53 protein-coding genes, 5 pseudogenes and 1 riboswitch (2 of these 59 running past the window's edge) are annotated in these 55,686 nt (G+C 65.4%); of the genes and pseudogenes, 30 read left to right on the top strand and 28 right to left on the bottom strand.

What is annotated here, in order from left to right; translation table 11 throughout:
- A protein-coding gene (locus CDOO_RS00540) for a DNA-3-methyladenine glycosylase (protein ID WP_018022877.1) crosses the window boundary here: on the top strand, nucleotides 1-375 show its 3' portion. The gene continues 189 nt to the left of window position 1, outside the view; the window shows 375 of its 564 coding nt (coding positions 190-564); its start codon lies beyond the left edge, outside the window; the stop codon is at nucleotides 373-375.
- A 3-nt stretch (nucleotides 376-378) separates the two neighbouring features.
- Nucleotides 379-891 (top strand): GNAT family N-acetyltransferase, encoded by a 513-nt coding sequence (locus CDOO_RS00535; RefSeq protein ID WP_245616230.1) that lies wholly within the window; start codon nucleotides 379-381, stop codon nucleotides 889-891.
- A 13-nt stretch (nucleotides 892-904) separates the two neighbouring features.
- Here CDOO_RS00535 and CDOO_RS00530 read toward each other — a convergent pair whose 3' ends face one another.
- Complete coding sequence (locus CDOO_RS00530; protein WP_018022875.1) at nucleotides 905-1,564, bottom strand: DUF1801 domain-containing protein; 660 nt, start codon at nucleotides 1,562-1,564, stop codon at nucleotides 905-907.
- Between the two features lie 73 nt (nucleotides 1,565-1,637).
- Between CDOO_RS00530 and CDOO_RS00525 the strand changes: the two genes are divergently transcribed.
- Nucleotides 1,638-2,693: an App1 family protein phosphatidate phosphatase gene (locus CDOO_RS00525; RefSeq protein WP_018022874.1), complete on the top strand. Its 1,056-nt coding sequence runs from the start codon at nucleotides 1,638-1,640 to the stop codon at nucleotides 2,691-2,693.
- Nucleotides 2,694-2,910: 217 nt separating this feature from the next.
- Here the strand turns inward: CDOO_RS00525 and CDOO_RS00520 are convergent, their stop codons facing one another.
- On the bottom strand, nucleotides 2,911-3,261 hold the full coding sequence (locus CDOO_RS00520; protein ID WP_018022873.1) for a hypothetical protein: 351 nt from the start codon (nucleotides 3,259-3,261) through the stop codon (nucleotides 2,911-2,913).
- Nucleotides 3,262-3,317: 56 nt separating this feature from the next.
- Nucleotides 3,318-3,436, top strand: a riboswitch (SAM riboswitch).
- A gap of 16 nt (nucleotides 3,437-3,452) precedes the next feature.
- Here CDOO_RS00520 and CDOO_RS00515 point away from each other — a divergent pair.
- The 3 genes from CDOO_RS00515 (at nucleotide 3,453) to CDOO_RS00505 (ending at nucleotide 9,090) form a co-directional block, all read left to right on the top strand.
- Complete coding sequence (locus CDOO_RS00515) at nucleotides 3,453-3,962, top strand: hypothetical protein (RefSeq protein WP_018022872.1); 510 nt, start codon at nucleotides 3,453-3,455, stop codon at nucleotides 3,960-3,962.
- 79 nt (nucleotides 3,963-4,041) lie between these two features.
- A complete protein-coding gene (locus CDOO_RS00510) occupies nucleotides 4,042-5,925 on the top strand; it encodes a DNA/RNA helicase domain-containing protein (protein ID WP_018022871.1) in 1,884 nt (627 codons plus the stop codon).
- 57 nt (nucleotides 5,926-5,982) lie between these two features.
- Entirely contained in the window at nucleotides 5,983-9,090 is a 3,108-nt protein-coding gene (locus CDOO_RS00505) for an exonuclease domain-containing protein (protein ID WP_018022870.1), read from the top strand.
- A 3-nt stretch (nucleotides 9,091-9,093) separates the two neighbouring features.
- Here CDOO_RS00505 and ggt read toward each other — a convergent pair whose 3' ends face one another.
- From ggt to CDOO_RS00490, 3 genes are all read right to left on the bottom strand, one after another.
- Nucleotides 9,094-10,968, bottom strand: coding sequence for a gamma-glutamyltransferase (ggt, locus tag CDOO_RS00500; protein WP_026159486.1), 1,875 nt, complete (start codon nucleotides 10,966-10,968; stop codon nucleotides 9,094-9,096).
- A 35-nt stretch (nucleotides 10,969-11,003) separates the two neighbouring features.
- On the bottom strand, nucleotides 11,004-12,065 hold the full coding sequence (locus CDOO_RS00495) for a hypothetical protein (protein WP_018022868.1): 1,062 nt from the start codon (nucleotides 12,063-12,065) through the stop codon (nucleotides 11,004-11,006).
- Between the two features lie 99 nt (nucleotides 12,066-12,164).
- On the bottom strand, nucleotides 12,165-13,040 hold the full coding sequence (locus tag CDOO_RS00490) for a hypothetical protein (protein ID WP_018022867.1): 876 nt from the start codon (nucleotides 13,038-13,040) through the stop codon (nucleotides 12,165-12,167).
- A 370-nt stretch (nucleotides 13,041-13,410) separates the two neighbouring features.
- Here CDOO_RS00490 and ald point away from each other — a divergent pair, with 370 nt between their 5' ends.
- Nucleotides 13,411-14,469, top strand: a complete 1,059-nt coding sequence (gene ald, locus CDOO_RS00485; protein WP_026159485.1) for an alanine dehydrogenase — start codon at nucleotides 13,411-13,413, stop codon at nucleotides 14,467-14,469.
- Nucleotides 14,470-14,601: 132 nt separating this feature from the next.
- On the opposite strand, the gene CDOO_RS00480 is transcribed toward ald, so the two are convergent.
- Together CDOO_RS00480 and amn are read right to left on the bottom strand one after the other, a co-directional pair.
- Nucleotides 14,602-15,543 carry a hypothetical protein gene (locus CDOO_RS00480; RefSeq protein WP_018022865.1) on the bottom strand — a complete coding sequence of 314 codons (942 nt, stop codon included), beginning with the start codon at nucleotides 15,541-15,543 and terminating at the stop codon, nucleotides 14,602-14,604.
- 199 nt (nucleotides 15,544-15,742) lie between these two features.
- Nucleotides 15,743-17,155, bottom strand: coding sequence for an AMP nucleosidase (gene amn / locus CDOO_RS00475; protein WP_018022864.1), 1,413 nt, complete (start codon nucleotides 17,153-17,155; stop codon nucleotides 15,743-15,745).
- A gap of 39 nt (nucleotides 17,156-17,194) precedes the next feature.
- Between amn and CDOO_RS00470 the strand changes: the two genes are divergently transcribed.
- The 4 genes from CDOO_RS00470 to CDOO_RS00455 all read left to right on the top strand — a co-directional run bounded on the left by CDOO_RS00470 (nucleotide 17,195) and on the right by CDOO_RS00455 (nucleotide 19,505).
- Nucleotides 17,195-17,800, top strand: coding sequence for a GNAT family N-acetyltransferase (locus tag CDOO_RS00470; protein ID WP_018022863.1), 606 nt, complete (start codon nucleotides 17,195-17,197; stop codon nucleotides 17,798-17,800).
- A 1-nt stretch (nucleotide 17,801) separates the two neighbouring features.
- Complete coding sequence (locus tag CDOO_RS00465) at nucleotides 17,802-18,794, top strand: esterase/lipase family protein (protein ID WP_018022862.1); 993 nt, start codon at nucleotides 17,802-17,804, stop codon at nucleotides 18,792-18,794.
- Between the two features lie 68 nt (nucleotides 18,795-18,862).
- A complete protein-coding gene (locus CDOO_RS13110; RefSeq protein ID WP_018022861.1) occupies nucleotides 18,863-19,312 on the top strand; it encodes a hypothetical protein in 450 nt (149 codons plus the stop codon).
- A gap of 1 nt (nucleotide 19,313) precedes the next feature.
- The gene (locus CDOO_RS00455) at nucleotides 19,314-19,505 is read left to right on the top strand and encodes a helix-turn-helix transcriptional regulator (RefSeq protein WP_018022860.1); all 192 of its coding nucleotides are present in this window, start codon (nucleotides 19,314-19,316) and stop codon (nucleotides 19,503-19,505) included.
- Here the strand turns inward: CDOO_RS00455 and CDOO_RS00450 are convergent, their stop codons facing one another.
- The 5 genes and pseudogenes from CDOO_RS00450 to CDOO_RS00430 form a co-directional block, all read right to left on the bottom strand.
- The gene (locus tag CDOO_RS00450) at nucleotides 19,506-20,333 is read right to left on the bottom strand and encodes a Sir2 family NAD-dependent protein deacetylase (protein WP_018022859.1); all 828 of its coding nucleotides are present in this window, start codon (nucleotides 20,331-20,333) and stop codon (nucleotides 19,506-19,508) included.
- A 159-nt stretch (nucleotides 20,334-20,492) separates the two neighbouring features.
- The gene (locus CDOO_RS00445) at nucleotides 20,493-21,578 is read right to left on the bottom strand and encodes an IS3 family transposase (protein WP_245616269.1); all 1,086 of its coding nucleotides are present in this window, start codon (nucleotides 21,576-21,578) and stop codon (nucleotides 20,493-20,495) included.
- A pseudogene (locus tag CDOO_RS14220) lies at nucleotides 21,527-21,721 on the bottom strand (transposase); the annotation flags it as partial. The gene CDOO_RS00445 and the pseudogene CDOO_RS14220, both read right to left, overlap by 52 nt.
- Before the next feature lie 46 nt (nucleotides 21,722-21,767).
- Nucleotides 21,768-22,752, bottom strand: a pseudogene (locus CDOO_RS00435) (IS481 family transposase).
- A gap of 112 nt (nucleotides 22,753-22,864) precedes the next feature.
- Nucleotides 22,865-23,611 (bottom strand): SDR family oxidoreductase, encoded by a 747-nt coding sequence (locus CDOO_RS00430; protein ID WP_020384645.1) that lies wholly within the window; start codon nucleotides 23,609-23,611, stop codon nucleotides 22,865-22,867.
- Between the two features lie 13 nt (nucleotides 23,612-23,624).
- On the opposite strand from CDOO_RS00430, the gene CDOO_RS00425 reads away from it, so the two are divergent.
- Nucleotides 23,625-25,094: a succinic semialdehyde dehydrogenase gene (locus CDOO_RS00425; protein WP_018022301.1), complete on the top strand. Its 1,470-nt coding sequence runs from the start codon at nucleotides 23,625-23,627 to the stop codon at nucleotides 25,092-25,094.
- On the opposite strand, the gene bsaP is transcribed toward CDOO_RS00425, so the two are convergent.
- Nucleotides 25,091-25,312 (bottom strand): biotin synthase auxiliary protein BsaP, encoded by a 222-nt coding sequence (gene bsaP, locus CDOO_RS00420; RefSeq protein WP_018022302.1) that lies wholly within the window; start codon nucleotides 25,310-25,312, stop codon nucleotides 25,091-25,093. The genes CDOO_RS00425 and bsaP overlap by 4 nt on opposite strands.
- A gap of 1 nt (nucleotide 25,313) precedes the next feature.
- A complete protein-coding gene (gene bioB / locus CDOO_RS00415; protein ID WP_018022303.1) occupies nucleotides 25,314-26,297 on the bottom strand; it encodes a biotin synthase BioB in 984 nt (327 codons plus the stop codon).
- A 98-nt stretch (nucleotides 26,298-26,395) separates the two neighbouring features.
- Here bioB and CDOO_RS00410 point away from each other — a divergent pair, with 98 nt between their 5' ends.
- Nucleotides 26,396-27,721, top strand: a complete 1,326-nt coding sequence (locus CDOO_RS00410) for a M20/M25/M40 family metallo-hydrolase (RefSeq protein ID WP_018022304.1) — start codon at nucleotides 26,396-26,398, stop codon at nucleotides 27,719-27,721.
- On the opposite strand, the gene CDOO_RS00405 is transcribed toward CDOO_RS00410, so the two are convergent.
- Entirely contained in the window at nucleotides 27,709-28,011 is a 303-nt protein-coding gene (locus CDOO_RS00405; protein WP_020384646.1) for a CHY zinc finger protein, read from the bottom strand. The genes CDOO_RS00410 and CDOO_RS00405 overlap by 13 nt on opposite strands.
- A gap of 204 nt (nucleotides 28,012-28,215) precedes the next feature.
- Between CDOO_RS00405 and cynS the strand changes: the two genes are divergently transcribed.
- Entirely contained in the window at nucleotides 28,216-28,677 is a 462-nt protein-coding gene (gene cynS, locus CDOO_RS00400) for a cyanase (RefSeq protein WP_018022305.1), read from the top strand.
- Nucleotides 28,678-28,748: 71 nt separating this feature from the next.
- Here cynS and CDOO_RS00395 read toward each other — a convergent pair whose 3' ends face one another.
- The 3 genes from CDOO_RS00395 to CDOO_RS00385 form a co-directional block, all read right to left on the bottom strand.
- Nucleotides 28,749-29,057 carry a HigA family addiction module antitoxin gene (locus CDOO_RS00395; RefSeq protein ID WP_018022306.1) on the bottom strand — a complete coding sequence of 103 codons (309 nt, stop codon included), beginning with the start codon at nucleotides 29,055-29,057 and terminating at the stop codon, nucleotides 28,749-28,751.
- 201 nt (nucleotides 29,058-29,258) lie between these two features.
- The gene (locus CDOO_RS00390; protein ID WP_018022307.1) at nucleotides 29,259-30,284 is read right to left on the bottom strand and encodes an acyl-CoA dehydrogenase family protein; all 1,026 of its coding nucleotides are present in this window, start codon (nucleotides 30,282-30,284) and stop codon (nucleotides 29,259-29,261) included.
- A 3-nt stretch (nucleotides 30,285-30,287) separates the two neighbouring features.
- Nucleotides 30,288-30,833 carry an OsmC family protein gene (locus tag CDOO_RS00385; RefSeq protein WP_018022308.1) on the bottom strand — a complete coding sequence of 182 codons (546 nt, stop codon included), beginning with the start codon at nucleotides 30,831-30,833 and terminating at the stop codon, nucleotides 30,288-30,290.
- A gap of 210 nt (nucleotides 30,834-31,043) precedes the next feature.
- Here CDOO_RS00385 and CDOO_RS00380 point away from each other — a divergent pair, with 210 nt between their 5' ends.
- The 5 genes from CDOO_RS00380 (at nucleotide 31,044) to CDOO_RS00360 (ending at nucleotide 35,824) form a co-directional block, all read left to right on the top strand.
- Complete coding sequence (locus CDOO_RS00380; protein ID WP_026159417.1) at nucleotides 31,044-32,198, top strand: ABC transporter substrate-binding protein; 1,155 nt, start codon at nucleotides 31,044-31,046, stop codon at nucleotides 32,196-32,198.
- On the top strand, nucleotides 32,195-32,974 hold the full coding sequence (locus CDOO_RS00375; RefSeq protein ID WP_018022310.1) for an ABC transporter permease: 780 nt from the start codon (nucleotides 32,195-32,197) through the stop codon (nucleotides 32,972-32,974). The genes CDOO_RS00380 and CDOO_RS00375 overlap by 4 nt, the downstream gene beginning before the upstream one ends.
- Nucleotides 32,967-33,734, top strand: coding sequence for an ABC transporter ATP-binding protein (locus CDOO_RS00370; protein ID WP_018022311.1), 768 nt, complete (start codon nucleotides 32,967-32,969; stop codon nucleotides 33,732-33,734). Before CDOO_RS00375 ends, CDOO_RS00370 begins: the two co-directional genes overlap by 8 nt.
- Before the next feature lie 41 nt (nucleotides 33,735-33,775).
- Nucleotides 33,776-34,570, top strand: a complete 795-nt coding sequence (locus CDOO_RS00365; protein WP_018022312.1) for an SDR family oxidoreductase — start codon at nucleotides 33,776-33,778, stop codon at nucleotides 34,568-34,570.
- 87 nt (nucleotides 34,571-34,657) lie between these two features.
- Complete coding sequence (locus CDOO_RS00360; RefSeq protein WP_018022313.1) at nucleotides 34,658-35,824, top strand: MBL fold metallo-hydrolase; 1,167 nt, start codon at nucleotides 34,658-34,660, stop codon at nucleotides 35,822-35,824.
- 6 nt (nucleotides 35,825-35,830) lie between these two features.
- Here CDOO_RS00360 and CDOO_RS00355 read toward each other — a convergent pair whose 3' ends face one another.
- The gene (locus tag CDOO_RS00355) at nucleotides 35,831-36,361 is read right to left on the bottom strand and encodes a DUF1707 SHOCT-like domain-containing protein (RefSeq protein ID WP_018022314.1); all 531 of its coding nucleotides are present in this window, start codon (nucleotides 36,359-36,361) and stop codon (nucleotides 35,831-35,833) included.
- 120 nt (nucleotides 36,362-36,481) lie between these two features.
- Here CDOO_RS00355 and CDOO_RS00350 point away from each other — a divergent pair, with 120 nt between their 5' ends.
- The 4 genes from CDOO_RS00350 to CDOO_RS00335 are packed head-to-tail and all read left to right on the top strand — an operon-like array spanning nucleotide 36,482 to nucleotide 39,188.
- Nucleotides 36,482-37,192 carry an SDR family NAD(P)-dependent oxidoreductase gene (locus CDOO_RS00350; RefSeq protein ID WP_018022315.1) on the top strand — a complete coding sequence of 237 codons (711 nt, stop codon included), beginning with the start codon at nucleotides 36,482-36,484 and terminating at the stop codon, nucleotides 37,190-37,192.
- A gap of 10 nt (nucleotides 37,193-37,202) precedes the next feature.
- Nucleotides 37,203-37,907: an SDR family oxidoreductase gene (locus CDOO_RS00345; protein ID WP_018022316.1), complete on the top strand. Its 705-nt coding sequence runs from the start codon at nucleotides 37,203-37,205 to the stop codon at nucleotides 37,905-37,907.
- Between the two features lie 12 nt (nucleotides 37,908-37,919).
- Nucleotides 37,920-38,273, top strand: coding sequence for a hypothetical protein (locus CDOO_RS00340; protein ID WP_018022317.1), 354 nt, complete (start codon nucleotides 37,920-37,922; stop codon nucleotides 38,271-38,273).
- Nucleotides 38,274-39,188 (top strand): hypothetical protein, encoded by a 915-nt coding sequence (locus tag CDOO_RS00335; protein WP_018022318.1) that lies wholly within the window; start codon nucleotides 38,274-38,276, stop codon nucleotides 39,186-39,188.
- Here the strand turns inward: CDOO_RS00335 and CDOO_RS00330 are convergent.
- Together CDOO_RS00330 and CDOO_RS00325 are read right to left on the bottom strand one after the other, a co-directional pair.
- Nucleotides 39,127-39,777 carry a response regulator gene (locus CDOO_RS00330; protein WP_018022319.1) on the bottom strand — a complete coding sequence of 217 codons (651 nt, stop codon included), beginning with the start codon at nucleotides 39,775-39,777 and terminating at the stop codon, nucleotides 39,127-39,129. The genes CDOO_RS00335 and CDOO_RS00330 overlap by 62 nt on opposite strands.
- Nucleotides 39,777-41,378: a sensor histidine kinase gene (locus tag CDOO_RS00325; protein ID WP_018022320.1), complete on the bottom strand. Its 1,602-nt coding sequence runs from the start codon at nucleotides 41,376-41,378 to the stop codon at nucleotides 39,777-39,779. Before CDOO_RS00325 ends, CDOO_RS00330 begins: the two co-directional genes overlap by 1 nt.
- A 140-nt stretch (nucleotides 41,379-41,518) precedes the next feature.
- On the opposite strand from CDOO_RS00325, the gene CDOO_RS00320 reads away from it, so the two are divergent.
- On the top strand, nucleotides 41,519-42,925 hold the full coding sequence (locus tag CDOO_RS00320) for a CitMHS family transporter (RefSeq protein ID WP_018022321.1): 1,407 nt from the start codon (nucleotides 41,519-41,521) through the stop codon (nucleotides 42,923-42,925).
- Between the two features lie 183 nt (nucleotides 42,926-43,108).
- A complete protein-coding gene (locus CDOO_RS00315; RefSeq protein ID WP_018022322.1) occupies nucleotides 43,109-44,041 on the top strand; it encodes a 3'-5' exonuclease in 933 nt (310 codons plus the stop codon).
- 3 nt (nucleotides 44,042-44,044) lie between these two features.
- On the opposite strand, the gene CDOO_RS00310 is transcribed toward CDOO_RS00315, so the two are convergent.
- Complete coding sequence (locus CDOO_RS00310) at nucleotides 44,045-44,782, bottom strand: Fic family protein (protein ID WP_155861356.1); 738 nt, start codon at nucleotides 44,780-44,782, stop codon at nucleotides 44,045-44,047.
- A 161-nt stretch (nucleotides 44,783-44,943) separates the two neighbouring features.
- Between CDOO_RS00310 and CDOO_RS00305 the strand changes: the two are divergent.
- Nucleotides 44,944-46,162, top strand: a pseudogene (locus CDOO_RS00305) (IS256 family transposase).
- A 315-nt stretch (nucleotides 46,163-46,477) separates the two neighbouring features.
- On the opposite strand, the gene CDOO_RS13765 reads toward CDOO_RS00305, so the two are convergent.
- The 3 genes from CDOO_RS13765 to CDOO_RS00285 form a co-directional block, all read right to left on the bottom strand.
- Nucleotides 46,478-47,360, bottom strand: a protein-coding gene (locus CDOO_RS13765) for an IS5 family transposase (RefSeq protein ID WP_425389142.1) whose coding sequence is annotated in 2 segments (ribosomal slippage) — nucleotides 46,478-47,015 and nucleotides 47,014-47,360 — 885 coding nt in all. Because the reading frame shifts where the segments join, the coding sequence is not laid out codon by codon here.
- A 46-nt stretch (nucleotides 47,361-47,406) separates the two neighbouring features.
- Nucleotides 47,407-47,994, bottom strand: coding sequence for a DapH/DapD/GlmU-related protein (locus tag CDOO_RS00290; RefSeq protein WP_245616229.1), 588 nt, complete (start codon nucleotides 47,992-47,994; stop codon nucleotides 47,407-47,409).
- Nucleotides 47,995-48,038: 44 nt separating this feature from the next.
- A complete protein-coding gene (locus tag CDOO_RS00285; protein WP_026159512.1) occupies nucleotides 48,039-49,058 on the bottom strand; it encodes a zinc-dependent alcohol dehydrogenase family protein in 1,020 nt (339 codons plus the stop codon).
- A 129-nt stretch (nucleotides 49,059-49,187) separates the two neighbouring features.
- On the opposite strand from CDOO_RS00285, the gene CDOO_RS00280 reads away from it, so the two are divergent.
- On the top strand, nucleotides 49,188-49,661 hold the full coding sequence (locus CDOO_RS00280) for a MerR family transcriptional regulator (protein ID WP_020384703.1): 474 nt from the start codon (nucleotides 49,188-49,190) through the stop codon (nucleotides 49,659-49,661).
- 358 nt (nucleotides 49,662-50,019) lie between these two features.
- Here the strand turns inward: CDOO_RS00280 and adhP are convergent, their stop codons facing one another.
- Both adhP and CDOO_RS13760 read right to left on the bottom strand, forming a co-directional pair.
- Complete coding sequence (gene adhP / locus CDOO_RS00275; RefSeq protein ID WP_018023036.1) at nucleotides 50,020-51,054, bottom strand: alcohol dehydrogenase AdhP; 1,035 nt, start codon at nucleotides 51,052-51,054, stop codon at nucleotides 50,020-50,022.
- A gap of 169 nt (nucleotides 51,055-51,223) precedes the next feature.
- Nucleotides 51,224-51,417, bottom strand: a pseudogene (locus CDOO_RS13760) (IS6 family transposase); the annotation flags it as partial.
- A gap of 121 nt (nucleotides 51,418-51,538) precedes the next feature.
- On the opposite strand from CDOO_RS13760, the pseudogene CDOO_RS00270 reads away from it, so the two are divergent.
- Together CDOO_RS00270 and CDOO_RS00265 are read left to right on the top strand one after the other, a co-directional pair.
- Nucleotides 51,539-52,778: pseudogene (locus CDOO_RS00270) on the top strand (IS256 family transposase).
- A gap of 350 nt (nucleotides 52,779-53,128) precedes the next feature.
- A complete protein-coding gene (locus CDOO_RS00265) occupies nucleotides 53,129-54,034 on the top strand; it encodes a pPIWI-associating nuclease domain-containing protein (protein ID WP_026159419.1) in 906 nt (301 codons plus the stop codon).
- Between the two features lie 29 nt (nucleotides 54,035-54,063).
- On the opposite strand, the gene CDOO_RS00260 is transcribed toward CDOO_RS00265, so the two are convergent.
- A complete protein-coding gene (locus CDOO_RS00260) occupies nucleotides 54,064-54,855 on the bottom strand; it encodes a hypothetical protein (protein ID WP_018022325.1) in 792 nt (263 codons plus the stop codon).
- 694 nt (nucleotides 54,856-55,549) lie between these two features.
- On the opposite strand from CDOO_RS00260, the gene CDOO_RS13415 reads away from it, so the two are divergent.
- Nucleotides 55,550-55,686, top strand: the 5' portion of a protein-coding gene (locus tag CDOO_RS13415) for a helix-turn-helix domain-containing protein (RefSeq protein ID WP_020384648.1). The gene runs 115 nt beyond the window's last position; the window shows 137 of its 252 coding nt (coding positions 1-137); its start codon is at nucleotides 55,550-55,552; its stop codon lies beyond the right edge, outside the window.

The raw sequence follows: 55,686 nt of genomic DNA, 5'->3' as shown, positions 1-55,686 counted from the left end.
TACGTGTACCTCTCCTACGGCATCCACCGCGCCGGCAACATCGTCTGCGCCCCGGAGGGCACGGGTCAGGGGTGTCTGCTGCGGGCGGGAGAAATTATCGACGGCCTGGATCTCGCCTACGCCCGGCGCGGCGACGTCCCCTTCCACCGCCTCGCCCAGGGCCCGGGCAACGTGGGCCAGGCCCTGGCCTTCGACCTCACCGACAATCACGCGACGGTCACCGGCCCGGACTTCGTGCTCACCGAGCGTGTCGAGGAGCCGGAGTGGGTACGTGGGCCGCGGATCGGCATCTCCAAGAACGTCGACGCGCTCTACCGCTTCTGGATCCCCGGGCACAAGACTGTCTCCGGGCGGCGAGGCCGGCCTAAGCTCTAGGTCATGACTGCCATGGAGAACGTGACGATCCGCCGGGAGACCGACGCCGACATCCCCGCCATCGAGGAGATCATCACCACCGCCTTCGCCGACGTCGAACACTCAGACCAGTCGGAGGCGGGCATCGTGCGCAGGCTCCGCGACGCCGACGCGCTGTCCGTCTCCCTCGTCGCCGTGGTCGACGGCCGTATCGTCGGGCACGTCGCGGTCTCCCCCGTCACCATCGAGGACGGCACCGGCGGCTGGTTCGGAATCGGCCCGATCGCCGTGGCGCCTGATGTGCAGGGCAAGGGCATCGGCTCCCTGCTCATGGTCTGGGCACTCGCGGCCCTGGACCGCGGGGACGCTGGCGGCGTGGTGGTGCTCGGCGAACCGGCCTTCTACCAGCGCTTCGGCTTTGTGCAGACCGAGCTGCTCACCTACCCCGGCCCGCCGCCGGAGTACTTCCGCGCCCGCAAGATCACGGACACCCGCTTTCCGTCCGGCGAGGTCAGGTACCACCCGGCTTTCGGCTAGCTGCCGGCGCGCCCTAACACCCCTGGCCCGGAGCGGCCTTCCACGCCTCGCGCACCAGCTCCTCCAGAACGTCCAGGTCCACGTCCTCGGTCTTGTTGATGTACACACAGGACACCGCGGCCTTGTACTTTCCCAGCTTCTTCATCAGCGGGCTCTCCTGCGGCAGGCCGTACAGCGAGATCGCGGCCTTGCGCGGGCTGAATCCCACCTTGAAGGTGTCGCCCTCTCGGCCGGTGGCGTACTCGTAGTGCAGCTCGCCGTAACCGATCATGGTGTCGCCCCACATTCGGGGCTCGGCACCCGTGGCCCGGCCGAAGAGCTCCAGCAGTTCCTTTCCGTGACGCACCCGGCGGGCGGACTCCAGGGCCGAGACGTAGTCGGCCGGGGAGGCGTCGCTAAGCCCTCCCGCGTAGTCCTCCGTGTTGACGCCGGTGTGACCCTCGGTCCACGTGGCGTCACGTTTCTCCGCCTTGGGGGCGCCGACCATCCGCCAACCGCGTTCCACGAGCGCGGCCTGGAGCCGCTCGAGGCCGCGCTTGCCCACGCCGTGCAGCTTGAGCAGTTCCTTGTAGTCCACCCCGTCGAGGGATTCGAGGTACGGGTAGCCTGCCTGGTTCAGTGCGTCGCGAGCGGGGCGGCCGACGCCCGGGATCTCGTCGAATCGGGTTGCCATAGTTACCAGTCTAAAACCAGAACCGGGTACGCGCTGGCTAACGTTTTCCCGCCCGGCACGTATTCTCGCAGTCATGGGATTTTCAGACCTCGTCCGCACCGCGGAAAACAAGATCAACGAATACGGCGTCCGGCGCAAGACCGCGGCCGGCTGGGTTCCCCAGATCATTCCGTACACCGGGTACGGCACGACGGAGCGCGTCCACGTCATCGGCCGCGTGCTGATGGACGACCCCAGCTTCTCCGACGCCAACGACACCAAGGTTCGACAGTCCGGAAGCTTCGCCTACGAGGCCCAGCGCGGTTACCGGCAGTTCTTCACCATTCAGGTCGGCGATCACCCCGTGCAGGTCAGGGTCGGTGACGTCAGCGTGGAGACCTTCACCGACTCCAACGGCTACTTCGACGTCTCCCTCGACCGCCACGGCCTCGAACCCGGCTGGCGCGAGGTCGACGTCACCGGCGAGAACGCCCGCCCGGTGAAGGCGAAGGTGCTCATCACCTCCCCCGAGGAGACCATCGGCCTCATCTCCGACATCGACGACACGATCATGGTCACCAACCTGCCGCGAGCGTTCAACGCCGCATACAACTCCTGGGTGAAGAAGACCAACAACCGCCAGCCCATCTCCGGCATGGCGGAGTTCTACCGGGAACTACTCAAGGACCACCCCAACGCCCCGGTCTTCTACCTCTCCACTGGCGCCTGGAACACCTTCTCCACGCTGGAGGACTTCATCGCCGACGAGGGCCTGCCCCAGGGTCCCCTCCTGCTCACCGACTGGGGGCCGACCCCGACCGGCCTGTTCCGCAACGGTTCCGAACACAAGAAGGTCCAGCTGCGCAACCTCGTCATCGACTACCCCAACGTCAGGTGGATCCTCGTCGGCGACAACGGCCAGCACGACCCCCTCAACTACGGCGACCTGGTCATCGAGCACCCCGACGTGGTCACCGGCATCGCGATCCGCGAGCTCACCCCCACCGAGCACATGCTCTCCCACGGCACCATGAGCTCCCTGACCGGCCCTCCCCGCACCAACCGCGAGGGCGTGCCCACGATCTACGGCCCCGACGGCCGCGCGCTGCTTCGCGAATACCGCAAGGCCCCCTTCGTCCCCGGGAAATAGAAGGACGCTTCTCGACGGGCGCTTGCCCCGTGGTTCGCTTCGGCCGGGCCAGGTCTGCGGACCCCCGTCTGCGTTGGTCTTAAGGACGCCTTCCTCAAGCACGCGGTCTTGGCAAGACCATCGGAGGCGGCACATCGCGACTGTTGGTCTTAAGGACGCGTTCCTAAGACGGCGAGCTTTCAGAAGGCGCCCTTAAGACCAACGCCCTGAGCCGGCACTAGAACTCGAGCTGCCCAGCCCGAGGCATGCCGCCGCCACCCTCGCCGTACTCGGCGATCTCCAGGTAGGACGGCTTGTCGTCGTCGATGAACAGTAGCACCACGGAGTTGAACCCCTCGGCGGACAACACGGTGCGCGGGCTGGACTCGGGGGTCGGGCGGCCGTCGAAAAGCAGCTGCACCGAGGGGCACATGCCGCAGGGGCACGGCTCGCCCTGGCTGAGCTTGTCGACGCCCTCCAGCCAGCCGTTTCGCCGCGCAGCGTCGACCTCGCCGCCGTCGAAAAGCTTTGCGTTGGTGATCATCGCGGTGATGACATCGCACTGTTGCGGGGTGAGGGGTTTGAACATGCCCCGAAGACTAGCACTAGACAGCTTGGTCTATGGTGTGCTATGGTCTCGACCACGATCAAGAAGTTCGGCTATCAGGCCCTCAGCTCACGCCGACTGGCAACCGCGAATCGCTCACGGTGCCCCTGAGGGAAGATCGGCTGCGCGGTCATCCGACCGGGCGGAAGAATGCGATCTCAAGGAGCTTTCCCTTGTCCACTTTCACCATGTTCCAGCGCTACATCGACGATCACCTCAACGAGGCCCCCGACGATTGTGCGTTCTTCAAGTCCGGCCACAAAGTCCACTGGATCCAGACCAAACAGGGGCTACAGAAAAACACGTTCCGCCCGGCCGAGATCATCGCCGTCGACGGAAACTGGATCACGGTTGAATCCGACGAAGTAATCCACCACCAGTGGAACCACTCCACCCGCGCCATCGCCCAGCTGGTCGACGCCCTGCTCCGTGACGGCAACCTGGAACTCCAGCACTCCGAGCGCTACTCCATGATGATCGGCTTCGACCGGAGTCAGGATGACGGGGTTACGAAGCTGCGCCACCCGCTCTGTCTCTCGAGTGAGCCCTCGGACTGCTCCGGCCCGGTCGAGCCCGGGACCACCGCCTCGGGAATGGATCTGACCGATTTCATCCAACGCACTATCGAAAACGGCGGCGGCATCTTCCCGATCGAGCCGCTGGAGGGGCAGGGGCGGGAGTAGGGCTCGGGTAAGCTGTCGGGGAAACTCAGGGTCCGGCGGCTCGACAGGATGCGGACGGGCATGACACGAAAGAGGACTTGTGGCCGAACTCAACCTGCGCGCTCGAACCGTGGTCAGGGGCTTCCCGTACACCAGCGAAGCGCTGGCCGCGTTCCTCGCGGAGGTTGCACAGGACACTTTTGAGGTGCGATCGCTCCTGCTGAACTACCCCACCGTCTACATCATCTACGCGAATACACCGGACGGGTACAAGGTCTACGTCGGTGAGACCAACAGCTTTGAACAGCGCACCCGCACCCATCTGCTCTCCGACCCCCGGCTGATCGACAATGTCCGGCTCAACATCGAGAGCGGGGAACTCCTCCCCGAGAACTTCACCGCTCGGCAGAGGGCCTCTCTCAAGTGGCAGACCTTCCGTGACAATGACACCACCATCGTGGTCATCGGCCACACCCTGTTCAACAAATCCCTGACCCTCGACATCGAGGATCGACTGATGCTGTTCATGTCGGCTATCGACGATGTCGATTCCGCCGAACTCGGTATCGAGATGCAGAACGGTCGCCGCAACATTCAAACCGATTACTTCCCCCGGGCGTACGCGGAGGAGACGTTCCAACAGATCTGGCGAGGGCTCCGCAAGCACGACAAGAAACTGTTCCCTCTCGAGCGCCTCGTGCGGGATTCGGCTCTGTTCAAGGCATCGCCCTTCCACCGACTCAACGAGCAGCAGGTGTCCGCCAAGCTTCGCATTCTCGACGCCGTCAATCAGGCGCTCGTCATCGAGGAGGACCACCGTGAGCAGACGAAATCTGAGCTGGTCCTCGTCGAAGGCGGCGCGGGCACCGGCAAGACCGTGCTGCTCAGCAGCGTCTTCTACGACATCCACCAGGAGTTCTCGGACGGTGCGGCGCTGGCGCCCGAAGACGGTTTCGACACCTATCTTCTGGTCAACCACGACGAGCAGGTCCGCGTCTACCAGGACATCGCGGAGAAGCTCGGGATGGGCAACAAGAAAAACCCGCTGGTGATGAAACCGACCAAGTTCATCAACGAGCACCAGCGCAGCGGGAAGATCGCCGACGTCGTCCTTGTCGACGAAGCCCACCTGCTGTGGACCCAGGGCAAACAGTCCTACCAGGGCAAGAATCAGCTCATGGACATCCTGTCCCTGGCCCGGGTGGTCGTCGCCGTCTTCGACCCGATGCAGGTCCTGGCCGGCAATCAGTACTGGAGCGAGTCGGAGCTGGGCGAGCTCCGCACCCGGGCCGGTGAGAAAAATGTCATTCCCCTCACCCAGCAGATGCGGATCGACTCCGACGGCCCGGCAGAAACGTGGATCAACGACCTGGTGTCCCGGGGTGTCGTCAACCCGATCCCCACGAACGACAGGTACCGGATCGAGGTCTTCGACTCTCCGGAGCTGCTGCATGAGAAGGTGCGGGAGAAGTCGGGCCAGGGCAGCGAGATCGAGAAGGGCCTCTCCCGACTGATCGCGACCTACGACTGGAAGTTCTCCTCGGGCAAGTCCACACCTGCGGACAGCGACACCTGGGACGTGGTCATCCCCGATCAGAACTTCCGCCTCCCGTGGAACAACCAGGGTCGCTACACCCGGGCCGAGAAGAAGCTGTCCTGGGCCGAGCGTCCCAGCACCGTGGAGGAGGTGGGCTCCATCTTCACCATCCAAGGTTTCGACCTCAACTACGCCGGAGTGATCATCGGCCCCTCGGTCCAGTACCGCGACGGACAGATTGTGTTTGCCAAGTCCGAAAGTCAGAACCCCAATGTGGTCAACCGCCGCAAGGTCGTTCTGGGTGGAAAGGAAGAGAGGCTCGACGTGAGCGAGTCGTTGCTGAGGAACCAGCTCAACGTGCTGCTGACCCGGGGCGTTCGCGGCGTGGGCATCTACGCCGTGGACAGGGAACTGCGGGAGGCGCTCCTGCACGCCGCCGGGGCTTAATCCCGTTTTCGAACATTCCCGGCGACGGTGTCCACCCAGACTCGTATAGTTCGGCGCATGCCTTTGACACCGCACCCGGTCGCCGTCCTCGACGTTGAGACCACCGGATTCTCCAAGTCCGATCGCATCATCGAGGTCGGCATCGTCACTTTTGACGACAACGGCAACGAGGAGAGCCGCTTCGAGTCCCTCATTCAGCCGGACCGGGCCATTCACAACTCGTTTGTCCACCACATCACACCGGCGATGGTGGCCCGTGCGCCGCATTTCGATGAAGTAGCCAGTCGCGTCGCCGAGCTCATTAACGGCCGTGTCATCGTGGCCCACAATGCATCTTTCGACGCCAGAATGCTCAACCAGGAATTTGCTCGTCTCGGTCACCCGCTGCCACCGGCTGCGGCGTGGGTGATCGACACGATGAGGTTGTCCAAGCTGCTCCTTCCCGGCTCCCCCTCCAAACTTTCCGACGCTCTCGCCCTATCCGGTATTCGGAATGAAGCCGCGCACAACGCGTTGGCCGACGCAGTGGCCACCGCATCGCTGTTCTACGAGCTGGTTGATCGCGGTGCCCCCGTCGCCGCTGAGCCCCTCGAAGTCGATCGAGCGCTTCTTCAGCTCGAAGGCGCCGCGGTGCTTCCCCGTCCGGTTCGTACCGGACAGCCGGAAACAGACGCGTACCAGCAGCTTCTTATTTCGGCGCTTGACGACGGTGTGCTCACCGATTCCGAACTCGAACTCCTCGTCTCCAAGGCATCCGCTCTCGGGCTGACCCGCGAGGAAGCTACGAGGATCCACGAATCGATGATCAAGCGCATGGCCATCACCGCCTGGGCTGACGGCATTCTCACCGGGGAGGAGGAATCCCTGATCAGACGTGCAGCCGAGTCACTCGATGTGGCTGCGACTGTCGTCGACAAGCTCCTGTCCTCCTCGCGTGGACTATCTCAGGTAGCGCTGGTGCCTGGCGGGCGCATCTCCTTCACCGGCGAGCTGGAGATGCCTCGCGAGTCCTGGGAGCAGCGGGTTGTTGCACTGGGTTACTCAGTCGGCGGGATCACGAAGCAGTCCTGCGCACTGGTCGCCGCAGATCCCGAATCACGGAGCGGAAAAGCGAAAAAAGCCCGCGACTACGGTGTCCCCATCATCTCCGAACCCGAACTGGCGCAGTTGATCGGAGACCACCCGGTGACGCAGGGCGAGGGAGCGGACATCTACGTCGACGAGCCCGCGGAGAACCCGGATTTCACGGGCATTTTCCCCTGGTTCGGTGAGGCGACCAACGATCTTTCCGTGTTAGTGAACTCCTGGGTAAACCGGTTCTCCACGCTCCCTCTCGCGGAAATCTCCCCGCGCCTGAACACTGGCCATATTCCGGAGGGAATCGATCAGAGTCGAGTGGCCATCCGTCGATGGTTCAACCGCCACCCGCAGCCACTGGCGGCCGCGGTAATCGATCTCCGTGACATAGCCGGCCTCGGCGCTAAGAGCATCAGCGATATCGTGCACGCGGTCATGCTCAGCGCGACCGATGGGGTCGAAGAAACAGATCAGCTTTCTTTCCCAACCAATCCATTTGTCACCGAGGATGTCCTCGCTGACGAGCCCGCGCCCGTTGTGCCTTCCGATGAATCACGTGTGTTCGACTGGCTGGCCCTCGTCAACGGTGGTCTCAGCGACGTCCTCTCAGACGCGCCCGATGAAATCCTCCTGGCCGAGCAGCGGTTGGGAGACCGAGCCACGGCCACACGAGAACGCCTCGCACGAGATGTCGCGGCGAAGATCGCCACCATCCTCGACTCGGACACACGCTTTGGCGATATTGCCGCCTCCCGGGTGCTCACCGATACAAAGACCCTGGAAGAGGTCGGTGAGACCTGGGGTGTCACGCGCGAAAGAATCCGACAGCTGGAGAAACGGGTCCGGGCTGAGATCGCGGACGCTCTCAATCTCCACTCCGCCGCACTCCCCCACCGGGTAGATCGACCAGTGCGCAAGGCAGACTTCCTGGCCGCCAACCCTGACCTTTCCATCCCCGTAGAACCCGGTTTCACCCTTTTTGACTACCTCATTGCCCACTCGATCTCGATCCACCTGCGGGACGGCTGGGTGGAATCGACTACTGCCCACGCTGAGCTCACGGAGGCTGCGACATCCAAGGCAGACAGCTACGGGGTCGTTTCCTGGGAGGACTTGGACGACGTCGGGCCTGCTGACACCAGCGATCGCGCAGACTGGGTTGCTTCGCTCCTGCCCGGATCGGAGCTAAGGGATGGTCTCCTCTTCACCCGCACCAGGAGCATCGGTGATCGGGCAGCGGCTGTGCTTTCCGTCGCTGGCAAACCGATGACGGCAGAAGAGCTCATTGAGTCCATCAGCCATGGAAACGTCGCATATCTGAGCAACGCCATGTCCTCTGACGAGCGCTTTCACCGGATCAAACAAGGGACGTGGGCCCTGGTCGAGTGGGGCGGAGCCGAATACACCACAGTGGTGGACTTTATCGCCCAGCGAGTCGACATCGACGGGAGTTATCCCTTGGACGCTCTATTGGCAGAAGCCCGGGAGACCGGTATCGCTGAGGCCACCGTGCGCACCTACTGCTCCAATGGTGAGTTTGCCATTGAGGACGGGTTGGTCACCCGCAACAGCGAGACGGTGGTCGCGGAGGCAAACCCAGAAGAGCACGCCGCGATGTACTTTCGGGACGGGACCTGGCAGCATCTCATCACCGTCAATCACGACCACCTGCGCGGTTCCGGCTTCTCCGTCCCGCGCAGCCTGGCGGGCCTGTTCGAGCTGTCACTATTGGAGAAAAAGACGTTCTCCTCCCCGCTCGGTGAGCAAGTGCTTGCCTTTGGCAGGACCAACGCAACGACAGGATCTATCCGCCGATTCCTTCAGGAACTGGGCTCGAAGCTAGGCGACCGCGTCTGGGTGCGTTTTGACCAGGACGGAACTTTCACGATCGAGCCGGCGACAGATCGCCAGACTTCTACGGGTGTGGCTGAACTGCTCAACTACTGCGCCACGGATGACCGGGGCGACGACCTCGCGACCCTAAACCTCGCGCTCGGGCTTGCCCCTGGCGCGCCTCGCCGCCGGACTGTCTCACGATTCAATCATCGGAGGGAAGAAGACATCGCGAACCTTGTCCGCGACCTCTAGCCCCTAACGCCCCAGCACCGCACCCTCCCGGCGCGGATCCGCGCCACCGACGATGTTGTCGCCGTCCACGACCAGCGCACCCAACCCGCTGGTCATCGGATCGGTGACCACGGTGTGCCCACGCTCCTCCAGCCCGGCCTGCAGCGAGTCCAGCGATCCCGGGTGCTCCCCACCGATGGCCGTCTGCGGCTTGTTCAGGGCACCGAAGTTCGGACTCGCGACGGCCTCCTGGGGATCCGCGCCCCAGTCGATGAGTTGGACCAGGGTCTTGATCACGTACTGGATGATGAGCGACCCGCCCGGCGAACCCAGCGCCATGTTCAGCTCGCCCTCGGGTCCGAACACGAGCACGGGGGCCATGGAGGAACGCGGGCGCTTGGCCGGTTCGACTCGGTTGGCGACGGGCTGGCCTTCGTCGTTAAGCGGTTCCGCGCTGAAATCCGTGAGCTGGTTGTTCAACAGGAAACCGTTGACCATGTGGAAGGAGCCGAAGGCCGCCTCGACGCTGGTGGTCATGGACGCGGCGTTGCCCTCCGCGTCGATGATGCTGATGTGCGAGGTTCCGTGCTCTGGGAGGTCCTCGGCCGACACCAGGTCAAGGCCGGGTTTGGCCGTCCCCATGGAGTGCGCGGGGTCGATTTCCGCGTATCGACGTGCCAGATACGCCGGATCGAGCAACTGCTCCACCGGGACGTCGACGAATGCCGGGTCAGCGACGTAGGCGTCCCGGTCGGCGTAGGCCAGGCGCTCGGCCTCGGAGATGAGGTGCACTGCCTCGGAGTCGGGGATGCCGTTCTCGTCGGGAGCGAGGGTCGCGAGATCGGCGTGGTTGAGCATGCCGAGGGTCTCCAGGACCGCGATGCCGCCCGAGGAGGAGGGCGGCATGGAACACACTTCGCGGTCGCGGTAGTTCCCGCAGAGCGCCTCGGTGGCGGCCGGCGTGTATCCGGCGAGGTCCGCGGTGGTCAGCAGGCTCGGGGTGCGCCCGCCGGTCTCGTCGCTCGCCGCGGTGACGATGTCCGCGGCGAAGTCACCGGTGTAGAAGGACTGCGCACCCTGGTCGGCGATCATCGCCAAGGTCTCGGCGTACTCGGGGTTGACCAGCGTCTCACCCGCCTCGCGGGGCTGGCCCTCGTCGAGGAAGTAGTCCGCGGCCTCGGGATCGAGCTTGAGATCCTCGGTGGACTCGGCGATCAACGAACCCAGACGCGGGCTGATGGTGAACCCGTCGGTGGCCGTCTGCCGGGTCGAGTTAAACAGCTCGGACCACTGCTTCTCACCGTGCTCGGACTGCACCAGGTCGAGTGCGGCGACGATGCCGGGGACGCCTATCGAGCGGCCCGAGCGCTGCGCATCCGGGGAAGCGCCGAGGAGGTAGTTTTCATCGGCGGCCAGCGGGGCGACCTCGCGGCCGTCGATGGCCGTCTTCTCACCGGTCTCGGCGTCGTAGTAGAGGATGTAGCCACCGCCGCCGATTCCCGACGACTGCGGCTCCACCAGCCCAAGCATCGCCTGGGCCGTGACAAGCGCGTCCGCCGCCGTTCCGCCGTCAGCGAGGACCCGGCAGGCGGCCTCGGTGGCGAGCGGGTTGGCCGTGACCGCCGAGTATTCGTGATCGGTAGTGGCCTCCAGGCCCTCCCGGAAACCGGTGCCGGCCTCCGGGTTCGTGGCGATGTCCCCGCTTGCGCTGGAGTTCTCGCCGCTCGAGCTGACGTCGACGTCGCTGGCGTCGCAGCCCGTCGGGTCGGCGGGTTCGGAGGCGACGGTGGTGCCGGTCGCTCCGCTTTCCGCGGCGGACTGCTCTTCTGCCGGCGAACAAGCTGTGACGCCGAGCCCGAGCGCGACCACCACGGCGGGGAGACATGTTTTTCGGTTCATTAGTTCACAGTAGCGAACAGTGACCGGGAACACACCTAGTTCACGGTGTAGGAGTAGCACTTCGGTTGACCCAGCGGCATGCCCGTGTCCGAGGGGAACATGCAATCACTCACGTCGAAATTGAGGGTGACATGCTGGCCGACCAGTTCCGAACCCGCGCTCGGGTCTTTTCCGCTGAGCAGCACCATCTTGGCCTCCTGGGTCACCGGACCCTCGGGGTTGCCTGATTTCGGAGCCGCCAGCTGGACCGGTGAATCCAGGACCAGAATTGTGAACTTCTTGTCGGGCCCCTCTCCGTTCGGAGTCCCGTTCAGCCCCTGGAACTGAGCCAGTTCCGGCGCGTTGAAGACCCTCACGGTTCCAGTGAGCGCAGTGCCCGACGCCGCCGGCGCAGCGGGCTCCGCCTGGGGAGCCGGGGCTGCCTGCGCCGCCGCGACGGTGGGAACAAAGGCCTCCAGCGGCGCGCGGTCCGCGACCGGGGAGAACGTGATGGCCTGCGCCTCCGGGGAACCCGAGACGGGGGCCTGGATCGACTCACCGGTCTGCGCAAGCGTCTGTCCCTGCAGCGCCCAGGTGTCCAGCCGCTGCATGGACTCGATCGAAAACCCCCACGCCTGGTAGATCCGGTCGCCGGAGGCTGCCGCAAGCACCGTGACACGTTCCCCGCCGGCACCGGCAGCAGCGTTCAAGAGCGTCTCGACGGGCGCGGTCACCGAGTCGCAATCCACCGCGCTGAAAACCCGCACCGGGTTGTAGTTTTCTTTGTCTCCGGCTTCGACAAGCAGCTCGGGTACGTCGTCGCCCGTCATTTCCACCAGGGCGTAGGAGTACTCGCCGGCGAAGCCGGACGGGCGGGGGTTCTGGAACTCGTAGGCACCGGGGTTGTCCAGGATCTGCGAATATGCCGCGATTCGTCCCTCAGTGTCGCAGCCAGCCGTGCCCTCTGCCGGCGCAGAAGAGGCAGATGCCTGCGTCGAGGTCGCGTCCGGGCTTGCCGACGTTTCTGCTGCCCTACTGCTGGAGAGGAAATACGTCCCGAAGAAGGCGATCACCGAGGCGATCAGACCCAGGACGGCGATCTTGACTGGGGTAGTCATCCGACAATTTCCCTCCATAGTTTTCCCTTGTTCCAGGAATTAGACCACAGGAGGTAGCCCGGTACCGACCAGATCGGGGAATTCTCCCCGCGCCAAGGGTTAACCAGCCTTAAGGGTTCCTCCCGTGCAGCGCGGTTGTCCCAGTGGGAAGCTGATGTCCGACGGCCACCCGCAGTCATTCCGGTTCGCGGCCAGCGTCAAGTGCTGGCCCTCGAGGCCGAAACCTCTGACGTAATAGGGCTCGGACGGCCCTCCCCGCTCGCCGAGACCGATGATGGTCGCCGTCTTCTGGTCGGGCACGGACGGGCCACCCGACGAAGCCGCAGTGAACATCGTGGCCTCGTCGAGTACGAGAACTGCGAACTCCTGTTTTTCGGTCTCACCGTTGGGGGTGCTCTCAAACCCCTGGTAGTACGCGAGTTCGGCCGCGTTCATGACCCGCACCGTGCCAGAGACGACGTTGTCGGCCGCGGCAGGCGCGATGCTGGGCGCGGGCGCCGTCGCCGGTTGATCCCCTGCCAGGGTCGGCTCCAGAGCAGCGAGCGGCCCGCGGTCGGAGAGGTCGAACCACTCCAGCGGAGAGAAGGTCGTGGTGTCATCGAGAGGCAGATCCAACTTCTCCCCCGTGGACACCAGATTCTCGCCACTCATCGCATAGGCCTCCGCCTGGTACGTCGGGCCGACGGACTGCCCCGTCAGCTGGAAGATCCTGGTTCCGTCAAGGGCCGCATAGACATGGGCGCGCTCCCCGCCGGCGGTGGCCACAAACGTGAGAAGGGTCTGCTCCGGGGAGACGACGTTGACCCCGTCCGTGGTGGTGAAGACCCGGACAGGATGTTTGCCGTTGCCACCCTCCGCCTCCAGGAGCAGTTCCGGGATCTCGTCCCCGGCCATCTCTACGAGTGAGTACCGGTACGCGCCGGTGAGGGCATAGTCATCACCACCGGGGAACTCCTGCCCTCCCCGGATGATCAAGAATCGAGGAATACGTTTCCACGACATCGTCCCGGGAGGGCGCTCCGGCCCCGGAACTCACGGGCGGAATTTCTGTCGACCTGGTGCTGGAGAAGTAGTACGCGGTGGCAAAGGCCACGGCTCCCAGTACGACCGCGAGGACACCCGCGAGCACGATTTTCACCGTAGTAGTCATGCGGCAACTCCCGACCCGAGAAAAGTGGATGCTGTCCCGGAAATTAGAACACAGGACTTCGCGAAATTCCTTCGCCCGAGGGGACCGCTCCCCCGCTCATCCGGTGCGACGGACGGAAGCGGTGGCAATGATCGTCGATAAGCGGCGCCTAAAACAGTTATCCTGGTAGTTACCGCACAGAAAGGATCCCCCGCCATGATCATTGGTTGCCCCCGTGAAGTGAAAAACAACGAGTTCCGCGTGGCGCTGACGCCCGCCGGAGCCCTGGAACTGGCCAAACGCGGCCACACCGTCCGGGTGGAGGCCGACGCCGGCACCCCCTCCGGGTTCAGCGACGAGCAGTACGCGGAGACGGGGGCGACGATCGTCGAGACGGCCGCCGAAGCCTGGGACGCCGACCTCGTGGTGAAGGTCAAGGAGCCGCAGCCGAGCGAGTTCGGGTTCATCGACACACAGATCCTCTTCTGTTACCTCCATCTCGCCGCCGAGCCCGAGGTCACGCGCGCGCTGCTCGACACCTCCGTCACCGCGTACGCCTACGAGAACGTCACCGGCACGAGGGGCTTTCCCCTGCTCGCACCGATGAGCGAGGTCGCCGGTCGGCTGGCCACGCAGGTAGGCGCGTACCACCTCATGGGCCCGCTCGGCGGCTCGGGAATCCTCATGGGCGGCGTGCCCGGCACCGCGCCCGCGAAGGTCGCGATCATCGGCGGCGGTGTCGCGGGAGAATCCGCCGCGCGCATGGCCGCGGGACTCGGCGCGGAGGTCCGGCTGCTCGACGTCAACCTCGACCGGCTCCGGGAAATCTCGGCCCAGTACGGCACCGCCGTGCAGACGCTGGCCTCCAATGAGCTCACCATCGCCGAGACCGTCGCCGACGCCGACCTCGTCATCGGCTCGGTGCTCATCCCCGGTGCAGCGGCCCCGAAGCTGGTCACCAGCGAGATGGTGTCGACGATGCGCGACGGATCCGTCCTCGTGGACATCGCCATCGACCAGGGCGGATGCTTCGAGGGCTCCCACCCCACCACCCACGACGACCCCACCTTCGAGGTCGACGGCAAGATCTACTACTGCGTCGCCAACATGCCCGGCGCGGTACCCCGCACCTCCACGGTCGCGCTGACCAACGCGACGCTGCCGTTCCTCATGCAGCTGGCGGACGGGAATCCGGATGAGCACCTGACGGCGGGACTGAACGTGCGTGACGGCCGCATCGTGCACGAGACGGTGGCCCGGCATTACGGGTCCTAGGTTGTGGGGTGAGGCGTAGTTCGGAAAACCAACAGTGAGAAAGGGCGCGCCCTTTTGCACTCTTCGCCGAGTTGTTTGCAAAAGGGCGCGCCCTTTCTCACTTTGTCTTTTCCGCACTCAGGCCCGATCGACCTAGGCCACAACGCCGGGCCCATCGGGCCCATAACGATCGAGCAGCTCCCCCACCGTCTTCAGAAAGTTGCAGGGGCCAGCGCCATTACTCTGCAGGTCGAGCCAGCCGAAGCGGGCCACAATGTATCCCTGCCTCTGAATCGCATTCTCCCGGAGCCGCTCCTGCCGCAGGACCGTGTCCACAGGTTTGCCAAAAGTTTCTCCGTCATACTTGAACTCTCCATCGAGCTCACCCACCAACCATCGGTTGATCAGAAGGTCAAGGCGCACCCGCGTGCCGTCAGGCAAGACGACCTCCACCTGTTCCTGCACCGTCCGGACCAACGGGTTGTCCCATTGGAGGAGTTTCACCCGGGCCAGCGACTCAAGCGGGCTCTCGGCGAGCCCGGTGGCCAGCCCAATAGCCGTCCGCGACTGAGTAATGCCGCGGGCACGGCCCAGGTTGTCGAGATGCTGCGCCAGTTCCTCCAATCGAAGTCCATGGTCCCGGATCGCAGAGTCCATGACGACAACCCCCTCCTCCACACCGTGGTAGCGCGCCACATCGAGGACGGTCCTCGGAATCGTTGTCGCCCGGTATCCGCCGAGGTCGACAACCTCCTCGGGCAGGACGAGGCTGCGTCGGTACCGGACGTTCTCGGGCCAGGTCTTACGCGGGGGCGCCTGAAGATGGTTGACGTAACTCAGCTCCACGACAGAGCTAGAGCTGGAGACGCTGAGACCGTGCGCCCGGGCGGCGCTCAGCGAGCAGAGCGCTGCCCGGTCCGCAGCTTTGGCAAAGGCGATCGCCCGTGTCGTTGCTCTTTCCCAGGGCTTCTGATTATGGAGTTCGGCGACCGGAACCGCGATCTCGGGGGCCAGTCGGACGAGCCGACCGGTGCGGAGTTGTTCTCTGACGTGAGTGTCTCGGCGGCTGAGGCGGCGGAGGTCGACGTATCGCATGCGGTCATCGTGGTCGGTGCCGCCGGATCGTGCTCGAGGCCCTGTGGATAACTGGGCAGCGTCCTATTTTCAGTGTCTGGCCTGTGGAAAACGAACAGTGAGAAAGAACGCGCCCTTTTGCACTCTTCTTCGAGTTGTTTGCAAAAGGCGGCGACCTTTCTCACTGTTGGTTTTCCGAACAAGGCCAGCCAGCAACCCCCTACCTGAACGGCACCTCCCCCATCGCCCGCCGGAGCTTGCGCGTGCGCAGCCGCTCGGGGTCGGAGGCCAGGCGTTCCATCGCCGAGACCGCGCACATCATGTGCGCCTCCTTCGAGGACTCATAGAAGGCTTGCGCCTGGGCGGGCAGCTTGGGCACGGCGTGCAGCGGCAGGTCGGAGACGGAGAGCAGGGTCCCGTAGGGGACGCGGTAGCGGTAGCCGTTGGTGGCCAGCGTGCAGGATTCCATGTCGACCGCCGCGGCCGTCGATCCGCGCAGCCAGCCCCACAGTTCGCGGGGGGTCTGCCATTCCCAGTTGCGGTCGCCGGTGGAGATGACGGTGCCGGTGCGCATGAGGGACTTGTCGCCACCGAACACCTCCGACACCGATGCCTCGAGCGCACGCTGAACCTCGGGAACGGCCGGGATGGGCACGGTGTGGGGAACACGCTGGTCGAGGATGTGGTCAAAGCGCTGGTAGGCGTTGCCCAGGATGAGGTCGCCGATGCGCATGCGTCCGTCGAGACCTGCGCAGTGGCCGATCATGATCCACGCTTCCGGTCGCAGCACGGCGAGGGAGTCGGTGATGGTCTTGGCGTTGGAGGGGCCCACGCCGATGTTGATCATGGTGATGCCGTCGCCGTCCTCGGTGATGAGGTCGTAGCGCGGCATCTGGAAGGGCGATTCGAGCGTGAGGTCCTCGATCTCCTGCTCGGAGCCGCGTGAGAGTGTCTCGCCGACGGGCAGCCTGAGCCCGACATAACGGGAGGACGGGTCCCGGAGCTGTGCCAGGCCGAACTTCACAAACTCGGTGGTGTGCATGGCGTAGTTGGTGAAGAGGATGTAGCGCTGGCAGCTGGCGGCGTCGATGCCCGTGTAGTGGGCGATGCGCGCGCAGGCGATGTCGAAGCGCTGCGGCCCGAAGTGCAGCAGCGGCTTCTCCTCGCCGTGGAAGGCGTCCCAGTCTCCGTCGACGATGGCGTCGTGGACGTCGTCAAGCGTGGGTCTGGGCACGGCGTGCGAGCGCCTGGCCTCGGAGATGTCACCGATTCCGCTGATGTACTCCGGCGGGATCTTGGTGCTGGAGGGGCCGACGTAGATGTCGCAGGGGTAGTTGCCGGTCAGGCGCGTGAGCTGCGCGCGCAGGTAGGGCGCCATCATGGCCGGCCGGGAGATCTCGGCGGAGTAGCGGCCAGCCTCGTCGACGTAGCCGAAAGGCTCGGAGCGGTCGATGGGGCGCCACTGCTTCACGTCCACGACCAGCTTCGGGTACGTCACGTGCACGTAGTCGGAGTATTTCCCGCTGGCGATGGTCGCCCGCGCCAGTTCGCACGAGGCCTCGTAGAGTTCGATGAGCCTATCGACGCCCCTCTCAGCCGATTCGACCAGTTCCAGCGGGTTGTTGTGCTCCATGCCCGCCACCCTAGTGCGGCCCGGAGTACCTTGTTGGGGGTGAGATCCACCGACCGCATCGTCCCCGCCCGCCTCGACTCCCCCGAGGCCAGGCCGCTGGTTGACGACCTCCGCGCCTTCTACGACGAGCTCTACGCCGACTATCACGGTTTCGAGGAGGTCGAAGGCGCCCCGAACGAGCTGGACATCTTCCCTCCGGAGATGTTTGAGCCTCCCTGCGGCGGCATGCTGCTCATCCTGCGCGGCGAGGAGACGGTCGCGGGCGGTGCCTTCATGTACCTCGACGACCTGACGGCCGAGGTCAAACGTGTGTGGACCTCCCCGGAGCACCGCGGGGAGGGGCTGTCCCGGGTGGTGATGGCGGCACTCGAGGAGGAGATCGCGGAGCGGGGATACCGCTACGTGTACCTGTCGACGGGCCCGCGACAGCCCGTCGCAAAGCGGCTCTATCTCTCCCTGGGATACACACCCCACTTCGACCTCGCGGTCGATCCGGAGCTGATCGGCGAGCTGTCCTTCGAGAAGGATCTCGTGCCGGGCAACGGTGGGGTGGCCGAGCACCCGGGTAGCGAGCACCAGCGGGAACTGCAGCGCCGCGCCCGGCAGTGGCGCCCTGCCCCGCATTCGCGATTGAGCGGGGCCTGAGATGGCCCGCGATCCGCTGGCAGAACTGCGCGGCCAGCTCATCGAGCGCCTGAGCAAGGTCTGGGGTTACGACTACAAGGAGCAGGCCAGCCTCATCGTCCCCGATGCGCTTCGCGATCACGTGGATGCCGTGCAAACGTCGACGCTGCCGGAGCGGATTGTTGATGAGATCGTCGAGAAGCTCGATGCCGTTGACGTGGCTCTCACCGAGATGGGTGAGGACGAGTCGGAGTCCCTGCCGCTCATCGCCAGGCTGCGCCCGCGCGGGCACACCGAGGACAACTGGACCGCCCGGCCGAGCGAGGGGCGTCCGTGGCCGGTGATCCTCGTCCACGGGACCGGTGACACCCCGGGTGTCTACCAGGAAATGGCCCATGAGCTGCGCGGAGACGGCTGGGCCGTGTTCGCCCCCGGGTACGGCCAGCGCGCGACGCGACCGCTGCAGGAGTCCGCCCACAATGTCGGCGCGTACATCGACGCGGTGCTCAAGGAGACCGGGGCCGAGAAGGCCATCGTTGTCGGCCACTCGCAGGGCGGGCTGGTGGTGCGTTACTGGATGCGTTTCCACGGCGGCGCGGCGAAGGTGCATCACCTCGTGTGCCTGGCCACCCCGAACCACGGGACCACGATGGGCGGGGTCATCTCTCCGCTGATCAAGTCCAAGCTCGCGGAGGATCTCGTCGACTCCCTGGTGAAGTCGTGGTTCGGGCCGGCCGGGTTTCAGCAGGTCATCGGCTCGCCGTTCATCGAGGCACTGAATGACGGCGGTGACCTTGACGAGGAGGTCGAGGGTTACACGTGCATCGCCACCCGGTCCGACTCCGTCATCCAGCCGCCGGAGACGTGTTTCCTCAAGGGCGAGAACGTGCGCAACCTCTGGGTGCAGGACCTGGAGCCGCGGGCGGTCATCCTGCATGAGGACATGCCGCGGGACAAGCGGGTGCGCAGACTGGTGATGGCGGTGCTGCGCGGGGTGGCGCTGGCCGATAAGTAAAGCAGCCTTGACAGTCAAGTTCACCTGACAGTAAAGTTTGCTTTACCTACTCCGAAAGGATCCCCGTCATGACCCGCTCTCGCTTCGGTAGGCCCCGCTTCGGCGGATCCACCGGCATCCTCCTCGCCCTCTCCGCGCTCACCGGGCTCGTGCTGGGCGCCGGCGTCGCCTGGCTCATCGCCACCCTCGCCGACCTGCCCGCCGAGTGGATGCTCATCTACGCCGCGTTCATCGTCCCCGTTCTCTGCGCGCTGGCCTGGGCCTTCATGGTCGACCGGGACACCATCGCCGGCGCCACCCGCTCCCCCGAGGACAGCATCGAGACCGACTGGCTGCACCGCGCTTCCGCGGGGGCCCTCACGGACACGTTCGCCGCCATCGGCCTCGCACTACTGGCACTGACGATCCTCGGCGACCGGGTGTCCGTCAGCGCCGAGAATGCGCTGCTGGCGGTATTCGCCGTCGGCTTCATCGACGTGGCGGCGCGTTACCTGGTGCTGAAACGGAAGTTCTCCTGAGATGAGGAACTACCTCCCCGAGGCCCGGAAGCGACTGGGCTGGTCGCAGCAGCGTCTTGCCGACGAGCTGGGGGTCTCCCGCCAGACCGTCATCTCGATCGAAAAGGGCCGCTACGACCCCTCGCTGCCCGTGGCCTTCCGGCTGGCGGCGGCCTTCGACTGCCCCATCGAGGACCTGTTCACGCCTGAATAGCTACAGCCCCAGCTCGTCCAGCAGCGCATTAAACGCCTCGGCCACGCCGATCCGCCACAGCACGTCGACCTTGTCGTCCGCGCGCCCCGGCCCGCCGTTGATCACGGCGACCTGCTTGCCTGCCCGGCGCGCGTCGATGACAAACTTGTAGCCGCTCATCACCGCGAGGGAAGACCCCGCGACCAGCAGCGACGTCGATTCGGCCAGCAGTTCCGAAGCCGCTTCTCGACGGCCCCCGGGCACCGATTCCCCGAAGTACACCACGTCCGGCTTCAACCGCAGCGACCCGCAGCGCGCACACCCCGGCATGACAAAACGCTCCACCAGTTCCTGCGGCAGCTCAACGTCGCCGTCGGGGTTGACCATGTCGAAGGTGACCCGTGCGGACTCAAGGTAGCCGGGGTTGGTGTCCGCCAGCCGCTGATCAAACCCCGCGCGCGGCTCGGAGAATCGACAGTCCAGGCACACCACGCTGGACATGTCACCGTGTAGTGGCAGCACCCGCGCAGATCCGGCGGCCTCGTGCAGCCCGTCGACGTTCTGGGTGACTATGCCGCTGACACACCCGGCGCGCTCGAGCTCCACCAGCGCGTGGTGGGCGCGGTTCGACCGGGCCTGCGCCATCGCCCGCCAGCCGACGAAGCTGCGCGCCCAGTAGCGGTGCGCGGCGGCGCGGTCGTGGAGGAACTCCTGGTAGGTCATCGGCCGGCCCTTGCGCAGCTTGCCGCGTTCGCCCCGGTAGTCCGGGATTCCGGAGTCGGTGGAGACGCCGGCGCCGGTGAGGACCATGGCCGGGCCGGAACGGAGTTGGTCAGCGATGCGTCGCAAAGCGAGATCCGGTGGAGTGGGCTCGGCCTTTTCAGCGACAACCCGGGCTATCGATCTCAGCGCGGATTGGTGCGCGAGTTCGATGCCCGGGTCGTCGAAGGTACTCACTGTCGTGAGTGTAGGTGTTAGCTGTATGAAGCGTCCTGGTTTTCGTTCCGCTTATTGAACGCCCAACGGGTGGGCGTGTGATTGTTGATAGTAGGCGTCTTCCATCTCTTGTGGAGTGATGTATCCCAATGACTCGTGCAGGCGATGGTTATTCCACCAGTACACCCAGCGAAGGGTCGCGATCTCGACTTCCCCAACCGACGCCCACGGCCGGTGGGGATAGATCAGCTCGGTCTTGTATAGACCGTTGACCGTTTCCGCCAACGCGTTGTCGTAGGAATCGCCGACGGTGCCAACGGACGGATCAATCCCAGCTTGAGCAAGCGCCTCACTGTAACGAATGGACACGTACTGCGAGCCGCGGTCGCTGTGATGGACAAGTCCTTCAGCACGGAGATCACCTGCGTGATAAAGAGCATGCTCAAAAGCCTCAAGAGGCAGCTCATCGGTGCGCATGCTCGCCCTGGTGGCAACCCCGACAATCTTGCGGGAGTACGCATCGGTGATGAACGCGGTGTACGCAAACCCCGACAGGGTACGCACGTAGGTGATGTCAGCGACCCACAGCCGGTGCGGCGCTGACGCGGTGAAGTCACGATTGACCAGATCAGGACGACAATCCGGGACATCAGCCCGAAGCGTTGTGATCGGAGTGCGGCCCCTTCTGCGGCCTTGGATGCCGGCGAGTTTCATCAACCGTGCCGTCTGATCACGACCGATGTCCCAGCCGGCGCGCTGCATGGCCTTCCACATCTTGCGTACCCCGTACACGCTGAAGTTGTCCTCGAAGACTTTCACCAATTCGGGGATAAGCAGCGCGTCTGACAAGCTCCTGGCCGACGGGGCTCGTGTTTTCGCTGCTCGGTAGCCACGAGAGGTGATAAACCCACATTCTGTCTGCCTTAACGTGCGACAGATGGCCTCGACCCCGAAGCGATCGCGATACGTGTCGATGTATTCGATCATCTTCTGGTGGGACGGTCGAGTTCCGCTGCGAAAAAAGCTGAAGCGGTCTTCAAGATCTCGTTTGCCCTGCGCAGCTCTTTGTTCTCTTGCCGCAGACGCTTCAGTTCGTCGTCGACCGACTCGCCAGTGCTCCGCTGAACGTCGGGGGACGCTTTGACAGGTTTCAACCAGTTGTTGAGCGTGTGCGCCGAGACGCCGAGCTTCTCGCCGATCTCCTCCGCCGCCGCCCACTTCGAGCACCCCTCAAGCTCAACGAGCTCCTCGGCTAACCGCACCGCCTTGTCCTTGAACTCGTCACTGAACTTCCTAGGCATGGTCCAATCCTCCTCTAGAAACGATCGGAACTAAACCCAGGACACTTCAGTACTGACCGGGGAGGTTAGTTAACCGGGTGATCGGTGGCTGACCTCCGCACGCGGAATGGGGTCGGTGGTGATTGTAATCATGCAACCACCGACCCAACGTGTTTCTGCGTTCCTGCTCCGACAGGTAATGCCGGGCATAGGCCCACCCGTCGGTCAGGGTGCGATGAAACCGCTCAATCTTGCCATTGGTCTGCGGCCGGTACGGCCTGGTCCACTTCGGGGTGATCCCCACATCCCTGCAGGTCTGCTGCCATAGTTTCGACCGGTAGGCAGCACCGTTGTCACTGATCACCCGCTCCACGGTGATTCCACGCTGATCGAACCAGGCTGTGGCCCGTTGCAGTACCCCGACCGCGGTGACCGCTTTCTCGTCGTCGTGGATCTCGGCGTAAGCCACCCTCGAGTGATCATCGATGACGGTGTGGACGAAACAGTGCCCCATCAACGGCTCGTGATAGCGGTTGCGGGGTTTGCCCGGGGTTGCAGCCCGGTGGCGATCGCCCTGGCGCTTGCCGACGTATCGCCATCCACCACCGTCAGGGATGTTGCCGAACTTGGTGACATCGACATGGATCAGTTGGCCGGGACGGTCGTGTTCGTATCGGCGCACCGGCTCGCCGGTGGCCCGGTCGGTATACGACAGGCGATGGAGTTGACACCGTTTCAGGATCTGGTGCGCGGTCGAGGGGGCGATCCCGCACAAAGCGGCCAGCTGCACAGGCCCGAGGCGTTTACGCAGACGAAGTGACACCACCCGCTTGACCACGTGCAGGGGTGTCTTGTTCGGGCTGGTGTGCGGTCGGGAGGAGCGATCCTGCATGGTTTCGCCGGCGCGGTAGCGCTCGGCCCAGCGTTTGACGGTGGGCCAGGAGCACTGGAACCGGGCGGCAACCTCGGAGATGGGATGACCGTCGTCGACGACGAGCTTGGCGACTTTCAGACGGTGACGGGGGGGTCAGGGCTGCGTTAGCATGAGACATCGAAGACCTCTTGTGTGGCTGGGTTGGATTAGAGCACTTCCCATTCCACACGGGAGGTCTTCGTCATGTCACCGGATCACACAGATCCGACCAACGTCTCCGGTCAGTACAGTTAGCCCGCGATGAAGCGGTTGACGAGCCTGCCGAGTCGGGTGGGGGCGAGGGAGCCGAGGGCGCCGAGGACCTTGTCCTCCGGGGAGACGCCGTAGTGGACCTTGCCACGCTCGTAGAAGTTGGACGGGTTGACCGCGTCCCAGACCACATCAGCGACCTGCTCCGCGGTGATCTTCACTCCGAGGCGACGGATGCTGGCGGCGTCGTTGGCCGCGAGCGGCGTCTTCGCCCAGAGCGGCATGAGATCGACCACGCGGATGCGGTCCTTCTTCCACTCCAGGTTGAGCGCCTCGGTGAGGCCCTTGACGTAGAACTTGGTGGCGGAATACGCGGTGATCCCGGGCTGACCGTAGATGGCGGACGCCGAGCACATGCTCAGCAGGTGGCCGCCACCCTTGAGGTAGCGGTGCGCGGCGTGGGCGCCGAGCGTGACGCCGAGGACGTTGACGTCGATGATGCGCTTGAGCGACTCCGGCGACTCGTCCTGGAGCGGGCCCTGGACGATGATGCCGGCGTTGTTGTCCACGACGTCGATGTGGCCGCCGGTGTGCGCCGCGAAGTCGGCGAGGGCGCGTTCCCAGTTGTCGGCGTCCCGGACGTCCAGCGTTCCGGTGACGAGGTTCTTGTGGTCAAAGGTGGCCGGGATGATGTCGTATGCGCCGACCAGCCATCCCTCGTCGAGGAATCGCTGAGCCACCGCCTTACCAATTCCGCTGGCGCCGCCCGAAATGAAGATTGATTGCATAAGCTGTGATCCTATGTCACACATCACAGTCACCGCACCCGCTTCCGGAGAAATTATTTCCGAGGTCCCGATTTTCACCACCGACCAGGTCACCGACGCCTTCGACCGCTCCCGCCGCGCACAGAAAAAGTGGGCCGCCTCGCCGGTCAGCGAGCGCCGGGAAATCCTCCTGCGCTACCACGACCTCGTGCTTGAGCGTCAGGACGAGCTTCTCGACGTCATCCAGAAGGAGTCCGGCAAGAGCCGCATCAGCGCCCACGAGGAGATCCTCGACAACGCCATCACCGCCCGCCACTACGCCAACCGCGCCGCCGCCCTGCTGCGTCCCAAGCGCGCGAAGGCCACCCTTCCGGTCCTGACCACCACCCATGTCGAGCACGCCCCGATCGGTGCCGTCGGCATGATCTCCCCCTGGAACTACCCCCTCGTGCTGGCCATCTCCGACGCGATCGCCGCGATCATGGCCGGCAACACCGTCGTGCTCAAGCCCGACTCCAACACCCCGCTCACCGCACTGAAGGCCGCCGAGCTGCTCACGGAGGCCGGGCTTCCCGACGACGTCTTCCAGGTCACCCCCGGCCCGGGCAGCCAGGTCGGCCAGGCCATCGCCGAGCAGTGCGACTTCCTCATGTTCACCGGCTCCACCGCCACCGGCCGCAAGCTCGCCGCCATCGCCGGCGAACGCCTCATCGGCTTCTCCGCCGAACTCGGCGGCAAGAACCCGCTCATCGTCGCCCCCGACGCCGACATCGCCCGCGCGGCCCGGGGCGCGATCCGGGCATGTTTCTCCAACTCCGGTCAGCTGTGCATCTCCATCGAGCGCATCTACGTGCACCGCGACGTCGCCGATCAGTTCACGCGCGAATTCGTGGACAACGTCAAGGCCATGCGGGTCGGTCCCGGAAACGACTGGGCGCTGGACATGGGCTCGCTCATCTCCGCCGAGCACCACGAGACCGTCTCGGAGTTCGTCGAGGACGCCAAGGCCCAGGGTGCGCGGGTGCTCACCGGCGGCGAGTCCCTCGGCGGCAACTTCTACGCCCCGACGGTGCTGACCGACGTCCCCCCGACCGCCCGCGTCTACCGCGAGGAGGTCTTCGGACCCGTCGTCTACATCCAGGTCGTCGACTCCCTCGACGAGGCCGTCGAGCAAGCCAACGACACCGACTACGGCCTCAACGCCTCCATCTGGGCCACCCCCTCCACCGGCCGCGCCCTGGCGAGCCGCATCGAGGCGGGAACGGTCAACGTCAACGACGGTTACATGGCCGCGTGGGCCTCGATGCACGCCCCGATGGGCGGCTGGAAGACCTCCGGCGTCGGCCGCCGGCACAGCGACCACGGCCTGCTGAAGTTCACCGAGGCCCGCACCGTCGCCGTGCAGCGGTTCATGCCGCCGACCGGCCCGGAGTGGATGGACCGCAAGCAGTTCGCCGGTCTCGCCGCGGGTGCCTTCAAGGTGGCCAAGCGGATCCTGCCCTAGGGCTGCCGGCTGCGTTCGGCCTCGGCCGAGCTCTGCTCCCCGTGGCGCGAGCACGTCGCCGTCCAGCCCATGGGGTTGATGCGCACCACCATCCGGCGGCCGCAGTGCCCGCAGAATCGCGGAGCCTCGAGCCCGGCGCGCGCCGAAGGCGACCACTGCGGGGCCGGGCCGTCGAGAAGCGAGGCCCCCGTGAACGGGTCGAACCTGGGCTGATCCATGTCAGAGCACCTTCAGGGGGAGCTGCAGACGATCAAGCATGTCCAGGTCGGTCTCGGCGGGGCGGCCGAGCGTGGTGAGGTAGTTGCCCGCGATGATGGCGTTCATCCCGCCGAGCAGACCGGCTTCGGTGCCGTCGTCACCCAGCGTGAGCTCCCGGCCGCCGGCGAAACGCAGGATGGTGGCGGGCATGGCCAGGCGGAACATGGCGATCGCGCGCATGGCGTCGCCGCGGCTCATCACCTCGGCGTCGGCGAGCGGGGTACCGGGGCGGGGATCGAGGAAGTTGATGGGCACTTCGGCGGGCTCAAGCCCGGCGAGCTGGCAGGCGAACTCCACCCGCTGCTCCAGGGACTCCCCCATGCCGAGGATGCCTCCCGAGCAGATCTCCATGCCCTGCTCACGCACGAGCCGCAGGGTGTCGAGGCGCTCCGACCACGCGTGGGTGGAGACGATCCGGGGAAAGTGCGACGCGGCCGTCTCCAGGTTGTGGTTGTAGCGCCGGACTCCCATATCGCTGAGGCGTGCCGCCTGCTCCGGGGTGAGGATGCCCAGGGACGCGGAGATGTTAATGTCCACCTCGCGTTGGATGGCCACGATGGCGTCGCCGACCTGGTCGATGAGCCGATCATCGGGCCCGCGCACCGCCGCGACGATGCAGTATTCGGTGGCGCCGTTCTTGTGGGAGAGCTTCGCGCCCTCGACGATCTCGTCGATGTTCAGGCGCACCGCGCGCACCGGGGACTCTTTGAACAGGCCCGACTGGGAGCAGAAGGAGCAGTCCTCGCCGCATCCGCCCGTCTTCAGGCTGATGATGCCCTCGACCTCGACGAGGTCGCCGCACCAGCGCAGGCGGACCTCGTGGGCGAGGCGGCTGAGCTCCGCCAGCTGCTCGTCCGGGACGTGCAGGATCTCCAGCAGTTCCTCAGGCGGCAGAGGCTGTCCGGTGTCGAGCACGCGTCGCGCGCGCTGGAGGATGTCGGTCATGGTGGGTGCTCCGTTCGCTGGCGTTTTCTGCAGTATAACAAAACGGCGTTCAATTTGAGGAGTGGGAGTTGGCGGATCCGGTACCTACGATGTGATCCATGACGCTCTACGACGACACCCTCTCCCTGCTCCAGGCACTGATCCGCAACGCCTGCGTCAACGACTTCGTGCCGGACTCCGGCCACGAGTACCGCAACGCGGACACGCTGGCGGAGTTCTTCGCAGGGACCGACGTCAAGGTCGAGCGCTTCGAGCCGCACCCGGGCCGGGTCTCCATCGCCTTCACCGTCGAGGGCACGGATCCGACCGCCGAGCCGCTGACGCTGCTGGGGCACACCGACGTCGTCCCCGTGGACGCGGCCAAATGGACCGTGGACCCCTTCGGTGCGGAGATCATCGACGGCAAGATCTACGGCCGCGGATCGGTGGACATGCTGTTCATCACCGCGACCATGGCCGCCGTGACCAGGGACATCGCCCGTCGTGACCGGCCCCGGGGCACGCTGACCTTTGCCGGCCTTGCCGACGAGGAGGCCCGCGGCGGCTTCGGTGCCAAGTGGATCGTGGAGAACCGCCCCGACGCCTTCAGCTGGAAGAACTGCCTCTCCGAGACGGGCGGCTCGCACCTGCCCGTCGCGGACGGCTCCGACGCGGTCGTGGTCAACGTCGGCGAGAAGGGCGGGGCGCAGCGCCGGCTGAGCATCATCGGCGACGCGGGCCACGCCTCCACGCCCTACGGCAAGGACTTCGCGGTGGTGAAGATCGCCGAGGTCGCGCGGCGCATCGCCGCAATCGAGCCGCCGGTGCTTGGCGACGACGTGTGGACCGGATTCGTCGAGTCCTTCCGCTTCGACCCCGCCACCCAGGCCGCACTCATCGACGGCTCGGGTGACTACGCCCAGTTCGGCAGCCTCGCCGCCTACGCCCACGCCCTGTCCCACACCACGTTCTCCCAGACCGTGCTCCATGCCGGCAGCGCCATCAACGTCCTGCCCTCACACGCCTACCTGGAGATGGACATCCGCCCGACCCCAGGTGCGACGCAGGACGGGATCGACGACCTGCTGCGCGCCGCGCTCGGCGACCTCGCCTCCGAGGTGATCATCGAGCGGCTCATCTCCGAACCCGCCACCGTCTCCCCGGCGGAGGGCCCGCTGTGGGACGCCATCGTGGACACCTACGCCGAGCTCGTGCCCGACGCGGCCGTCGTCCCCGTCTCGGCCACCGGTGGCTCCGACCTGCGCTTCGGGCGTCGCCTCGGCGGGGTCGGCTACGGTTTTGCGCTGCACGCCCGGGAACGGGACATGGCCAGCGCGAACCGGGAGCTGCACTCACACGACGAGGCCCTGCACCTCGAGGACCTCCGCCTGACGGTCGAGGCCTACGAGCGGCTGGTGAACAGGTTCGTGGGTCAGGCCCAGTAAAGGTGCGCGTGCGCCGCGCATCCCGGATTGAACTCGTGCCCACACCCTGCACAGCCCGGCGCGGTCGAATACTCGTTGTAGCCCATGCGGTGTCCACAGATCCCACACTCCACCGCCTCCGGGTCCCGCTTATCGACGCGCCCGAACACGTGATCCGTTAATTCGTCGTGGCAGCGGTGACAGGCGAAGTAGTCCCCGCACGTCCCGCAGCGGTTGAGGGCAATGTCCCGTGGGGAGCGATAGTGCGCACAGCGGCCCTGCGGGTCGAGGTCGACTCCCTGGCGGGTCATGGGGGGCTCCTCTTACTGGGGCGGGGGTTCGGAAAACCAACAGTGAGAAAGAACGCGGCCTTTAGCAAAGAAACTCGGGTCGAGTGCAAAAGGGCGGGGTCTTTCTCACTCTCGGTTTTTCGGGTGATTTCGGTGGCGATCTCCGGGCCAACTTTAACGTGCTAGCTTGGGCCGCACACGACCCCCGAGGGAAGCAGGTAGACCATGGCGGACGGAAACCGCGAAGCTCTGAATAAGGATCTGGCCGGACGCATCGTCGATACGGCGCGCATTCGCGCCGGCAAGACCTGGGCGGAACTGGCCGAGGCCATCGACAAACCGCTGGTCTGGACGACGGCCGCGCTGCTCGGCAAGCACCCGCTGACCGCCGAGGACGCCTCCGCGATCGGTAAGGCGCTCGACCTCGATGACGATGTCGTTGAATCGCTGCAGCTTCAGCCCTACCGGCTTGCCGACCAGGAGCTCGCCACTGACCCGACGATCTACCGTTTCCACGAGGCGCTGGGCGTCTACGGGCCCGCGCTGAAGGCCCTCATCCATGAGGAGTTCGGGGACGGCATCATGTCGGCCATCAACTTCAAGGTCGACTTCGACCGCCGGGAAGATCCGGATGGCGACCGAGTGGTCATCACCCTCGACGGCAAGTTCCTCGACTACCGCTGGTAGGCCTGCGGACTGTTGGAAAACCAACAGTGAGAAAGGGCGCGGCCTTTCTCACTCTCGGTTTTTCAAACGGCTCAGGCGGCGATGCCGGGGTGCGGGGAAATGTCGTCGAGAAGCTCCCCGAGGGCGCGCTGGCTCGTGGCCAGGTCGTAGTTCTGCTGGATGCCCAGCCAGAACTGCGCGGAGGTGCCGAAGTACCGCGCGAGGCGCAGGGCGGTGTCCGGGGTGATGGAGCGATTGCCGTGGACGATCTCGTTGATGCGGCGCGGCGGGACACGCAGCGCCCGGCCCAGTGCGTTCTGACTGAGGCCCAGCGGCGCCATGAACTCTTCCAGGAGGATCTCCCCGGGTGATGCGTCGGCTACTGCGTGCGGTGCGGTCATGATGGTCTTCTCCCCTAGCCGTGAAAATGTGCTCTGTGCAGCACCATAACGGGTGACGGCATGGGTGGCGGGGAGCGACACGGCGGGGTGTTGGTCTTGTTAAGACCAACGGCCGGCCCGACGGATAAAACCCCAGGTCGCTGAATGCGAAAATCCGCGTTGGTCTTAACAAGACCAACGCGGATCGGGGAGAACGCGGGCCTACTTGCCCTCGCGCACCCGCTCGAGCTCGTAACGCAGCTGCGCCTCGGAGGGCGACTGCACCGGAAGGAAGGACGCCTCGCGGTAGCGGCGCGATGCCGGGGAGGAGCTGGCGTAACCCGCACCGCCGGCGACACGCACCTCGATGTTGGCGGCCTTGACGGCGGCGTTGGCGGCGTCGAGACGCAGCACCAGCAGCGACTCCGGGTCGACGGCATCGCCCGCGGTGATCGAGGTGATGGTGGCGGACTGCCGCGCGCGCACGGACTCGATGTCGGCCCTGACCTGCTCAACGTCGTCGGCGAACGTGGCCTTCATGCCGTCGAGCTTCTGGCTCGCGGCCTCGGCGGAGGCTTCGGCCACGCCGAGGCACTCGGCGACCTGCATGACCACGAAGACGGGGCGAACGCCCTTCATGAAGGTGTCGAAGTCCCTGGTAAGAACCTGCTCCGCCGAGATACGCACGTTGTCGAAGGAGATCCAGGCGGACTCGGTGGCGTTGAGGCCGAGCAGGCCGAAGGGCTGGCCGAACTCGACACCCTCGTGGCCTGCCTCGAAGGCGAAGAGGAACTTCTCGCCTTCGGCGGTCTTGGCGCCGGTGACCACGATGGCGTCGTCATAGAGGTTCGAGGCCCAGCCGATCTTGCCGTTGACCACGTAACCCTCGCCGTCCTTCTCGGCGGTGAGGTCGAGCTCGCCCACGCCCGCGGCCTCCTTGAAGGCACCGGCCATGGCGGTGACACCGGGGTTGGTGCCGGCGGCGATGCGCTCGGCGAGGGAGCGGGAGTAGTCCGTGTCGGCGCGCTTGAGGTACTCGAAAGTCATGCGCGCGGCCCAGGTGGTGAATCCCACGGAGAGGTCCTCAGCGGCAAGCTCGCGCAGCGTGTCGGCAGAGGTGGCGTAGTCGGTGTCGATGAGCCCTGCCTCGCCGAGGGCGGGGAGGATGTACCGGCCGGGCTTCTCCCCCTTGTCGCAGGCTTTTGCGTTCTCGGCGACCTGCTCTCTCAGTGCGGAGTCGAGAACCATGGGTTAGACCAGCTCCGACGTGAGGGTGGCCGGGCGGGTGTAGGTGTTGACCACCGGGGACCACTCGACGGCGTCCTTCTGGATCTGGTCTAGGGTCTCGCGGTCGGCGTCGCCCTCGAGGTCGATCTTCACGTTGACGTTGGACACGCCCGGGCGCTTGTGCTCGCCGAGGTCGCCGACGCCCCAGGTCGGGGAAACGTCGATGTCGGACTCGATGTCGATGTCGAGCTTGGTGAGCTCAACGCCACGGTTCTGGGCGATGGCCTGGATGCCCACGGCGATGCAGGCTGCGAGTGCGGCCTGGGCGACCTCGGTGGGGTTGGGGGCGGAGTCGTCGCCGAGCAGCGGCTTGGGCTCGCCGACCTTGATCACGTGGCCGCGCACCTCGGTGTTGTTGCGGAAGTAGCCGTCGGCCTCGGTGTGGGTGCGGATCTTCTTGTTGCCGCCCTCCGGGTTGTCGATGTTCTTCTGCGCCAGGTCGGTGAGGGCCTGGTTGTCGATCGGCTCGATGGGCTCGCCGGCGTTGTGGTTCGGGGTGAGGTCAGACATGGTGCGCTCCCTGAGGTTGAAATTTATTCAGTAACGGCAACCAGTGTACGCCTCCGCCGCAAAATAGACAAGGTTGTTCAGTTCGTCACTTGTTACAGGCAGACCACAATGGACAACGGGCCGGTGACGCAATAGTATTTCCTCGAGACTTTGTGTACTGCTCGGTCTATCCAGCACGTCGAACGCCCGAATCGGAGCACCCTTCCCACGATGTCCCACGTCAACCTGCACATGAGCAGAAGGCAGCTTTTGCGTGCCGCCCTGCTCGTCGGCGGCGCCACCGTGGCCGGTTCCACAGCGGTGTCCTGCGCCCCCGCGTCCCGGCCGGCGGCCGGCGATCAGGTCACCATCGGCTTCGTCCCGATCGCCTGCTCCGCCCCCCTGCTCGCGGCCCAGGGCCGCGACCTCTTCGCCCGACACGGCGTGAAGGTCCAGCTGCGCAAGTACTCCGGGTGGGCCGACCTGTGGACGGCGTACGCCACCGGTGAGCTCGACGTCGCCCACATGCTCTCGCCGATGCCCATTGCGGCGGACTCCGGGGTCACCGACGCCGCCCGCCCCACCGAGCTGGCCTTCACCCAGAACACCAACGGCCAGGCCCTGACCCTGGCCTCCGCGCACCACCCGCACGTGCAGTCCGTCAACGATCTGCGCGGCATGGTGCTGGGCATCCCCTTCGAGTACTCCGTGCACGCGCTGCTGCTGCGCGACTATCTCATCGCCGGCGGACTCGACCCGGTCAGCGACCTGGAGCTGCGCCTTCTCCGCCCCGCGGACATGGTCGCCCAGCTCTCGGTGGAGGCCATCGACGGCTTCATCGGCCCGGAGCCCTTCCTCCAGCGCGCGCTGAAGACCGGCTCAGGGCGCATCTTCGAGCTGACCAGAAACATGTGGGACGGCCACCCCTGTTGCTCGGTGGCCATGGCCAAGGACTTCCGCACCCGGAACCCGGAGCAGGCGAACGCCATCACCGCGGCGCTCGCCGAGGGCGCCGCCTTCGTGGACAACCCGGAACATATCAGCGAGGCCGCCCCGCTGCTGGCCCAGGAGAAGTTCCTCAACCAGAAGCCCGAGCTCATCGCCCCGGCTCTGGCCGGGACGTACCTCTCATGGGACGACCGGGAGATCACCGATCCGGACTACCTCAGCTTCGGTGACAAAACCTCGGCCACTGCCATCACGTGGATGGCCGCCCAGATCGCCCGGTTCGGACTCGGTGGGGAGACGTTGAGGTGGGAGGATGCGTCGATACGCGACGCCGCCCGCAGCGTGCTCCCCGCCGACGCCGACACCTCCCTGGCCCCGGTCACCATCAACGGCCGCTCCTTCGACCCGAACCGACCGACCCTCGAGGACGCCTCATGAAGCAATCCACACCCTGGCACGCCGTCGTGCTCGGCCTCGCCCTGCTCACCGCTTTCCTGGGCGTATGGCAGCTGGCGGCGTCCTCCGGCTGGCTGTCCGACATCGCGCCGACACCGGCGGGCACCTTCACCCGCGGAGCGGAGATCCTCTCCGACCCCTTCTACCGCGACGGTCCCGCCTCGGTGGGCATCTTCTGGCACCTGCTCGCCAGCCTCCGGCGCGTGCTCACGGGCTTCCTGATTGCCCTGGTCATCGCCATCCCCCTGGGCTTCTGGCTGGGGACGTCCACCACGTTGCGACGCGCCGTCGACCCCCTCGTGCAGATCCTGCGCCCGGTCTCCCCACTGGCCTGGCTGCCCCTGGGGCTGGCGCTGCTGCGCGACGCGGAGAACACCGCCGTGTTTGTCATCGTGCTCTCGGCGCTGTGGCCCATGCTGCTCAACACCATCCAGGCCGTGCGCGACATCCAGCCGACCTACCTCAACCTCGCGGCCACGCTCGGCGCGAGCCGGTGGCAGCGCCTGCGCTTCATCATGGCCCCGGCCGCACTGCCCGGGATCATCACCGGCATGCGCCTGTCACTGTCGACGTCGTGGCTGGTCATCGTCGCCGCAGAGATGCTCGTCGGCGGGCGGGGCGTGGGGTTCTTCGTGTGGAACATGTGGAACCGCCTCGACGTCAACGCCATCGTGGTGGCCATCATCCTCATCGGCCTGACGGGCCTGATCCTCGACCACCTCGTCGCCTCGCTGCAGAAGGTTGTGCGTTATGACTAGTCCCATCCAGCTCACCGACGTGACCAAGTCCTATGGCGGTAACCGCATCATCGCGGAGACCTCGCTGACCGTGCGCGAGGGCGAGTTCGTCACCCTGCTCGGCCCCTCGGGTTCGGGAAAGTCGACCATCCTCAACCTGATCGGCGGCCTGGCCACGCCCACCACGGGCAGCGTCGAGGCCCTGGGCACGCCGGTCACCGCCCCCGGCCCCGAGCGCGGCATGGTGTTCCAGAACCACGCGCTGCTGCCGTGGCTGACCGCCCGCGGCAACATCGACTTCGGCCTGCGCTCCGCCCGACCCGACCTCAGTGCCGCCGAGCGTGAGGCCCGGACCACGCAGTATCTGGACAGCGTCGGCCTCTCCCACGCCGCAGACCGCCGCCCCGCGCGCCTGTCCGGCGGCATGCAGCAGCGCGTCGGCCTCGCCCGCGCCTTCGCCGTCGACCCGGAGATCCTGCTTCTCGACGAACCCTTCGGCGCCCTCGACGCCCTGACCCGCCGCCAGCTGCAGAATCTGCTGCTCGAGGTCTGGGAGGCCAGCCGCCGCACGGTGGTCATGGTCACCCACGACGTCGACGAGGCGATCCTGCTCTCCGACCGGATCCTGGTCATGTCGCCGGGCCCGGACGCCACCATCATCGAGGACCTCAGTGTCGACATCCCGCGGCCCCGGGTCGGTGCGGCGGGTGCGTCGGACCCGGGCGTCGAGAAGCGAACCTCCGAACTGCGCCGGCACCTGCTGGGGCTGCTCGAGCACTGAAACCCGGACAGGGGCGGGTGCCGGGGCTTAAGCTCCCAGGCATGACACGCTCAGTTTTCATCTCAGGTTCCGCCCGCGGCATCGGCCGCGCCGCCGCCCTCACCCTCGCCGAACGCGGATGGATCGTGGGCGTCTACGACCTCCTCGAGGAGTTTGAGTGGGCCGCCGACCTGGTCACGTCCGGCAAGATCCGCACCGGGCTACTCGACGTCACCGACCCCGAGTCGTGGGAAGCCGCCCTCGCCGACTTCACCGCCCACACCGGCGGCACGCTGGACGTTCTGGTCAACAACGCCGGCATCCTCTACGGAGGCGCCTTCATGGACGAGGGCGCCTACGCCCGCGACGGCGCGCTCGTCGACGTCAACCTCAAGGGAACCCTCAACGGCTGCCGGGCCGCGCACCCCTACCTGGCCGCCACCACGTCCGCCAAGGTGGTCAACGTGTGTTCGGCCGCCGCCATCTACGGCACCCCGGACATGGCCGTGTACTCCGCCACCAAGTTCGGCGTGCGCGGGATCACCGAGGCGCTCGACCTGGAGTGGGAGCAGGACGACATCGCGGTGCGCTCCGTCTGGCCGCTCTACGCCAAGACAGCGATGCTCGACGGGGTGGAGACCAGCGGCACTAAGCGGATGGGCGTGAGCCTGACCCCGGAAGACGTCGCCGTCGCCGTGGCCGACGTGGTCGAGGCCCCGCGCAGGACCCCGGCCCAGGTCCACTACCCGGTCGGGCGCAAGACCAAGCTAATGTACGCGGGTTCGCACTTCTCCCCCGCCTGGCTCACGCGGTTCATCAACGCCAAGCTCACCTCCGGCTATAAGGTTAGCCTGTAGAAAAAGTTATGATTTAGAACACAAATTATTAGGTTCGCAGTAATATGATGCGAGACACATTCTTCCTGCCGAGGAGTTTTCCGCATCATGACCATGACCCACTCCAACCGAAGCCCGCTCCCTTACAGCTCGACCCCGGGTCTCGCCGAAGCGCGAGGCCTGGCGGACAAGCCGACCTTCCGTCCCATCCCCGAGTTCGAGGGCCTGCATGAGGTCTGGCCCCGCGGAGACCGCCTGGAGGCGATCCGGGAGGCCGCCAAGAAGTACCGCGAAAGGTTCATCACCCAGGGCACCGTCCTCGGCGTGAAGTCCTTCGACATCGCCGCGGCCCCGTACCCCTCCGCCTTCGCGTTCCAGGGTTACACCGTCAACATCAACCCGCTGATCAGCATCATCAACCGCATGATCGTCATCCAGTACGAGGACTTCAACGGCGTCGCCCGCACCCTGGTGTGGGAACCCACCGTCGCCGACGGTTCCAAGAAGTCCCCCTTCTACAACAAACTGCAGCGCCTGGGTGGCAAGCTCGGCGGCGAGAAGATCTTCGCCAAGTACTACAACGACCCCGAGGACATCCTCCCCTCCCTGGGCATGGACAACACCGACGCCGACTACGTCTCCTTCGACCACCTGCACGTCCAGGACAGCCAGATGATCATGGGATCCACCGACACCCCCGCCCCCGGCGAGGAGCCCTTCGAGCTGCTGTTCCCGCGCGCCCGCATGCTCGTCCACGAGGCGGAGCTGGGCACGTTCGAGTCCCAGCACCCCATGCAGACGGCCTGGTACGTCAAGGACGGCATGAAGGGCGTCGACCGCGAGGTGCTGGCCTCCTTCGAGGGCGACGCCGAGATCGGCGTGGGCATCTCCCTGCTGTGGACCCCCGGCCACACCGACGGCAACCACTCCCTGTGCATCAACACCCCTGACGGTGTCTGGATCTCCTCCGAGAACGGCATGGCCGCTGACTCCTGGCAGCCCGAGCTGTCCAAGATCCCTGGCCTGAAGTCGCAGGCGAAGTTCTACGAGCGCGAGGTCGTCCTCAACGGCAACACACTCGAGGACTCTCTCGACCAGTACGACTCCATGATCAAGGAACGTGAGATGGCCAGCTACTCCCGCAAGGACCCGCGGTGGAAGCAGATCCTCCCGTCCTCCGAGTGCACCAACTGGAAGCGCCAGTGGCCGCTCATCCCTGGGCACGCCCACGGCGGCATGGACTACGGCGAGCTCAAGCGCCGCCGCGAGGTCTAACCCCGCCTACTGCCCCAGCTCGCGGCGCTTCTCGGCCGCGAGCCTGAGGCGTTCAGCCCGCTCCTCCTTCTCCTTCTGTGTGAGCTCCTCCGCCAGCTCCTCCTCCTCGTCACTGAGCTGGAAGACCGCGCGGGCTCCCCACGAGGCGAGAGCCGCGACCGGGAAGACCACCCAGAAGAAGTTCCAGTGGAACACGAAGAGGCCGAGGAAAAACGCGATCATGGTCACCGACCAGATGACCGCGTCCACGGCCTGGACCTTCCGGTTGCGTGCGAGGACATCGTCGAGCTCCTCTTGGGCCGCCACCTCTGAGCCCATGCGGTGGGCGGGCGGTTCGGCCCGGTTCGAGGCGGAGAGGCCGGGGAGGTCGTCGAAAAGCGAGGCCAGCTCTCCATGCGTCTGGGCCCCGGCTGCGCGGCCGGAGCGTTCGTCGAACTCATGCACGGTGAGGAAGCCGTCGGCGAAATAGGTGCCCAGGCGGTCGAGGGCCTCGCTGCGGTCTGCGTCGCCGGCCCGGTACGTGCTGTCGTCGGTCATGCGCTGGCTGCTCCTCACATGGGGTTTCTCCTAGGATACAACTTTAACAGCCACCCGGTGCCCCGGCGCGGCAAGATTTCTCCCGGCTGAACCCCGCTCGGCGCGGTTAAGCTGGGCCTCATGAGCGAACGCATTGCAGTAGTCACCGGCGCGACGGGCGGCATGGGCCGCGAGATCGTCGCCGACCTGGCCCAAAACCACCACGTGTACGCACTCGGCCGCGACGAAACCAAGCTCGCGGAGCTGGGGGAGCTCGAGAACGTCACTCCCCTGGGTGTCGACCTCGGCCACCTGCTCCAGGACGACGAGGTACTCCGGGAGGATCCGGACCTGGCCGTCATCGCGGACCTGCCGGAGATCGATCTGCTCGTGCACTGCGCCGCCCTGCTCGAGAGCCACACCCTGGAGGACGCGACCTACAGCGACTGGCACACCCAGATGGGCATCAACGCTCTGCAGCCGGCGCTGCTCACCCGCCTCCTGCTGCCCGGCCTGCGCAAGGCGGAGGGCCAGGTCGTGTTCATCAACTCCATCTCGGGCCAGGGCCCGTCCGCCGGCAGCATTGTCTACGGCGCCAGCAAGGCCGCGTTACGTTCCATCGCCGACAGCTTCCGCGACGAGATCTCCCCCGACGGCGTGCGTGTGGCCACCGTGTTCCCCTCCGGGACGGACACGGACATGATGCGCAAGGCCTCCGAGGCCAACGACGACGAGTACCACCCGGAGTACTACTCTGCGCCGGTGGAGATCGCCCGCGCGGTCCGGCTCATCGCCGACACCGGCGAGACCACGCAGTTCACCAACCTGGACATCCGTCCCCGCAAGCCCTAGGAGGCCACACATGACAGAACGCATTGCAGTAGTCACCGGCGCGACCGGCGGTATCGGCCGCACCATCGTTGCCGATCTCGCCCGCGACCACCACGTCTACGCCCTCGGGCGCAACGCGGAGAAACTCGCGGAACTCGCCGAGCTCGACCGGGTCACCGCCGTGGAGTGCGACCTGGTGGGCGAGCTCCTCGAGGGTTCCTTCTCCGCCCTCGACGAACTGACGCGTATCGACGTCCTGGTCAACGCCGCCGCCATCGCCGAGCGCCGCTCGGTTGAGGAGGCGTCCGTCGCCGACTGGCGCTCCCACCTGGACACCAACGTGGTCGTCCCCGCCGAGCTGACCCGCCGCCTGCTGCCCGCGCTCCGGGAGGCCGAGGGCCTGGCTGTGTTCATCAATTCCGGCGCCGGCCGAGGCGCATACCCGGGAAACGCCGTGTACGCGGCCACCAAACACGCCCTGTACGCGCTGGCCGACGCGCTGCGCAAGGAGGAAGCGAACGGTGGCGTGCGGGTCACCTCCGTGGCACCGGGCCCGGTGGACACCCCCATGCTCCAGGGCTTGACCGCCTCCGCCGGCGGCGACTACTCCCCCGAGCACTACATCGTCCCCGAGGAGGTCGCCGCTGCTGTGCGCACCGCGGTGGATGCCGGGCCGTCCACGCAGATCACGGACATCTCCGTCCGGCCGCGGGTGGAGCTGGCGGACCTTCGTTAACCTCGGGGGGCGATGAGTACCTCGACTGAGACTGACCTGACCGAACCGAGCCGCGAGCCACGCCACTATGTTGTCCCCGCCGTGGCGGTGACCCTGATCCTGCTGGCCCCGCCACTGCTCAGCGCCGTGCTCCCGGCGGCTTCCGTCGGCTGGTCGGTGTTGGCGCTGCTGGGAGTGACGGCGGTGATCCTCGGCTGGGTGGACGGGAAAACCTTCCGCTCCTCCTGGTCGTTTCCGCTGACTGCCGGGGCGGCGTACTTCGCGGACATGCTCCTGTACTTCAACGAGGGCACGTGGATCTACCTGCCCGTCCTGGTGATCCTCGCGGCGATCGCCGGGTGGCTCGGCGACCCGAAGGAGTCCTAGATGGAGGTCTGGACCTTCCACCACCCCGAGCAGGGAACCATCGAGGTTGAGCGTGGCACCGACGACGAGTTCCGCGAGTGTTACTCGTCCTGGCCCGAGGCGCCCGGTACCGCGGGAGACGAGGAGATGGGTAACGCCCTGCGGGCGAAACAGGGGAAGTCACCGCTGCGCCTCCAGGTGACGGTGAACGGCGAGGTGCGCCGCCGCCTGCGCAGCGTCCCCACCGGGCGGGTGCCGCTGCAGCGTCACGTGGGCGAGAAACTCAGCAGCGTCAGCTCCGCCACCGTGCACCGCGACAAACCCCACCTGCACATCCAGTCGAACTGGCGCGACGACATCCTCGCCATCGACTACCGCGAGGGTCCGGACATCGTCGAGTTCGACCCTCCGCCAGGTTCCCGCGGCGAAGCACGCAAGCAGGCCATGGAGTCGAGTTCCTTCAAACGCGTGGCCATCCCGCTGGCCACCGGACTGGGCAGGGCCGGCTGGGCGCTGAGCGTCATCATTCTCGGCCCGCTCGTGGCCAGGCTGATCGGCTGGCTGCTCAGTTTCCTCCCGGACTGGGAACTGCCGCCACTACCGCCACTGCCGCAGGTGTCGCTGCCGCTTCCGCAGTTTCCCCAGCCACCCCAGGTCTCCCTGCCGGTGCCCGCATGGCCGTCGATAAGCGTCCCCGAGCCGCCGGAATGGGTGCTCTTCCTGCTGGAATACAGCAAGGTCTGGATTCCGGTCGTCATCGGCATCGTCTTCGGGATCGTCGCGCTGCGTAATCACCGGCGTTCGGAGCGCAAGAAGCAGGAGTGGCAGGAAGAGACGCGTATCGACGCCCCGTCGACCGAACCGCGGGCTAAAATCACTCCGCCCGCGAGTACAGGTGCTCCGGCCTGCCCGACTGGCCGTAACGCAGCCGGATGATCACGCTTCCCTGGCCGGCTAGGTCCGCTAGCCGACGCTGTGCCGTCGCCCGGGACACTCCGGTGCGTTCGGCCAGTTCGGTGGCGGTCATTTCGGCGGAGCCCAGGGTGTCCAGAAGCAGCTGTTCCGTGGCTGCCCGCGCCGGACGCGCCACGGGAGTGGCCGAGTCGCTCAGCACCGCCCGGGCCTGATCCACCTTCTCCTGCGTGAGATCGCCGCCGGCGCTCAGCGCCTGGCGAAACCGCTGGTAGCCGTTCAGCCGGTCGGTGAGCTGCTTCCCGGAGAAAGGTTTGATGAGGTACGCCAGCGCCCCGGCCTGGAAGGCGCGGTGCACCGTGTCCGCGTCGGCGGCCGAGGAGAGGATGAGCGCGTCCGCGGCGGCCCGGCGCGCGAACTCGATGCCGTCGCCGTCGGGGAGATAGACGTCGACGAGGATGAGGTCCGGCGGGTCGGCGACCATGAGCTGGCGCGCCTCCCCCAGCGAACGCGCCGAGGAGAGCAGCCGAAATCCCGGGGTGGAGTCCACGATGTCCGCGTGGATGCCGGCCACCCGGAAGTCGTCGTCGATCACGGTCACCGTGAAGTCCATTACTGCTCTCCTGCCTGAGGTTGCCGGTCCTGCATGACCCGGGGAAGCCGGGCGGCCACGATGGCCCCGGAGCCGCTGCCGCCACGGTCGATGAGCCAGAGCTCCCCGCCTCGCCGCCGGGCCAGGTCGCGGCACAGCGAGAGGCCGATGCCGTGGCCGTGCACTCGGTCGCTGTCGTCGGCGCCTCGGTCCACCGGCGCGAGGAAGTCCACGCCCGGGGCCAGGCCGGGGCCGGAGTCCGCGGCAACCATGACCAGCTCATCTCCGGAGTCCATGAGTGTGACCTCCACCCAGCGGGGCTCCGGAGCTCCGGCCGCGGCGGTCACGCCGTTGCCCACGAGGTTACCCAGGACCGTGGCCACGTCCTCGACGACCCGCAGCTCACCCAGCACAAACGTGTCCTCCGCCAGCCGCAGCGCCACTCCGCGCTCGCCCGCCGGCAACGCCGCCGCGCCGAGGTAGGAACGCAGGAAGGGTTCCTCCAGGTGCTCGATTCCCTCCAGCGGATAATCCACCGGGCCGTGCTGCTGCAGGTCACGCAGGAAGCCGGCCGCCTCGTCGCTACGCCCGGCGTCGATGAGCCCGGCGGCCGCATGCATGGCGTTGGCGAACTCGTGGCGTTGCACACGCAGCGCCGAGGTCATCGAGCGCACCGAATCCAGCCTGCCCGCCAGGGCGGTGAGGTCCGTGCGGTCACGCAGCACGACGACGCTGCCCAGCACCCGGTTTCCGCGGCGCACGGGTTTGACGTCGATGTAGAGCACGTGCCCGCCCACGACCACACCGTCGACGGACTTCAGGGGGATGCCCAGCTTCTCGACGCTCGTTCCCACCGGATCGCGCCCGAGCACCGACGTGGCGCGGTCGTTGGCCATCTGCACGGTCCCGCCCTCGTCCACGGCCAGCACTCCGTCGTCGACGCCGTCGAGCACCACCGCCTGGGTCTGCACCAGCGCGGAGAGCTCCTCGGGCTGGATGCCCAGGGTGGTCTTCTCCCACCACCGGCGCAGCAGCAGCGCGGCGATCCCTCCGACCACCAGGGCGAGGACGCCGCCGCCGGCGATGACCACCAGGACCAGGGGTAGGTCGTCGTAGGCGCTGGCGGGTTGGAAACCGACGCTGACCTGGCCCACCGGGGTATCCGATCCCGGCGCGTAGACCGGCACCTTCGCACGCGCGGAGGGGCCGAGGGTGCCCGTCTCCCAGGCGGTGACCTCCTCGCCGCGCAGGGTTTCGCTGAAGCTCGTGCTCACGGTCTCGCCGAGCTTCTCCGTCTCGGGGTGGGACAGGCGCTTGCCGGAGGAGTCGGTGATGACCACAAACAGCGCGCCGGAGCTGAGGGCGGATTCTGTGGCGAGTTGTTGGAGGGGGCCGTCGATAAGCGAGGCCCGGTCCGGGAGGACGCCGTCGGCGGACTGCGCGGCGACCTCCGCGCGCACGACCGGCTGTGCGGCGACGGTGCGCGCGATGAGCAGGGCGGAGTTCTCGGCGTCGTCGCGCAGCCTCTCGACGGCGAAGTACGTGTACACGCCGGTGGCGACCGTGACGACCGCCAGGACCGTGGCGAGCTGAAGCAGCAGCACCTTGGTGGTGAATCTCAACGCTCCTCCGCCCCGTGAGCTTTATGCGCACAAGTTACTTTACGCACTTGTCTGTGGCTAACTATCACAACATGGCTTTTGTGATGGACGACACCTTATGCTGCTGAAACAGTCTCACCCCACACGTCCGAGGAGCACCCTTGAGTTCTCACAGCATACTGACGCTCGCCCAGGAAGCGGAAGAATACGCCGTCAGCTACACCCCTTCCGACGGGATCCTGGTCCTCCTCGGTTTCGGCATGATCCTCACGTTCATGACGCTGATCATGCTGGGCCGGGTCACCCCGATGGTCGCGCTGATCACCATCCCCACGATCTTCGGTCTCATCGCCGGCGCCGGCTTCGGCATCGGCGACATGGTCATCGACTCGGTCAAGAGCATGGCGCCGACGGCCGCGTTGCTCATGTTCGCCATCATGTTCTTCGGCCTGATGATCGACGCCGGCCTCTTTGACCCGCTCATCCGGGTGCTCACCCGCACGCTTGGCGACGACCCCGCCAAGGTGGTCATGGCCACGGCCATCCTCGCCGCGGTCGTCTCCCTCGACGGCGACGGCTCGACCACCTACATCATCACCACCTCCGCCATGCTGCCCATCTACCTGCGCATGGGCATGAACCCCGTCGTGCTCACCGTCGTCGCCGGCCTGGCCAACGGCACCATGAACATCCTTCCCTGGGGCGGGCCGACCGTCCGCGCCGCCGCGGCTCTCGGTCTCGAGCCCAGCGAGGTGTTCGTGCCCATGGTTCCGTCGCTCGCCGCGGGTATGGTCACCGTGTTCGCCCTGGCCTGGTTCCTCGGCATCGCCGAGCGCCGCCGCCTGGGCGGCAAGGTCGACGCCTCCCGCTTCGCCGCCACCGAGCAGGTCGACCACTTCGATTCCTCCATGGCCGACACCGCGCTCAACCCCGACCGCAAGACGCTGCGGCCGAAGCTCATCTGGGTCAACGTGGCCATCACCGCCATCGTCATGGTCCTGCTCATCATGGACGTGCTGCCACTGGCGTACGTGTTCATGGCCGGCACCGCGGTCGCCCTGCTGGTCAACTTCCCGCACGTGCGGGACCAGGCCGACGAGATCACCGCGCATGCGCCGAGCATCGTCAGCGTCGTCTCCATGGTGCTGGCCGCCGGCGTGCTGGTCGGCGTGCTCAGCGGCACCGGCATGGTCGACGCCATGGCGGCCTGGATCACCAGCGTCATCCCGGAATCCATGGGCCCCTACCTCGCCGTCATCACCGGCCTGCTGTCGCTGCCCATGACGTTCTTCATGTCCAACGATGCCTTCTACTTCGGCATCCTGCCCGTGCTCGCCGAGAGCGCCTCGCACTACGGCATCGAACCCGTGGAGATGGCCCGGGCCTCCATCACCGGCCAGCCCGTGCACATGCAATCCCCGCTGGTCCCCGCGATCCTCCTGCTGGTCTCGCTGGCGCGTGTCGATCTCGGCGCCCACCACCGCAAGGTGCTCTGGCGCGCGATCATCGTCTCCCTGGTCATGCTCGCCGTCGCACTGCTGGTCGGGGTCGTGCCGCTGCACGCGTAGGTGGGCCGGCCGCCGGTGCAGAAAAGCAACAGTGAGAAAGAGCGCGCCATTTTACATTGTGGGCTGTCTACTGTGCAAAAGGGCCCGTCCTTTCTCACTCCCGCTTTTCCGGCCAACTCGCACTCGAACACACCCGCGACCCCGCCTTGCCCCGCGTCCACCCCACGCGCTTAACTGACCGTCATGGCACATCTCAACGGACGCGACGTCTACGACTGGCTCCCGGTGATCGCCCGCAGGAAACGCACCGGCCAGCCCGAGGAAGCCCTCGACATCGCCGTGGCCTGCATCAACGCCTTCCCCGGCCGCATCCCCGTCCGTTTTCTTACCCAGGCCACAATCCTGCAGCATTCGCTCGCGCTTTTCGACGACGAGATCACGCTCCTGCGCAGAGCGCTCCGCGATTCCTATGACCTCGCGGACGAGCTGGAACTCCACAAACGCCTGGCCAAGGCACAGGAGGCCGCAGCGAAACGCGACGGGAAGGATGCGCAGGTGTTTCGGGCGAGGTGGCGGGAGCTCGTCGATACGCAGAAGTCGTTGCCCAAGCCGCGCCCGCGATTCCTGCCCACCGCCGCCGAGCTGGCCGAGGAGGAGTTTGTGGCGGTGGACTTCGAGACCGCCAACCGGCGCGGCGCGCTGTCCGCGTGTCAGATCGCGTTGACCAAGGTCCGCGACGGGCGCGTGGTGGATCAGTTCGACACGCTGCTGCGCCCACCGGCCGGGTTCGAGCACTTCGAGTTCTCCTGGCTGCACGGCATCACCTTCGAGGATGTCGTGGACGCGCCGCGCTGGCCCGAGGCAGCCCCGGAGGTGGCCAGGTTTGTCGCCGACCTCCCCACCTACGCACACAACGCCGGGTTCGACCAGGGGGTGTGGGCGGCCCTGGACCAGCACTTCCACACGGCCAGCCTGCCGGAGAAGTTCTACTGCACCGTGCAGCTGTCGCGGCGCACCGCGCCCGGGCTGGACAACCACAAGCTGCCCACGGTCACCGACTTTTACGTGCCCGGTTTCGAGCTCAACCACCACCGCGCCGACTCCGACGCGGAGGCCTGCGCGCTCATCGTCGCGGCCATGCAGCGCGACGACGCGGTGGCACAGGTGCTGGGTTAGGCCCTAGATCCTCGGCACCGGGCGCGCGGCGGGAGGCGCGATCGCGGTATCGAACCTCGTGCTGGCCAGGCGGCGCTCGGCGAGCGTGATCAGGTCGAAGACCTCTTCCGCGACATACCCCGTCACACCCCGGTCGATCGACTTCTTTCGTAATATCCCCGCGTCCACGAGGTTCTCCAGCGCTTTCCCCGAGGATGTCCTGGACGTGCCGAAGATCTCCGCCGCTACAGGCGCGGTGAGGAGAGGGTAATCTGCAAGCCGGTCCAGGATGCGCTGTTTGACCGAATCGGAGCGCAGGGCCCTAGTTATTCCTGTTTGAGCGCGGTGACCGATCATCCTCTCCCGCCACTCTTCCTGCAGGGATTCCAACTCGCCTGCAATCCTGCCTGCCTGATCCGCGGCCTCATCCGCGGCATCGAGAAAGATCTCGATCCACTCGCACGCTCCTGCGGGTCCACACTCGACGTCACGGAACCGGGTGAGCCCGTGAACGTAGCGCTCTGACCAAGTGCCCAGGACCATACTGATGGGCAGGACCCGTGAACCTACCAAGCCCCTGCGTTGAAGAACGGCATGAATGAGGGCGCGACCGACACGCCCGTTTCCGTCGGCGAAGGGGTGAATCGTCTCAAACTGAGCGTGAACGAAAGCTGCCTGAATCAAGGCACCCTGGGCTGCCCCAGACAGGTATTCCACCAGATCGTCCATCAGATCCGGCACAAACTCAGGCGGCGGGGGCATGAAGTCCGCCTCCAGCGGCGGGTTGCGTCCGTTAGCGTGGTGTATCTGTAACTGCCGGTGACAACCCTCATGAATGCATAAGACGACCACCGCAGTACCTTTCGAATCAACTCCTACATCTCCTCGAAAGGGACACCACGACGGCCGCTGGCCCCCATTCTATCGACCCCACCACCTACCTCGACGAACTGCTGTCTCAAGCCTCCCCGGACCTGATGAGACAGATGCTGCAGAAGTTCATCAACCAGATCCTCTCGGCCCAGGCGGACCAGGTCTGTGGCGCCGACTACGCGAGTGTCAGCGATGCCCGCGTCAACACCCGCAACCGATACCGCCACCGCGACCTCGACACCCGCGTCGGCACCATCGACGTCGCCGTCCCCAAGCTGCGCACCGGTTCGTTCTTCCCGGACTGGCTGCTGGAACGCCGCACCCGGGCCGAACGGGCCCTGACCACCGTGATCGCCACCTGCTACCTCAAAGGCGTGTCGACGCGCAGGATGAACGACCTGGTCGCCAGCTTGGGGATCAACAACCTGTCGAAATCACAGGTATCCGAGATGGCCAAAGACCTCGACGTCATGGTCGAGGACTTCCGGACCCGGCCCCTGGATACCGGCCCCTACCTGTATGTTTCATGCGACGCGCTGACGATGAAGGTCCGTGAAGGCGGCCGCGTGGTCAAAACCTCCGTCCTGCTGGCCACCGGCGTCAATGCCGAAGGGTATCGGGAGTTGTTGGGCATGCAGGTCGCCACATCCGAGCCTGTGGCCTCCTGGACCGGGTTCTTCCGCGACCTCAAGGCCCGCGGCCTGAACGAGGTGTACCTGGTCACCAGTGACGCACATCTGGGCATCCAGCACGCGATCGGCGAGGTGCTGCCGAATGCGTCCTGGCAGCGGTGCCGGACGCACTTCGCGAAGAACCTCTCCGGTCTGGTGCCGAAGACGCAGTGGCCAACATTGTCGGCAATGTTCCAGACGATCTTCCAGCAACCCGATGCCCAGGCTGTATGGGATCAGGCCCAGGAGGTGGTGGGCTTCTGTGAGCAGAAGTTCCCCCATGTCGCGCACTCACCTCGAGGAAGCGCTCGACGAGCTGCTGGCGTTCACGAACACGCCAAGGGCGGTGTGGACGAAGATGTGGTCGAACAACCCGACCGAAAGGCTCAACCGGGAGATCCGCCGGCGCACCGACGTCGTCGGGATCTTCCCCAACCGCGACGCCGTCGTCCGCCTCGTCGGTGCCGTGTTGGCGGAGCAGCACGATGCTTGGATCCAGCAGAAGCGCTACATGTCGCTGACGAGCCTGGAGCAGACGAAGACGATGATGACCGCCGGCGTCATCGATGCCGGCGAGCCCACCCGGGAGGTCGCATGAGCCAGTCTCACCATCGGGCTCGTGCCGGTCCCTGCCACCGTCATGCTGCTTGTTTTATCGAAAGGCAGATACACCACTTCCGCGGACTTGACCGTACCGGAAAGAAGTGCCACCCCCAGGTCATCCAAGCGAAAAGTGCCGACGACTTCATAAAACCAGCCTTCCCACATGCGGTCAGGAAAACATCTCGCGTCCTGGACACTGGAGGCCCTGACTGCGGTTGTTGGTAGGTGGAATACTCACCGTCATCCCCTGATGATCCCCTGATGATCCCCTGATGATTGCAGCGGAGGCCACGGTGACTTAGGGCGTGTCTCATAACCTCCGGAGCCAGGCCACGACCGCCGCGATGAGGACACCGGCCCGGTAGACCAGGGCGTGTTTGTCGTAGCGGGTGGCCAGGCCCCGCCATTGTTTGAAGTCACAGAAGCGACGTTCCACGACGTTGCGACTCTTGTAGGACTCGGCGTCGAACGCCGGTGGCCTGCCACTACGCTGACCTTTACGTTTACGGTTGCCGACCCGGTCGGCGGGCTCCGGAATCGTCGCCTTGATCCGCCGTCGACGCAGATAGTCGCGGACCTGACGCGAGGAGTACGCCTTGTCGGCGCGCAGCTCGTCCGGCCGGGTGCGTGGCCGGCCCGCCCGTCGGGGCACCCGAAACTGCTCCAGCAGGGGGACACACATCGGGTTGTCTCCGGCCTGGCCCGGGGTCAGCAGCATCACCAGGGGCATGCCCGCCCCGTCGACCATGGCGTGGATCTTGGTCGACAGTCCGCCCCGTGAGCGCCCGAAGGCGTGGTCAGCCGGCTCGGTGAGCAGATTCGTGTAATTCGACGAAGCCCCCTGTGTGGCGGGTGATGTTGGTGGCGTGCTGGTGGGCGCGGTTGATGGTGGAGTCGACTGACACTGACCAGTCGATCATGTCGTCGGCGTCGGCCTGGGCCAGCAGGCGTTGCAGGATAGTGTCCCAGGTGCCGTCGATGGCCAGGCGGTGGTGCCAGCGGTGGACGGTTTGCCAGGATCCGAAACATTCCGGCAGATCACGCCACGGGATGCCTGCTCGCAGGCGGTAGATGATGCCTTCGACCGTGCGCCTGGGATCGGAGAACGGGCGTCCCGGACGACCCACCGGGTCGGGCAGGAGGTCGGCGATCTTGTCGAACTGGGCGTCGGTCAGCATCTGGAAGCGTGACATGCGTCAAGACTCGCATGTCACGCTTCACTCAGTTATGAGACATGCCCTAGTCGGTCAGGGAGCGCACCACTCGCGCGGGCGAGCCTACGACGATGGAGTTTTCCGGTACGTCCTTCGTCACGACAGAAGCGGCCGCTACCACCGCGTTCTCACCGATCGTCACACCTGGCAGAATGGTCACATTCGACCCGATCCACACATTGCGGCCGAGGATGATGGGTGCGGGATGCATGTCCGCGCGTTTGCTGGGGGCAAGATCATGATTGAGGGTGGCAAATACGGCATTGTGCCCGATGAGGGAGTCGGAGCCGATCACCACGCCACCCTGGTCCTGGAACTTGCACCCGGAGTTGATGAAGATGCGCTTGCCCAGGGTGATGTTCTTCCCGAAGTCGGAGTAGAACGGCGGGAAAACGGTCACCGATTCGTCCACGTGCGCACCGATGAGTGTCCCCAGGAGCTCCCGGACCTGGGCGGGATCGTGATAGCTGCCGTTGAGTTCTGCGGTAATGCGCAGAGCCTCCTGGCTCACCTGGTGCATGACCTCATGCAAGGGTGAATTCCCGGGGATGGTCTGGCCGGTGTTGAGTGCTTCAAGCAGGTCGTTGAGGTCCACTGTGTTCTCCTCAGTCAAGGGTGGGATAGATAAGGGTGATAAGTGGTGACCACGGGGGGGATTTAGAAGGTGAGCATGGCCTTGATTGCGCGGCGCTCGTCCATCGCAGCGTAAGCCTCCGCTGCGTCCTCCAGCGGAAGCGTGAGATCGAAAACCTTGCCCGGGTCGATCTTCCGGTCCCAGATCAGCTGGATCAGCTCGGGCAGGAACCGGCGCACCGGGGCGGGCCCACCGTGCAGGTGCACGGTGGAGAAGAACAGTTCATCACCAGGCAGCTGCACGCCGTGGGAGACCCCGACAAAGCCCACGTGCCCACCGGGTCGGGTCGACCGGATGGCCTGCATCATCGCCTCCTGCGTGCCGACCGCCTCGATCACCGAGTGGGCGCCCAGCCCACCGGTCAGTTCCCTCACCCGGGCGACGCCCTCGTCGCCGCGTTCGGTGACGATGTCGGTGGCCCCGAATTCCCGGGCCAGGGCCTGCCGGTCGGCGTGCCGGCTCATGGCGATGATCCGCTCGGCACCAAGCTGTTTGGCGGCGAGCACCCCGAGCAGACCGACCGCGCCATCGCCGACCACGGCGACCGTTTTCCCCGGGCCGGCTTCCGCGGCGACGGCGGCGAACCAGCCGGTGCCTAACACATCGGAGGCGGCCAGCAGGGACGGAATCAGATCCGGGTCGGGCTGGCCCGGGGTGGCTACCAGGGTTCCGTCGGCCAGCGGGATCCGGGCGTACTCCGCCTGGGTGCCGATGCTGCCCATCATCACGGCGTGGACACACCGCGACTGGTAACCGGCCTGACAGATCTCGCAGGTGTTGTCGGAGGCGACGAAGGAGCCGACAACGAAGTCACCGACCTGGATGTTGTTCACCTGGTCACCGATCTGCTCGACGACGCCGACATACTCATGGCCCATGGGCTGATGGTCCACCGTTTCCGCCCCACGGTAGGGCCACAGATCCGATCCGCACACGCACGCCGCAGTCACGCGGATGATGGCGTCGGTGGGCTCGATGATGGTGGGTATCTCTCGCTTTTCGACTCGCACATCACCGGGGGCGTGCATTATGACACTGCGCATGACTGGTCCTTCTGGGCTGCTGGGGAGAACGGGATAGGTCTCGGCACTAGGGCCGGAAAGTGTGCCCCGCGTGCTGATAGCATCAGTGTGCACCTTGAAGTTGACTTCAAGTCAAGGTTCGATGTGGGAATGGGAGAAAACACCGTGGCGTACACCATCGGCGAAGTGGCCCAGAGCCTGGGCGTGGCCACCTCGGCACTGCGCTACTACGACCGGGAGGGCCTGTTGCCCGACCTCGACCGCAGTGCCGGTGGCACCCGCCTGTTCGGCGAGGAAGACCTCGGGGCGTTGCGGGTGATCGATTGTCTCAAGCGTGCCGGCATGCAGATCAAGGACATCCGCCAGTTCATGGACTGGTATCGGATGGGGGATGAGACCCTGGCTCTGCGTCGGGACCTGTTTGATCGATGCCGGCGCCAGTTGCTCGAGCAGACGGCGGAGCTGCAATATGCACTTGACATGGGCGAGTACAAGTCCTGGTACTACACCACGGCCACCGAACTGGGTTCCGAGAGCGCCGTCCAGGATCTCCCCGACGATCAGATCCCGGACCATGTCCGTAGCGCACGAGCCCGCGCTCAGGGGATCGCAGCTTCCGCATAAGGGAACCAGCGCCGAAGGTTAAGTGCCCAGGCATCAGCCAGTGCTCGCACTCCGCCCTCATCCCCGCAGGCTTCAGTGCCTCAGTTCCGAGGAACTGAGGCACTCGCGTTGGCAGTAGAAAATGCGTGTACGAACCACTTGTTGCCTGCCGGTGGGGTCATAAGGCCGGGGCACTGGTGGCGAGAAAAGGGCAGCGCTGCCCAGAAAAGGACGGCGCTGCTCCAGTACTTCTTATTCCGAGGTGGTGGGCTGCGGTTCTGGGGTATACCCCAGGGCGACTGAACGGCTATTTATGCGATCCGGACGGTTGCTTCGAAGCGGACGGCGATGCGCCAAGATGCGAGAGCGGGAAACTGCTTCAGTATCTGATCGACACTCGGCCCTCTACCCGGCCCCGGCGCAGGTCCTCAAAGACCTCGTTGACATCTTCCAGGGAGCACTCCCGGACCGCGGGATGGATGTTGCCCCTGGCATAGAAGTCGAGCGCCTCGATCATGTCCTGGCGGGTCCCCACCAGCGAACCACGGATGGTCAGACCTTTGAACACAATGTCGAAGATCGGAGCTGGGAAATCCCCCGGCGGTAGGCCAATGAAGACAATTGTGCCGCCCTTGCGCGCCATACCGATCGCCTGACCGAAGGCGTCCGGGTGCACTGCGGTGACCTCCACCCCGTGGGCTCCGCCATTGGTGTACTCGACTACCGCGGCCACCGGATCAGTCTCGGTCGCGTTGACGGTGAACTCGGCCCCGTTCTTGCGGGCGAGTTCCAGCTTGTCCTCGGCGATATCGACGGCAATCACGCGCATACCCATGGCCACGGCATACTGCACGGCAATGTGCCCGAGGCCGCCGACACCGGAGATGACCATAAACTGCCCTGGCTTGGTGTCGGACATCTTTAGACCCTTGTAGACGGTCAAACCAGCGCAGAGGATGGGCGCGACCTCGACTGGGTCAACACCATCCGGGATGAGCGCGCAGTAGCGGGTGTCCACGAGCATGTATTCACCGAAAGAACCGTTGACCGTGTACCCGCCATACTGGGCTTCATTGCACAGGGTCTCCCGGCCGGTGCGACAGTACTCGCATTTCCCGCAGGCCGACCACAGCCAAGCGTTGCCCACAATATCGCCAACCTCAACGTCGTGCTCGCCCGGTCCGAGCTTGACAACCTCGCCCACACCCTCGTGGCCGGGCACGAAGGGCGGCGATGGCTTGACCGGCCAGTCTCCCTCGGCTGCATGGAGGTCGGTATGGCAGATTCCGCTGGCGTGGAGCTTGACCAAGGCCTGGTTCCTGCCGGGCTCGGGCAGATCAATTTGCCTGATGGTCAGTTCGGGGCCGAACTTCTCGACGACGGCGGCGGTGTATTGATCGACTGTAGCGGTCATGACGGTTCTCTCCTAGGGATCGTGATACGCCTTACATCCAAGACACTACCAGGCAATGTGTTCCACGTCACGAAATTGGTGAAAGTCGAGTGGGTCGGCGCTGTTGCAAAGTTGGACCGGGGCCGAAGAACCCAACCTCAAGACATCAGTTGCCTTTGCCTGGGGATGCTTAAGCTGTCTTGAATATCCGGCTGACGATCACAGCGTGTGGGTTCGGGTGGCCGTAGACGAACATGGTGCCCTGGCCTTTCCGTAACGAATGCATCGCTTCCATCCTTTTCAACGTCTGGTAGGCGGAAATTCGGTTTTTGAACGCTCCTTCGGCCCCAGGATTCTCTTAAGTCGGCCATGCTCCCCTTCAATGGGTTGCGTCCGTTAGCGTGGTGTATCTGTAACTGCCGGTGACAACCCTCATGAATGCATGAGACGACCACCGCAGTACCTTTCGAATCAACTCCTACATCTCCTCGAAAGGGACACCACGATGGCCGCTGGCCCCCATTCTATCGACCCCACCACCTACCTCGACGAACTGCTGTCTCAAGCCTCCCCGGACCTGATGCGCGAGATGCTCCAGCGCTTCATCAACCAGATCCTCTCGGCCCAGGCGGACCAGGTCTGTGGCGCCGACTACGCGAGTGTCAGCGATGCCCGCGTCAACACCCGCAACCGATACCGCCACCGCGACCTCGACACCCGCGTCGGCACCATCGACGTCGCCGTCCCCAAGCTGCGCACCGGTTCGTTCTTCCCGGACTGGCTGCTGGAACGCCGCACCCGGGCCGAACGGGCCCTGACCACCGTGATCGCCACCTGCTACCTCAAAGGCGTGTCGACGCGCAGGATGAACGACCTGGTCGCCAGCTTGGGGATCAACAACCTGTCGAAATCACAGGTATCCGAGATGGCCAAAGACCTCGACGTCATGGTCGAGGACTTCCGGACCCGGCCCCTGGATACCGGCCCCTACCTGTATGTTTCATGCGACGCGCTGACGATGAAGGTCCGTGAAGGCGGCCGCGTGGTCAAAACCTCCGTCCTGCTGGCCACCGGCGTCAATGCCGAAGGGTATCGGGAGTTGTTGGGCATGCAGGTCGCCACATCCGAGCCTGTGGCCTCCTGGACCGGGTTCTTCCGCGACCTCAAGGCCCGCGGCCTGAACGAGGTGTACCTGGTCACCAGTGACGCACATCTGGGCATCCAGCACGCGATCGGCGAGGTGCTGCCGAATGCGTCCTGGCAGCGGTGCCGGACGCACTTCGCGAAGAACCTCTCCGGTCTGGTGCCGAAGACGCAGTGGCCAACATTGTCGGCAATGTTCCAGACGATCTTCCAGCAACCCGATGCCCAGGCTGTATGGGATCAGGCCCAGGAGGTGGTGGGCTTCTGTGAGCAGAAGTTCCCCCATGTCGCGCACTCACCTCGAGGAAGCGCTCGACGAGCTGCTGGCGTTCACGAACACGCCAAGGGCGGTGTGGACGAAGATGTGGTCGAACAACCCGACCGAAAGGCTCAACCGGGAGATCCGCCGGCGCACCGACGTCGTCGGGATCTTCCCCAACCGCGACGCCGTCGTCCGCCTCGTCGGTGCCGTGTTGGCGGAGCAGCACGATGATTGGATCCAGCAGAAGCGCTACATGTCGCTGACGAGCCTGGAGCAGACGAAGACGATGATGACCGCCGGCGTCATCGATGCCGGCGAGCCCACCCGGGAGGTCGCATGAGCCAGTCTCACCATCGGGCTCGTGCCGGTCCCTGCCACCGTCATGCTGCTTGTTTTATCGAAAGGCAGATACACCACTTCCGCGGACTTGACCGCAGCACGCTCCCCTTCGACTGCGGTGACCGGCCGATCCGAAAACGTCATGCCGACAGACGCCACAGGGACCGCACGCCCCCGAGCTGCCGCCGTCGAACTCCTCGATGCCATCACCGAAGCCCACCGTCCGCTGCCCGACAGGCTCGCCCGAATCAAACCTTCCTCGCGCGATGGAGACTGTCCTCACCAGGGCCCCTAACCTCTACTGAACAGTTCCGCCTCGATGCCCTCATACCCTCTGCATATACTCGGATCATGGTCCGGAAGATGACTCCTGCCCAGTTCAAGGCAGCAGCGAACAAGGCACAGCGTCAGCAGAAGCAGGCGATCAACAAGTACAACCGCGAGGTTCGACGGTACAACTCGGCAGTCAAGAAAGCCGTGAATGACCACAACCGAGAGGTGCGTGCGCATAACGCTAAGGTGCGTACGCACAACAACCAGGTAAAGAATCAACGACGCCGACTCGAGCAAGAGATACGTCGTATGAACTCTCGCCCGCAGACGAAGACCTTCATCTCTTATCGGGCATCGGTCGAGACCCTCGCTCGCACGTACACGGAGACCGAGTCCGCCCTGACGGACGGGGTGCTCACACCTGCCGGCCGCGAGCTTGTCGATTGGGGCAGCCAGGAGGCTGCCAACAGTGCCTACCTGCTCAACGCAATGGACGGTGACGGTGAACCGGAGGATGATCCGACCGAGGAGGAGTTGCGCGATCCGAGCATGCAGGAAGAACTCGAGATGTTCGGGCAGGACCTAGTCGATCGGTGGACTGGTGCGCTATTCTCCCTTAGCCCACGAAATCCTGACGCAGCACGCCACTTCTGCACCAGTGCTCGGGAGGTACTCATCACCACGATCGATGACTCTGCCTCCGATGAAAACGTGGTCAAGGATGATCCATTCTGCGATAAGACAGACAGAGGAGTACCGACTCGGCGCGCCAAGGTGAGGTTCCTCCTGCGCCTCAAGGGAATCACCGATGACACAATCGAGGAACTGGTCGAGGAGGACATGAAAAATGTCCTCGGTCTGTTCCGCGAATTCAACAACGGCACCCACGGCCATGCCGGCCGGTTCACGATCACACAACTCAACGCGTTGCGTGTCCGGGTCGAGTCGGCGATCGGTTTCATCCACGCTCTCTGCAACCGATGAAGCACGGTCCCTGATCGGCCCTTTGCCTTTCAGCGGCGCATTCGACCGAGTTTTCTGTCGACGTCGAGGAGGTAAACCAGGTCGTGCTGCCGAACAGCAGAGCGCGCCTTGAAGACCTCCGCAACGCCTGCCGCAGCCACCCGGCCCACAGCGCCAGCTGCTGCCGCTGTGGATGGTAACAATGCCGCGAGGTCCGGGAGGTTCGCGACCGCCACAGCCATAGTCGGTAAACCAAACCCTTCCGTGATGAGACGTTTTCCCGTCTCGTATGCGACACGCGTCTTCGACACGCTGCGTCTCAGATCTTCGAGCCTGGGGCGGACGTCATCCAGCCACAACTCCTCGATCTCGCTAGGTAAGGTCGCGTCCAGCGCCGAAGACTCGAGCTTGTCTGCGAGATGCTTCGCAGATGCTCTGTACTTGGCTCGGCCTTCGGCGAGTTCCTCCCGCGCCTCGAGCACGTGGTCCATCGGCGCATCGGGAAACGTCGGCAGTTTCTCTACCAGTCCAGTCCCGACCGCGGCATGCCGAGAGCGGGTCGCTGCGACAGTGGGGAGACCGTCAGGGTAGACCTCCGAGTCGCGAAGAAAAGCAGTGGATGGACCGTCCATCAGCATATGGGTTCCAGGGTCACCCAGGGCTTCCGTCAGTCGATCACGGAACCAGGAGACCTGCTGGTCGATGGGGTCTTCAAAGCGAGTTCCCTTGCTGATCATGCTGACCGAACCAGCGTCCAACGCCATCTCGATGTCCTGCGCTTCCCCACTGTCGAAGACTTCGCTGACCGTTTTAGCAACCTGGGGGAGCGAGGCACGCCACATTCGTTCGCATTCCCTCCGTTCCGGATCGTTGACGGGCCTGGCTCTCAATGCTCGCATTGCCTTCCTGGCCTGGACAGGGTCGAGATCGTCGGGAGTGATGCGACGAAGCGTCTCCAGTGGCAGTGAAGGGATAGTCCACCAAAGGTTGTCTGCAGTTACTCCCCGCAGCGGTCGGAAATCGGTCAACCAAGAGGCACTCGGCGCAACCAGATCGATGTGATCTGAGTACAACAACGAACTGCGTAGCAGTCTGAGTTCGCCTGCGAGTGAAGGCTGTCCATTGGGCTTCACTCGAGGTGTGACTCCGATCGTGACAGTTATCCCTGGCCTGCGGCTGGCGGTGGACTTGTGATGGCCCTGACGGGATGCTCTCCGTGATCGTTTTCCCATAGCCGAATTATCCCACGTCACACTTGGTAAGCCATCCTGCTCGGGCGAGCACGCAGAGCTCCGTCAAGATCGTTCGTAAGCGGGGGCGAACAGCAGTGATGTGCTCTCAGGCCCCCTCCTGCGGAACCTGAGGGCCGCAGCGAGCGGACCTCTAGACCGGACCGTACGGCCAGCTCACACTCATACCCGGCCCAGGGGGTCAAACACGGTTGATTCCTACTCGGTACCGATCAGAAGGGGACCAATCCGCTAGGCTGAGCCAGGTTAGAGCTACGTCGCCCCTACCTACCCAAGGAGGCATCTCGTGAGCGAGCCCTGGCTGTCCACAGATGAGATCGCAGCCCACCTCGGCATCACCAAAGACACCGTCTACGCGTGGATCGCGGACAAGGGTATGCCTGCGCACAAGATCGGTCGCCTGTGGAAATGCCAAGCCAGCGA

It is taken from the genome of Corynebacterium doosanense CAU 212 = DSM 45436 (assembly GCF_000767055.1).
Classification (GTDB): Bacteria; Actinomycetota; Actinomycetes; order Mycobacteriales; family Mycobacteriaceae; genus Corynebacterium; species Corynebacterium doosanense.
The sequence above is the reverse complement of the archived record's forward strand: the minus strand, read 5'-3'. Positions and strand labels throughout refer to the sequence as shown.

Coding starts and splice junctions, on each gene's coding strand:
- CDOO_RS00535 (WP_245616230.1), top strand. CDS start 379: ATGACTGCCATGGAGAACGTGACGATCCGCCGGGAGACCGACGCCGAC.
- CDOO_RS00530 (WP_018022875.1), bottom strand. CDS start 1,564: ATGGCAACCCGATTCGACGAGATCCCGGGCGTCGGCCGCCCCGCTCGC.
- CDOO_RS00525 (WP_018022874.1), top strand. CDS start 1,638: ATGGGATTTTCAGACCTCGTCCGCACCGCGGAAAACAAGATCAACGAA.
- CDOO_RS00520 (WP_018022873.1), bottom strand. CDS start 3,261: ATGTTCAAACCCCTCACCCCGCAACAGTGCGATGTCATCACCGCGATG.
- CDOO_RS00505 (WP_018022870.1), top strand. CDS start 5,983: ATGCCTTTGACACCGCACCCGGTCGCCGTCCTCGACGTTGAGACCACC.
- ggt (WP_026159486.1), bottom strand. CDS start 10,968: ATGAACCGAAAAACATGTCTCCCCGCCGTGGTGGTCGCGCTCGGGCTC.
- CDOO_RS00495 (WP_018022868.1), bottom strand. CDS start 12,065: ATGACTACCCCAGTCAAGATCGCCGTCCTGGGTCTGATCGCCTCGGTG.
- ald (WP_026159485.1), top strand. CDS start 13,411: ATGATCATTGGTTGCCCCCGTGAAGTGAAAAACAACGAGTTCCGCGTG.
- CDOO_RS00480 (WP_018022865.1), bottom strand. CDS start 15,543: ATGCGATACGTCGACCTCCGCCGCCTCAGCCGCCGAGACACTCACGTC.
- amn (WP_018022864.1), bottom strand. CDS start 17,155: ATGGAGCACAACAACCCGCTGGAACTGGTCGAATCGGCTGAGAGGGGC.
- CDOO_RS00465 (WP_018022862.1), top strand. CDS start 17,802: ATGGCCCGCGATCCGCTGGCAGAACTGCGCGGCCAGCTCATCGAGCGC.
- CDOO_RS13110 (WP_018022861.1), top strand. CDS start 18,863: ATGACCCGCTCTCGCTTCGGTAGGCCCCGCTTCGGCGGATCCACCGGC.
- CDOO_RS00455 (WP_018022860.1), top strand. CDS start 19,314: ATGAGGAACTACCTCCCCGAGGCCCGGAAGCGACTGGGCTGGTCGCAG.
- CDOO_RS00430 (WP_020384645.1), bottom strand. CDS start 23,611: ATGCAATCAATCTTCATTTCGGGCGGCGCCAGCGGAATTGGTAAGGCG.
- CDOO_RS00425 (WP_018022301.1), top strand. CDS start 23,625: ATGTCACACATCACAGTCACCGCACCCGCTTCCGGAGAAATTATTTCC.
- bsaP (WP_018022302.1), bottom strand. CDS start 25,312: ATGGATCAGCCCAGGTTCGACCCGTTCACGGGGGCCTCGCTTCTCGAC.
- bioB (WP_018022303.1), bottom strand. CDS start 26,297: ATGACCGACATCCTCCAGCGCGCGCGACGCGTGCTCGACACCGGACAG.
- CDOO_RS00410 (WP_018022304.1), top strand. CDS start 26,396: ATGACGCTCTACGACGACACCCTCTCCCTGCTCCAGGCACTGATCCGC.
- CDOO_RS00405 (WP_020384646.1), bottom strand. CDS start 28,011: ATGACCCGCCAGGGAGTCGACCTCGACCCGCAGGGCCGCTGTGCGCAC.
- cynS (WP_018022305.1), top strand. CDS start 28,216: ATGGCGGACGGAAACCGCGAAGCTCTGAATAAGGATCTGGCCGGACGC.
- CDOO_RS00395 (WP_018022306.1), bottom strand. CDS start 29,057: ATGACCGCACCGCACGCAGTAGCCGACGCATCACCCGGGGAGATCCTC.
- CDOO_RS00390 (WP_018022307.1), bottom strand. CDS start 30,284: ATGGTTCTCGACTCCGCACTGAGAGAGCAGGTCGCCGAGAACGCAAAA.
- CDOO_RS00385 (WP_018022308.1), bottom strand. CDS start 30,833: ATGTCTGACCTCACCCCGAACCACAACGCCGGCGAGCCCATCGAGCCG.
- CDOO_RS00380 (WP_026159417.1), top strand. CDS start 31,044: ATGTCCCACGTCAACCTGCACATGAGCAGAAGGCAGCTTTTGCGTGCC.
- CDOO_RS00375 (WP_018022310.1), top strand. CDS start 32,195: ATGAAGCAATCCACACCCTGGCACGCCGTCGTGCTCGGCCTCGCCCTG.
- CDOO_RS00370 (WP_018022311.1), top strand. CDS start 32,967: ATGACTAGTCCCATCCAGCTCACCGACGTGACCAAGTCCTATGGCGGT.
- CDOO_RS00365 (WP_018022312.1), top strand. CDS start 33,776: ATGACACGCTCAGTTTTCATCTCAGGTTCCGCCCGCGGCATCGGCCGC.
- CDOO_RS00360 (WP_018022313.1), top strand. CDS start 34,658: ATGACCATGACCCACTCCAACCGAAGCCCGCTCCCTTACAGCTCGACC.
- CDOO_RS00355 (WP_018022314.1), bottom strand. CDS start 36,361: ATGACCGACGACAGCACGTACCGGGCCGGCGACGCAGACCGCAGCGAG.
- CDOO_RS00350 (WP_018022315.1), top strand. CDS start 36,482: ATGAGCGAACGCATTGCAGTAGTCACCGGCGCGACGGGCGGCATGGGC.
- CDOO_RS00345 (WP_018022316.1), top strand. CDS start 37,203: ATGACAGAACGCATTGCAGTAGTCACCGGCGCGACCGGCGGTATCGGC.
- CDOO_RS00340 (WP_018022317.1), top strand. CDS start 37,920: ATGAGTACCTCGACTGAGACTGACCTGACCGAACCGAGCCGCGAGCCA.
- CDOO_RS00335 (WP_018022318.1), top strand. CDS start 38,274: ATGGAGGTCTGGACCTTCCACCACCCCGAGCAGGGAACCATCGAGGTT.
- CDOO_RS00330 (WP_018022319.1), bottom strand. CDS start 39,777: ATGGACTTCACGGTGACCGTGATCGACGACGACTTCCGGGTGGCCGGC.
- CDOO_RS00315 (WP_018022322.1), top strand. CDS start 43,109: ATGGCACATCTCAACGGACGCGACGTCTACGACTGGCTCCCGGTGATC.
- CDOO_RS00310 (WP_155861356.1), bottom strand. CDS start 44,782: ATGCCCCCGCCGCCTGAGTTTGTGCCGGATCTGATGGACGATCTGGTG.
- CDOO_RS00285 (WP_026159512.1), bottom strand. CDS start 49,058: ATGCGCAGTGTCATAATGCACGCCCCCGGTGATGTGCGAGTCGAAAAG.
- CDOO_RS00280 (WP_020384703.1), top strand. CDS start 49,188: ATGGGAGAAAACACCGTGGCGTACACCATCGGCGAAGTGGCCCAGAGC.
- adhP (WP_018023036.1), bottom strand. CDS start 51,054: ATGACCGCTACAGTCGATCAATACACCGCCGCCGTCGTCGAGAAGTTC.
- CDOO_RS00265 (WP_026159419.1), top strand. CDS start 53,129: ATGGTCCGGAAGATGACTCCTGCCCAGTTCAAGGCAGCAGCGAACAAG.
- CDOO_RS00260 (WP_018022325.1), bottom strand. CDS start 54,855: ATGTGGCGTGCCTCGCTCCCCCAGGTTGCTAAAACGGTCAGCGAAGTC.